Raw genomic sequence first — 57,671 nt, 5'->3', positions numbered from 1 at the left:
GCTCATGCTGATCCCCTTGTACAGGCCGCGTTGCTCCCGGCCCAGGCGGTCCCGCATCCCTTCCGGAAGGCCGTGGAAGTGCCGTACGTATTCCGGAGACGTCAGCTCGAGCGTGAGTTTGGTGTCTTCCATCGGGAAGAACCGCGGCGATCGCGTGATCCAGTCGAGTCGGTAACCGTGGTCCTTCTGCGAATTCAGCAGGTCCAGGTAGATCTCGGCTGCCGATTGCCCGCTGCCGATGATCGCGATGGATTCGGACCCCACGAGTTCCTCACGATCGTTCAAGAAGCGAGAAGAATGCCGCACGTTCCGCTCGAGGCCCTGGAGGGACTGGGGGATTCGAGGCCCGGTCCCGATTCCTGTCACGACGTGCCGTGCGAGGTGCTTTTCGACCCCTTGGGACGAGAGGGAAGTGACGAGAAACAGGTCCTGCTCCTCGAGGTAATCGACGGATTCCACGCGATGTTGCCAGCGCAGATTAGTCAACTGTTCTGCGGCCCAGCGGCAGTAGGCGTCGTATTCGCGGCGAAGCGGATGGAAGTCCTCGCGAATGTAGAAAGGGTAGAGACGTCCGGTTTGCTTGAGCCAGTTCAGAAATGAGAACCGGGAGGTCGGATCGGCCATCGAGACCATGTCCGCCAGGAACGGCACCTGGATCGTGGCGTCCTCGAGCATCATTCCGTGATGCCACGCGAAGCCGTCGTTTTCATCGAAGAAGAGGGCGTCGACCTCGTCCAATGGATCGCTCAAGCATGCGAGTCCGAGATTGAACGGACCGATGCCGATGCCGACGAGGTCGTAAACGTGGTCCGCGGGTGCAGGCTGAGTCATTTAGGAGGTCTCCTCGAGATCGTGAGCGTGCCGAGCGGTCCGTTCATGCACACGAGCGGCCAGATCGGAGATGTCTTCCAGACGCTGTGCGATGCGGTCGAGCTCGGTTCCGGGATTGAGCAGTGTCAGCTTGAGGCAGGGGCGGCCCCCGATCACCGTTTTGGCGACGAGGACTCGGCCGGATTCCTGGAAGTGACGACGGATGGGAGCCACCAATGCATCGGCGTCAAGATCCGAAACGCCCTCAGGCTGCCACCGGAAGACCACGGTAGAAAGGTCCGATCCCGAGACGAGCTGCAATGCCGGGTGATCGTCGATCACCTCGTGAACCTCGTGTGCCAGGTCGATGACGCGATCGACGGCCTGACCGACGGCGCCTGCCCCGGTGCCCCGAAGGGTCGCGAAGAGCTTGAGGGCGTCAAAACGGCGGGTGGTCTGAAGGGATTTGTCCACCTGGTTGGGCTCGTCCGATTCCTCAGGGTTGAGGTATTCGGCGTGCCAGGTCCCCAGTCGGAAGTCTTCCGGGTTCTGGAGGATCAGCGCTGAGGAGGAAACCGGTTGGAAGAAACCCTTGTGAAAGTCCACGGTGACGCTCCGCGCCCGATCGAGGCCGGTGAGCAGGTCGCGCCGAGTAGGGGAGACGAGCAAAGCTCCACCATAGGCGGCGTCGGCATGGAACCAGATGTCGTAGCGTTCCGCAATCTTGGCGATCTGAGGCAACGGATCGATCATTCCGCGGTCGGTGGTTCCGGCGGTCGCGCTGATCGCCATGGGGATCTTTCCGGCGCTCAGTGCATCCCTGAGATGCTGTTCCAGCGATGTCGAGTCCATACGCCCCTCGGCATCCGAGCCGACCGTGACGACGGCGTCGTCGGCCAGTCCCAGGAGCAGGGCCGACTTGTCCACGCTGAAATGGCTTTCTTCGCTGGTCAGGATGATCAGTCGGGACTGACGTTCACTGCGCTGCGTTCCTCGGAACCCCTGCAATGCTGCTTCGCGGGCCAGGAAAAGTGCTTGGAGGTTCGACTGTGTGCCGCCGGAGGTGAAAACCCCGTCGCCTTGAGGAAAGCCGATCTTCTGTGCGGTCCATTCGATGAGTCGGCGTTCGATGAGGGTTCCGATCCGGGATTGGTCGAAGGTGTCCACCGAGGTATTGACCGCAGCCAACGCCGTCTCCGCGGCGACCGCGTTGACGTCCACCGGGCAGTTCAGATGCGCGAGGTAGTCCGGGTGATGGAACCACACGGCCTCTTCCAGGAAGAGTCTGTCGATTTCCTCCACGGCGCGGGTGCCTCCAATGGGCTCTGCATCCAGGTCCATTTCATCGACACGGCGGCGTAATTCCGCGATGGGGGTGTCCGTGGCAGGTGCCTGGGTCGTCTCGAAGCGTCGAGCAACGCGCTCCGACATGTCCGAAACGAGACCCACGTACTCGGCTGCCGAATCTGCGCCCAGGAGGTCCAAACGACCCGCCAGAACTGTATCAAGTGCACTCAATTTTAGGTAAGCCTATCCATAGAGAATTGGTTCACCTGAGAAGCTAACAGAAGCATGGAGGCAGGTTCTACCGATTCAAAGCGCTGGTCACACTCCGGTTGTGGCCGAGGATGTTTGAATCATAGGAAGGTTCGCTAATTATTGCGTGACGCGTAAAGTAATTCCCGGACCTATGCGATATATCACCGGAAGAATTCGCTGGGAATTGTCCGAAGGGGGGCCGGGTGCCGACGGGATTCCGAGCTCCCGGACGAATGTTCGGCGGATCCCGGGAAGGATCAGAGCTGGTTGGCCCAATCGTTGACGGGAAGGACCTCCGCCTGGCTCGGGAAGACCTTCTGGGTCAGAACCCGGTGCACCTCTTCGTCGCGATCCGCGCACGCGTCCTCCAGCACAATGATCCGGTAATCGAGGTCTGCGGCCTGACGGAGGGTCGAGAGTACGACGCCGGAGGTCGCGATTCCGGACAGAACCAGCGTGTCGGCCTCTGTTGCGCGGAGGAGTATGTCGAGATCGCTTCCGCTGAAGGCGCTGATGCGCCGTTTGAGCACAACCGGTTCGTCCTCGCGCGGGAACAGGGCCGGATGAATCTGGGTTTCGGCGTTCTCCTGTGTCATGGCATCGCCCCGGGCCTCGGCAATCCGCGAAAATGCAGGGCTGCTGACGGTTTCGGGATAGCCGGGACGGAATGCGACGCGAACCCAGAGAACCGGGATTCCCGCAGTCCGAGCCGCGTCGACCGCGCGGGCCGCGTTTTCGAGCACACCGGTGCCCTCGAATGCGCCCGCGATGCCGTTCTGGAAGTCCATGGCAAGAAGTACGGGGGTGTTGGTGGTCATGTCGGGCCTCCTGGGGCATAGATAGCTTTGCTAAGCACTATAGTGGGGTTGGCCGAGTGTCCACCCCGCGCTGAGAAGCTGATGCCATTTTGAATTCGCTGACCGACAGGCGAAACCCCCCACCGGACCGCTTCGACCGGCGACTCTACGCACCCATGATGCTGGGTGCCATCCTCAACCCCATCAACTCATCGATCATTGCTGTGGCGCTGGTGCCGATCGGCATCGCACTGGGAGCGCCGGCCTCCGAAACGGCCTGGCTCGTTTCCGCGCTGTACGTTGCGACGGCCATCGGACAACCCCTGATGGGCAGCTTGATCGACCAATTTGGGTCCAAACGCCTGTTCCTCATCGGCGCGTTCCTGACGACGGTTGCTGGAATCCTTGGCGCACTGGCACCGAATATTTGGGTCCTGATGGTCGCCAGAGTGGTGTTGGGCTTCGGTACATGCGCCGGGTATCCCTCAGCGATGCGACTGATCAAATACGAATCTCATCGCACCGGAATCGAAACCCCGGCAGCCGTGCTCTCGGTGCTGACGATTACGACCCAAGTCATTTCGGTCATCGGCCCGACGCTCGGAGGCGCCTTGATCGGCCTCGGCGGCTGGCGCAGCACCATGACGATCAATGTCGTACTGGGTGCAGCGGCATTCGTTCTCGGCGCCTTGTTCCTCCCGTCCCATGATTCACCGGACGACTCGGATGTCACAACGGACACCGACCTGACCGGTATCCTCTTGTTCTCGGTCACGCTCATCTCGGCACTGCTGTTCTTCATGAATCTTGCCTGGCCGCTGGCTTGGCTGCTGTTGGTCTCCGTGGCCTTCGGTGCGGCCTTCGCCTGGTGGGAGATGAAACGTCGGGCGCCGTTCATCGATGTTCGCGTCTTTGCCGGAAACGTACCGTTGATGGCGACCTATGTGAGGGCCTTCTTGGCGCAATCCGTCTCCTACGCGTTTATCTACGGATACACCCAGTGGCTCGAGCAAGGACGTGGATTGTCCGCCTCGACCGCGGGACTTCTCCTGCTGCCGACCTTTGGTACCGGGATTCTCGTGACCTTGCTGACCGGCCGTTTCGCTGAAGTTCGTCTCAAACTGAAGGTCGGGGCACTTGCCCAAATCGTGGCCTGCGCCCTGATCATGACCCTTGCCGACGACGCGCCCGTATGGCTCCTCGTAGTCGTTGCCCTGATCCTCGGGATACCTCAGGGCCTGGTGAGCTTGGCCAATCAGAATGCCGTTTATTTCCAGGCAAGAGAAGACAAAATCGGGGCTTCGGCGGGCCTGCTCCGAACGTTCATGTATTTCGGCGCGATGGCGGCGTCGTCGGCCTCGGGTTTCTTCTTCGGGCAGAAGGCTACGACCTCCGGACTTCACGAATTGGGTCTGTTCATGGTCGTCCTCGCGACGTTGTTTGCCGTGATGACCTGGGTCGATCGGTCTCTCCGCCGGGCACGGACTTGACCAGGGGTGTATAAAAGGGGACGTGACTTGCTCAGGTAACGATGCCCCAAGGCGTCAGGAGGTTGTCGGCGGATTGACCGCCGACACCAGATAGCCCCGTTCCTGCCGGTTGCTGCCTGGATAACGGCGCAACCTGCGATGACCTGTGCCCGATGAGAAGCCGCCGCGAGTCGGCCGTCGAGGCATTGTGCACAAGACATTTCCGCGCAGCCCGTTCTGGGAACACGTCTGCGCGCCACCACGTCAATGGGGTATTGACCATGCAGCAACACACTGAGTCAGAAATCCGCAAGAGCTTCATCAATTGTTCGAAGGGCGCCGCTCAGCGGCTCAACGTTCCGAAGGACCTTGCTATGACGGACTGGGATTCCGAAATATTCCTCGGCTGGATCGACCCGAAGTCGCCGCAGAGCGCATATGTCGTTGCCGAAACCGAGGCCGGCCTCCGAGGTATTGTCCTTCACAGGAACGCACAGAAGAGCGGAGGCGGGGCGCAAATGTGCCAGCTCTGCATGACCCTTCATCCGGGCAGCGGTGTCTCGATGTACTCCATCCAGCGAGCCAAGGGCAAGAAGGACCACTACAACACGGTGGGCACGTACATCTGTTCCGATCTGCGCTGTTCCGATTACACCTGGGGCAAGAAGAAGCCCGATGGGGTGCGTCAGATGGAAGAAACTCTCACCGCCGAAGAGCGTTCCGAACGCACTCGTCGGAACGCCGCCGGTTTGATCGAGCGCGTCGCCGAAAAGATGAGTTAGGCGGTCGGTCAAGGAGCCGTGCACGGGCTATGAAAGCAGTAGGATTCTGAATATGCCCATTGCACACACTTCTGCCCAGCACGGCTCCAAGGTCGTCGGTCTCGGTCATTTCCAGCCTGAGAAGGTCCTCACGAATTTCGACATCGCCAAGATGGTCGACACGAGCGACGAGTGGATTCAGTCCCGCACCGGGATCGTCGAAAGGCATATCGCCTCCGAGGACGAGTCCGTGGCCGATCTCGCCGTGGGTGCCGCCCGGATGGCCCTCGAGGACGCTGGTCTTCATGATGTCGATTTGGTCGTGCTGGCGAGCACGACCGCAACGGACCGAAGCCCCAACACGGCGGGTCGCGTGAGCCAGCGCCTTGGCTTCACCGCCCCGGCCATCATGGACGTCAATACTGCGTGCTCAGGCTTCGAATACGCGATGGGTATAGCCGATCAGGCGATTCGCGCCGGAAGTGCAGAGACCGCGCTGGTCATCGGCTCCGAAAAGCTCAGTGCCGTGACCGACTGGACCGACCGGCGGACATGCATTCTGACGGCCGACGGCGCCGGGGCCGTGGTCCTGCAGAAGTCCGAGGAGCCCCAGGTCAGCCAGACCATTTGGGGATCGGTCCCTTCCATGGCAGACGCAGTGGTCATTCACGGTGACCCCGAGTTCTTCACCCAGGACGGCCGCCAGGTCATGCGATGGGCTTTCACCGACGCAGCCAAGCAGGCACACAAGGTTCTCGACGCCGCGGGGTTGAGCCTGGAGGACATCGACGTCTTCGCTTTCCACCAGGCCAATCTCCGCCTGGTCGAACCCTTAGCCAAGGCGCTCAAGGCGACGGACGAGCAGATCGTCATCAAGGACGTCATCGAGTCCGGAAATACCTCGGCGGCGAGTGTTCCCCTGGGCCTCTCCAAGTACTGGCACCGAGGAGACCTGCCGCGGGGAGGCATGGCTCTTCTCCTCGGCTTCGGCGGCGGCTTCGCCTTCGCCGGTCAGGTCGTCAGACTTCCCGAGTAGGCCGGTCGCTCGGCGTCCTGGTCGGCCGTTCGGTGATGCCTTGTGGCGGATCGGATCCGGGGCAATGAGGCCGAGTACACCACGAATCCCGCACTCGTTGCGGCCTCGTTCGACGCCATCGGGAGTCTCCACGTGGATGGCCGCAAAGCCGCCGGCCGGGCCCCGTTGGTCGACCAGCTGACACGCGGGAGGACGCAACGAAGCGGGTCCTGAAAGCACCCGAGTAACACTGCGGATTCATCACGACATGAAGTCGACATGCGGCGTCACACCCGAAACCGCGAGAAATACCTTCTGCGCATGCGGGTCGTGTCTCCTAGCCTCAATCTAAACGGCTTGTCCCAAGGATCGAGGCCCCATGACCGAAAAACTGTCCGCAAACCTTCCGACCGATTACCCGGCTTTGGCTAAACATTTCGCCTCGCTCTTCGAGAGCATCGCGCAAGGGTCCCTCCAGCGCGATCTTGAGCGGCGCCTTCCGTTCGACGAGATAGAACAGCTCGACGCCGCGGGCTTCAGCATGCTGCGAGTCCCTGCGGAGCACGGAGGTCCCGGTGTCAGCATCGAAACTTTCATCCGGCTCCTCGTCGACCTCGCCGCCGCAGACGCAAACGTCGCACACGTCTACCGATCTCACTACGGCTTCGTCGAAGCCCTGCGTTTTCAGCCGCGAGCAATTCAGGACGCCTGGTATCCCCGCGTTCTCTCGGGGGAGACGGTGGGCAATGCTTCTACCGAGCGGGGAAGCAATCAGCTGGGTTCGCTGAATACCCGCCTCACCAACACCGCAGACGGATGGCGTGTGAACGGAGAAAAGTATTACACCACCGGCACCATCTTCTCGGATTACACGCGCGTCTCGGCTTCCCTCGACGAGGGGGAGGGGCGCCGTTTCGCCGTCGTCCGCGTTGATACCCCAGGGGTGAAAATCGCGGACGACTGGGACGGATTCGGCCAGCGCCTCACCGGTACGGGAACCACCACGCTCGAGAACGTCGCGGTCGAAGAAGCAGGCCTCCTGGACCGCGTTACGGGTTCGCCCGAAGCCGTTCACGAGGCCGCGTTCTTTCAGCTCGTTCTCTTGGCCGTTATGGCGGGGATCGCCCGGGCCGCTCGCGACGACGCCGCCGGCTCGGTTGCGCGACGGGCCCGCACATTCAACACCGGATCGGGACTTCCATTTCGCGAAGACCCCTTGATCCAGGAAGCGACGGGACGGATCGCCGCCAAGGCATTCACCGCCGAATCGGTCGTGACCCAGACAGCCCGAATCCTCGACGAGGGGATTCGTGCCGCGGAAACCGCCGGGGCGACGAGGTTCGAATTCCTGGACGACCCCGACTTTCCCGAGCGCATTCCCGAGGCGTTGTCCTTTTCTGAGGTTGCCGTTGAGCACGCGCAGGTCAGCGTTCCCGAACTCGCTCTCGGCGCGGCGCAGGAACTGTTCCTCACCGGAGGCGCCTCCGCGACGTCACGCTCCAAAGGGCTGGACCGACACTGGCGCAACGCCCAGACCGTCGCAACACACAATCCCATCGCATTCCGTGCCCGTGCGATCGGTGACTACTGGATCAATGGAACCCTTCCCGAGGGTCTCAACGCGATCGGGGATGCAACCAAGAGCCAGACGGTGAAACCGTGAGCCAGCAGACTGTCGAAGCACCTTCCGGGCACCCGCCGACTGCACGCCGCTCTCGTCCCATCCGCGTCCTCGGGAGCGCCTTCGCCGGAACCACTCTCGAATGGTACGACTTCTACCTTTACGGCATCGCCGCGGCGATCATCTTCAACAATCAGTATTTCCATGGTTCGACGCCGCTCATCAGCTTGCTCGCCTCCTTCGCTACCCTCGCGGTGGGTGTGCTGGCTCGTCCCATCGGCGGAATCATCGCCGGTCACGTCGGTGACAGGGTCGGCCGCAAAGCCTTGTTGGTCGTCTCGCTCCTGACGATGGGGCTGTCCTCTTTTCTGATCGGTCTCCTGCCGAATTTCGACACCATCGGTATCTGGGCGCCCATCGGTCTCGTGACCCTTCGAATCCTCCAAGGGTTGTCCGCCGGCGCGGAGTGGGGAGGCTCGGCGCTGCTGAGCGTCGAGCACGCTCCGGGTCACCTCCGCGGCTTCTTCGGTTCCTTCACGCAGATCGGTTCGGCCGGAGGAATGCTGCTGGCCACCGGGCTCTACGCAATCGTCCAGGGCATCTTCACCGACGAGCAATTTGCCTCCTTCGGCTGGCGCGTGCCGTTCCTCGCCTCGGGAGTATTCGTACTCGTGGCATTGTGGATCCGCCTGGGTGTCTCGGATGCCGCGGAATTCACGGATATCAAGGGCGCGGGACAGGTCGAACAGGCTCCCGTGTGGACCATGATCAAAAAATACCCGCGGGCCCTGACCGTGACGACGTTCCTGCGCGTTGCTCAGAACGGAATCTATTACCTCGTCACGGTGTATTTGCTGACGTATCTCAAGGACACCCAGGGCGGTTCGGGGCCGGTGCTCACCGCAGTCATGATCGCCTCCGCGATAGGGCTCTTCTCCGGGCCGTTTTGGGGGTGGGTCTCCGACAAAGTCGGTCGCCGCCCCATTTCCCTCGCCGGGTATATAGCTATCGGCGTCTTCGGTTGGGCCATATTCCTCGCGGCCGATGCCGGTAACACCTCGATCCTGCCCTTGATCATCATTGTGGGCCTCGTCTTCGCTCACGACTCGGTGTACGGTCCTCAGGCCGCATGGTTCGCCGAACAGTTCCCCGTCGAGGTGCGCTACTCCGGCGTCAGCATGGGCTATCAACTGGGAACGCTGATCGGTGGCGGTTTGATGCCGTTCACCGCGACCCTCCTCTACGCCTGGGGCGGAGAAACCCCGTGGCTCATTACTACCTATCTGTCCGTACTCGTGGTTCTTTCCGTGATCGCCGCCCTCCTGGCCGTGGACCCGGTTCGAACCACTGTCAAGGAGAACCGATGACCCGCCCTATTCTGATCAACGCTTTCGACATGCTGGTCCCGGTGCACCAGACGCCGGGCTTGTGGCGTCACCCCGAATCCAGAATCTCGGAATTCGACCAGCTTTCCTACTGGACGGATCTGGCCCGGACCCTCGAGGAAGGCGGATTCGCATCCCTCTTCCTCGCCGATATCCCCGGCATTTACGACGTCTACGGCGGCAATGGGGATGCCACCGCCCGCGGAGGGGTGCAATACCCTCTGCTCGACCCCTTGGTCGTGGTGACCGCCATGGCCCAACGAACGGAGAATCTCGGTTTCGGCGTCACGGCATCCGTCAGCTATGAACAGCCCTACCTTTTGGCGCGGACCCTGAGCACGTTGGATCACTTCACCGACGGGCGCGTCGCCTGGAATATCGTGACGAGTTATCAGGACTCCGCGGCCAAGAATTTGGGGATGGCCGGCCAGATCCCGCACGACGAGCGCTACGATCGAGCAGACGAATACATGGAGGTCATGTACAAGCTGTTCGAGGGTTCTTTCGGGCCCGACGCGGTGAAAGCGGACCCCGAGGCGAACGTCTTCGTGGACCCGGAACAGGTGCGTCCGATCGAACACGAAGGCAAGTTCTTCTCGGTCCCCGGTGTAGCCCTGGCTCACCCCGGGCCGCAGGGCACCCCGTTCTTGTTCCAAGCAGGCGCGTCCAAGAGGGGCCAAAGATTCGCCCTGGACCACGCGGAGGCTATCTTCTTCTCCGGAGGCACGCCCGAACTCGTGCGCGGATGGACCAGTGCGGTGCGGGACGAGCTGGAAGCTCGAGGCCGTGCGCGTGATTCCGTCAAGATTTTCAGCCTGGCGACCGTCGTCGTCGCAGAGACGGACGAACTGGCCGAACAACGGCTCGAAGAATACAAGGACCTCGTTGACACTGAGGCCACGCTCGCGCTCTTCGGAGGCTGGACGGGCGTCGACCTCTCGGGAGCCGATCCGGACTCCGAGATCGAACACGTCACCACGGACGCAAATCAATCGGCGCTCGCGAGCTTCACGACGCTGTCCCCGAACAAGACATGGACCGTGAGAGACCTCGCGGAATTCGTCGCCATCGGAGGGCGCGGCCCCGTGATCGTCGGCTCCCCCGAAACAGTGGCCGATGAACTCGAACGGTGGATCGAAGAGGCCGACGTGGACGGATTCAACCTCTCCGCGGCCGTGCGTCCCGCGGATCTGGAGCGTTTCTCCCGCTTTGTGTCACCGGAATTGCGGCGCCGCGGTCTCCTGGACGAACCCGAGCCGGGTACGACCCTTCGCGAGCGCATCGGCGGCAACGGGCCCGGGCTGCCGGGTGATCATCGCGGGGCCTCATTTCGAGTCGAGGGCTAGCCGCAGAAGCCTCGAACTTCACACGGTTTCCCCTCGTCGTCTCCCATTACCCGGCTGACCCTCGTAATATGTGATTCGCCGTTGAAGAGCGATGGCGCCGGGAATCGGACTGAGGGACTGAGGTACATGATGGGGAAACCAATCGAGGACCGGGCGAGAACGCCCCAGGAACCCGAGGAGACCCAGCCACACTTTCGGGGCAGTGTTCCTGCGCCGCCTTTGCCCGGTCAGTTGTGGAAGGACTCATTCGGTCGGGCCTCGATCCGCGCCCTGCAGATCCTGCTGATCGCCGGGGCCGTGACGCTTCTGGGGTACCTCGTGGTGACCCTGAAGATTGTGACTTTGCCGCTTCTTCTTGCCCTCATCATCGCCTCGGCGATGCATCCGATCATCCGGATCCTGCGCCGGGCGCACTTCAACAGGATCTGGGCCGCGATCACTGCCCTTCTGGGCATTGTTCTGGTGCTCGCCGCGGTGATCTCCTCGGTGGTCATGACTGTGATCTACGAATGGTCGGATCTGGCAGTCCAAACGCAGGAAGGCTTCGGTAAGCTCGTTGCGATCCTGACCGAATGGGGCGTCCCGCTGGACAACACCCACATCCAGGAGTATCTCCACAAGGGCAGCCAATACTTTGAGTCCAACAGCGCCGGCTCGAGCGCGGTCGAAGGGGTCTCCGTGGTCACCCAGCTGGTCGCGGGCGCGCTCCTGATGATCGTGATGCTGTTCTTTTTCTTGCTGGACGGCCCCCGAATATGGGCTTTCCTCGTGAGTTTTGTGCCGGCACGGCTCAAGACCAGGATCAACGATGCCGGCCATGCAAGCGTTCACGTTCTGGGCAGATACATCCGCGGAACCGTGATCATTGCGGCGTTCGCGGCGGTCGTGGATCTCATTGCGATGCTGGTCATGGGCGTACCTCTCGCATTTCCCTTGGCAGCGTTGATCTTTCTCAGCGCGTTCATCCCTATCGTCGGGGCCCTCGTCACCGGTACCTGTGCGGCTCTGGTTGCGCTCGTGGCGGCCGGACCGGCGGCCGCTATCGTGCTGATCATCGTCGTGATCCTCGTGAACCAGATCGAGCACCACATTCTCCAACCCAAGGTCATGGGATCGGCACTGAGTCTGCACGGCATCGTGATCATCAGCGCGCTCGCGATCGGAGCACATCAGGGCGGAGTTGCGGGCGCACTGTTGGCCGTGCCCATGTCAGCGGTGGGTTGGGCCAGCTACAAGGCTTTCCGATCCACGCGGTTCGTTTCCTCCAGGGAGTCCGACCTCGCGAAGGGGCAGGACAGTTTGGAAGACGGATCTAATGAGGAGGGCGCGGCGGCGCCGTAACCTGTGAAGTCCGGCGCGGCATCCCGGGGCGGAGCGCAGTACATTCGTTTCCGCAGGGAACGGTTCGTATAGTGAACACTCGTTCGACTTGTGCGCTGGGACACGCTTACGCTGATTCGAGTTCGCCTCACGATTCCCGTGGGAAGCACAGAACGGCTCCGCTGTGACTCACAGAGTCGTGGCCCTGCGGAGAAAATCGACCGGGTACGAAGGTAGGCTCATGTCCACTCCACGCGATGCGGAAACGCCGGCCCTGCCGACCAAATCTCCCAAACGCGCGGCGCTCGCCGGTTGGATCGGTTCGGCTCTCGAATACTACGATTTCGCGGTGTACGCGACGGCGGCGGCCATCGTGCTCAACCACATCTTTTTCCCAGAAGGCAACGCGGCAGCGGCGGTTCTCCAGTCGATGGGCGTGGCGGGGGTGGCCTACATTGTCCGACCCTTCGGTGCTTTGATCATGGGGCCGCTTTCGGACCGGTTGGGCCGCAAATTCGTGTTGATGATGACGCTTTTCCTCATTGGGGGCGCAACTTTTGCCATCGGTTGCCTGCCGACCTACGGTTCCGTGGGGATTCTGGCCCCGATCCTGCTGATCCTGTGTCGCGTGATCCAAGGGCTCTCCGCGGCCGGTGAACAGGCGTCCGCGATTTCGATGTCCCTCGAACACTCCGAGGACCGCAGTCGAGGACTGATCACCAGCTGGTCGCTTCAAGGAACCCAGGCCGGATCCTTGCTGGCCACGGCCGTTTTCATTCCCTTCACCGCTTTCCTGAGCGAAGATCAGCTTTTCGCCTGGGGTTGGCGCGTGCCTTTCTGGGTTTCGGCCTTTGTGGTGCTCGCTGCCTACTTGATTCGCCGGAAACTCGAGGAGCCCCCGGCTTTCGAGAAGCACGAACAGAACGAATCGGTCTTGGACCAATCGACCCCGCTCGCGATCACCTTCCGCTATCACAAGGCCGCGATCATCCGCGTGGCTGTGTGCGCGCTGGTCAACACGGTCAACGTGGCCTTTACCGTTTGGGCGATCTCCTATGCGACCAACGGGGTCGGAATCGCTCGATCGACCATGCTCTGGGTTCCGGTCGTGTCCAACACGGTAGGGTTGCTCGTCATCCCGTTGTCGGCAATAGTTTCGGACAAAATCGGGCGCAAACCGGTGTTCATTCTCGGTGCTGTCTTGTCCGGGGGAATGATGTTCCCGTTCCTCTGGGCTGTATCCGAAGCGAATATTCCATTGGTGTTCCTCTTCGGCGCCCTCGTGCACGGTGGTTTCTACTCGTTCTCCAACGCGACATGGCCTTCCTTCTACGCGGAGATGTTCCCGACGCCCGTCCGTTCCACGGGCTTGGCCCTCGGGACTCAGGTGGGTTTTGCGATCTCCGGCGGGTTCGTGCCCGTGATTGCCGCTGCACTGAACGGCAGCGACATGAACAACTGGGTCATGCCCGCGCTTTTTGTGCTGCTGGTGTGCCTGTGCGTGGGAGCCGTGGCGCTCACGGCCAAGGAAACTTCCAAGCGTCCGTTAGAAGAGATAGACAACCTGCACATGTCTCGCACGGAGGCGCTCGAGGTCGTACGGCTCGAACGTAAGGACGGCGTCGACCCGGAAAGCTCGAATGCCAGCAGCTCGGCCAAGACCAAGGTCATCGAGTAGACAGCGGCACCGGGCGTATTACCGGGGGTCTTGAGACAGCAGACGGGCCCTGCATGTTGCTGTGAATTCTGCAAGAGGTATTCGACTCAGTGCGGCGCAACCCGGTTATACCCGCCAGATTCCAGCAAACCTTCGACCGTTCCGGCCACGGGCCACGACATTGCCACCGAGCACGGGTCCCGGTCTACATGCCGATAGTCAGCTGCCCGGTGGCGGATTCGCTCAAAATGTGCAGGCGCTCAGCATCGCCGCCACCGACCGGCAGACAGTAAAGGTCAAAGACCTGACCCGGTAGACCGTGAGTTAGCGGGTCAACGGTCCGTCGTTGTTGGCCGGTGATGGTGAAGCGGTTCTCATGCAGGCGATCCGGGTTCTGCGGGAGTTGGTAGGTCTTAGCTGGCGGGATGCACACCTGCTACGAGCCCGTCCGAGGAAAAACCGCTGTGGCAAGCAGGTTATCCGCATTTGTGCGTTTGGGGTGAACCGCTTCTGCCGACTCATCCCGAAAACCATAAAATAGTGTGTGGCCGCCTTTCAGGCGTCCTGTGACCTCCCGGTCAACCGCCATCTGATTCGCATGACGCCTGGGAGTAATCAGGGCCGGGATGGAGGCGGTCGGCTATGAGTGAGCTGGAAAGTCCACCGGAAAAGCAAAAACCCCCGGTCTACTGGCTGATTCTCGGATTAGTACTCGGAGAGCCAGAAGATCTCAGGGGTCTTGCTGATTCGCTGGTGTCACTACTCGAGATGCTCAGGCATTTCGTCTAAACACCAGTCATAGTGACAGCGGGTTCGTCAGGTGGCCGCCTGGCGGGCCCGCTTTATAACACTCTGTTGAGTGGTCGATGTTGTCGTGACGGGCAACGAACGACACCTTCAATATACCGCGCGGGCGACGATGTATCTAGCTCTGTGCACGTTTTGCCTCCTGCACCGCCCAGCGGGCGTTGCAGGAGGCAGAAGCGAGTGACCGGCCAATGTAAGCCTGTTGATCGGCCCAGGTTGTTGCAGTCACGACCACTCCTTCCAAGGCTGTGCCTTTGTGGAGACACGGGCAAAGCCAACCTTCACCGCCACTCACTTCCCTTGTCTTGCTGGTGAGGAGAATCCGGACCCCCTGGGCGCCACTTCCACGTCTTGAACAGTTGTTTGGTGGGGTCATACGGATTGAGGGCTGAATTTGCAAAGTCTGCGAGCCACCCCCAGGCCGTGTAGTCATCTATATGCCCAAGGATGACCAGAACAACAAGATAGTGCAGGGTCACAAGGAACAATCGCCAGGCCATTTCTTCGGTCCAGGTAGCTCATCGGCCTACCTGGCCTACCACCTCGGGGGAGTAGCCCTTTAGAGTCCTGTTGCACTTCTTCTAGGACAACTTCGGGGAAGCTGCCAGATTCAACGGCAACGGTCAGATTCCGGACCATCTCCCCGATCGCGTCTTGACTGACCGAAACTTCAGGGAACACCGCTCTGATGGCTTCGCGGTAGGGTTCAGTAGTTTGCTCGGCGAGCTGGGGACCTACCCACTGAAAGTAGGAGCGGACCGACCCGGCGATGATCTCCGATGCTTGGTCCATAGCCGGAGCCATGGATTCGCGCATCTGCAACGAGTAGTTCTTCTTCAGGCCCAGCACGCAAGGGGCCTCGGAATTGAACTTCGCTACCCAGTTAGCTAGCGCCGGGGAAAGGAAACGATTCTCATCTGTCATTGGGATCAGCCCTATGTAGGTGCTTAATCGGTGGTTAGGCCAGTGGTTCGATGCGTAGATCTCGTACTAGATGCAACGAGCAGACATGGCAGCGCAACATCCGGAGACTGACGCCTCGTGGGGCCTGACCATTGAGGAGAAGCGGCAGCTCCTTGGGGAGTCGCAGATCCGTTTAGCCGGAGTGAACAAGCTCCTCATGAATCGGTGAACCAGCAGCCTCTTTCCGGGGGACAACGTCCTTGAAGTCCACGCGATGATTCTCCCCTTAACCCCGGTTCGAGACGAATGCGCACTGATCAGCGCGGTGAACAAGCCGTGGGCAAGCTACGAAGGTATCGAGCTGTATCCAGATCTCTCGCGACCAAGGCTATCGACTCGGGCTCTACGTATGCCTCGGGGTATCGGTGTGCTCAGAAATCTTCGGGTCGAACCGATGGGAAGTGGGTCCGATGATGGGTTTCTTGAAGCGTCTCTTGGGTCATCACGAGGAGCCACAGCGCGAGATGACTTACGAGGAGAAGCGCAAGCTGATCGCTGAGCAACGGAAGGCCGCGACGCGCGATGTGATACGACAGACACGCATTGCATCGGGGCAGGTCTATGCGAATGGTGCGAAACGACCGTCAAGCCGGGCTTCGGAGATCGAGGGAATCGTGAACTTTTTGTGAGTTATTAATAACATCGAAACCTATGATGCCCATCATTTTTCGGATTTACCCAAGAGGCGGTCACCGATCAACCCGACCACACATAGCAGCAGAATAATCCCAACCTTCCAAGGCAACTGTTCCGCATCACTATGTAGGCCAAATTTTGGAAGTATATACGGAAAAGTAACCAATGATACAAAAATCAATATTGCTGCTATTACGGTTACTGGTCTGTTATTCTTCTTCGGTTTATTCTCCGGGTGTTCTTTCAACAAATTGCCTCACTGTTAAGGTTCTACGCACTCTTCATAAGTAATCTTTGCTGCTGAATCTCCAGCATCTTGTTCGAACCATGTCTGCCAGGAGGCCTTACCATCATCTCGGTTCGCACACGGTATTTTACTGGCGCCGGTAACCCGTTCCACCGGGATTATTCCCCGGCCAAACCAACAGGATTGGGTACGGCGGGTCGGCCCCACACGTCGGCCCGTAAACTCATCGCCCTAATTCGGGGCGATCACGGCCATGTAATGGACATCGACCCACGCATCATCAAACCGAAGCGCATCCCGACCGGTCCCCTCATAAATAGACCCGGCCTTCCCGTAAACCCGACGTGCGCGCGGATTGAAGTCGTACACTTCCAGGCTGATGCGGTGTAGACCCAATGTCGTGAGACCGTGGCGAACCATCAAGCGTGGAGCTTCGGTGCCAAGCCCCCGTCCGCATCCAGAAGCACCGATCAATGTTCTGAAATTGCATGAGTGGTTCTGCTGGTCCCACTCATTGAGAACAATCTCCCCGACCATGGCTCCGGTCGAATGATCGACAACAGCCAGCACCAGCCGGTCATCGGCAACCGCCCAGGCCTGATAGATCTCACGCAAACGTCACAGAACGATAACTATTTGAATTTAAATATAAACCTTTCATAAAGATATACATCCGCAATTGTTTTAAGTAAGCCAAGTCATATACCATCAGAATGCGAATTTAAAAATACGCACACTCTCAATTCATCGAAATATAGGCAATCGGAACAGGTCAATCACCTCATGAAATTTTCACGCCCTAAGCCTCTTATCACTGGAACGATCGTCGCTTCTCTTGCCCTCTCGGCAGGAGGAGTGGCACCTGCCGTGGCTGCCAGCCGCGCGGGCGCCAGCGCGAATATTGCACAATCGGCCGCCACCGCACCTAGCGGCCAGATGTCCGAAGAACAGTTCCAGCACACCTTGCGTGTTCTTGATCAACTTCCCGAAGACCTAAAGACGGCGGACCCGAAGAGTACGCCCAACTATGAGCAGCGGCTGACCGAAGCAATCAACCAAATCGAGGGTGCCCAAGCCGGTGGGGCCACAACATACGTGAACTGGGTCTCTTGCGGAGCAGCCCTAGCCGGTGTTGTAGTTCAATACGGCGTGCCGGTAGCCAAAGTCGTCAAATGGCTCAAGGACGGCTATAAGATCTTCGGTGGAATCAAAGGGCTGATCACAGCGATACGTAGCGGCGCAGCTGCTGCCGAGATCGGCGAAGACGCTGTCAGCGTCCTCGAAGGAATCCTCGGGGTCGATGGGGTTGTCTCGGCCTGCAGCTAGAATTAATAATCGCTCACGTGCACCCCGTTGGCGAAGTTTAGCTCACCCCGGGGCGCACAGTCTTACGGAGGTGTCATGGCGTTCGAGCCAGTTTCACTCAAATACGCCTTGTCGGGCTCAGCCTTCATCGGCATCCTAAACGCCGTTCCGACCTTCATTGCGCTCCTGATCCTGAACCTCAGTTTCATCGGCGATCCGGATCGGTTGGATATCGGCTCCGAGGTAGTGATATCCCTACTCGTCGGTGTTGTGGGCACGTGTCTGACCACCATCATGAACCGTCACGAACAGGTCAAGCAGAAGAAGACCATGCCACATGGGACTTTGGTAGCGATAGCAGAACTGGCTGGCATGACGATTCTGGGAGCCGTGGTCACACCCTTATTCGGGATGGATCCCCGCTTCCTCTGGGTAGGAGCTGCGGCAGGATTACTGGGCTCTTTGCCCAGCTTCTTCATCATGTCCCCCTGGAAAGAGACCGAACCTGAGGAAGATTTCCAGCAGCGCAACAAGGAGTTTGGCGAGATGACTCGCGAGACCGCCCAAGAGTACAAGGAAGAACTGAGAGACAAACAACGAGCGAAGATGCGGAAGAAACACGGCGACCCCTGGGACCAAGACTCAAACCAGGACTGGTGGAAATAAACTCCACGAATACGCTTGCACCGCTGTATCGCCCTCTAAGCCGTGGGTCGGGCCACACCGAAGAATTTCGCTATCTGCGCTCGGCGTCTTCTCCAAGATGCCGGTAAATCGTCGGCCGCGAAACCCCGAACGTCTCAGCGATCTCTTGAACCGTGTGCTCTCCAGCGTCATACATAGCACGAGCCTGCTTCGCCTTGGTCGGAGTCATTTTGAACTTCGGCCCACCCTTCCGGCCCCTGGCCCGGGCTGCTGCCAACCCGTCGCGGGTTCGCTCAACAATCAGATCGTGCTCAAACTCCGCAATGGCCGCCAGCATATGGAAGAACAACCGGCCACCGGCCGTGGTGGTATCAATCCCCTGGGACAGGGCAACCAACCCCATACCTTGATCCTGCAACTGGTCAGCGACATCCTTGAGGTTACCCACTGAACGACCCAGTCGATCCAGCTTGGTGACCACCAACGTGTCACCCTCTCGCAAATACTCCAACGCCCTGCTCAGAGCAGGCCGCTTCGCCAAAGTCCCCGAGGCGTCGTTTGCATTCAGCCCATAATCAAGAACCAACAGCCTGTGGGCTTTGCCGCTTTTGGCGGTGTTCTGTGATCGCTGAGTAGCGCAGTCGGCAGGATCGGTGACCATCGTCTTTCGGGCATCCTGAACATTGTTCCTTCATGGTCAGTATCACAGGAGCACGACGAACCGGTTCCCGGTGCGTTGTCTGCCGGAGGCCTCTACAGGGCCTCCGAGCTTTTTAAGGGACCCATTTTCGCGCCGAGTACAGCGGGCCAAGCTCTCGCATGATTGTTCGAGCCGCTCGTCTGGCCCTCGGGTTTTCCGTAGGGTCTGGTTCAACAACACGTCGATACATGTAGACCGCCAGGTCAACCGCTTGGATACCTCGCTCAGCAGCAGAGTCGAACCATTCAATGGGTTGTTCGATCCGCTCTAGCTTCTGGGACTTATACCCAGGGGTTCCTATGCGTGTATAGCCTTCGATGGCTTCTTTGAAGTCCTGATGCTTGCTGACCATATCGGTTCTAACCAAGCAAGATTCGTACCCCAGTCGCGCTGTGAGGTCATTGACGCGCTCTAGGGCATGACGGAGGGTGATCTCGTATGGAGGGTCTGGATATCTATACCTGGCATTGAGCCGGGCTACATCCACACCTTCAATGATCACACGAGGCCCTACCTGATTGATGTGTCGCATGGCTTGGCGGTAGAGGGCGATGTATTCATGAACCTTACCTCGAAGGCATTGCCAGTCACCACGGCCGTGCATGATGGGGTGGCCATGGAACTCGATTCCAGGATCAACCCCAAACTTGTGGGTCACGTGCTGGCCCAAGTCAGCAAACCTGCTACATAGTTCCATGTACTGGTCGAGGTCGAGCACATACACGCGGTGTAGTAGTGCTCTTGCTGGTAGCTTTCATCGACGAAAGCGTAGAGCCGGTGGGGTTCTTTCCTCGAATGCGTTGGAGCGTTATACACGTTTACGACTCTAGCGAGGAGAGATCCGGTTAGAAGCTACCAACTTCTAGATCCAGTGAATCGGTCGATCCTGCACAGTTCACCACAGTGGCATGGAATGACCTCTGTAGATCGGCCAGGCGCTTCGACAGCCCCCTCGGATCTTGCCCGAGGCGACAATCAACCGTCGGCCGGAAAGCTCCGGAGGTCTCATCGATTTCCTGAACCGTGTCCCCCACTTCGATCACACCAACGAACGATTGCTTCTCCTGGAAGGAGGTACACCCATCACCGATACAGAAGGAAACCTACTCGGAGTATCCTGCGGAACGCCAGAGTAGGACGCCGAGCTCGCCCGCGCAGCCACGAGTTGAAGCAACGGTTGTCATCGAAGATGAGGCTTCGAATCGAATATCGAGATCAAGCCGTTGTTCCAGCGATTGATTTCGGGCGTTGGGGATCCAAGACCGAGTGAGGGTCGAAGAATTCATTCAGGGTCTGGGAGGCACCCTCGATCGCGTGCTTCAACGAGATCCCGTCAACATTGATCCTTGCCTGGCGCAGATAATTCGGCCCGACCTGCCCCCAAGCCGGGAGCGAAGCATCAACGTTGAAAAACGCGTTGAACCCCTGAGACTTCAGGTACTGGAACTTCTCGTTACCGTAATCCTCGATCCCGGCAATATCGGCCCCGAACGGGTAGATGAGCATGTCGGTCTTACCCACGATCGAAGCAACTTCGGCCTGCCACTTCTCATTGTCCGCTCGAATTTGGTCGACCGGTGACTTCGTGAAATTGATATGGCCCCAAGAATGGCTGGCGAACTCCCACCCGTTCTCCTTGATCGCATCCGCGACCTTCTTCGCACCTTTCTTGTCCTGATCAAGGTTCTTGTTCTGGTCCTTGTAGGAAATATCCGAGGTCCGGTACCCCAGGACCCCGTTGTAACCGGTCATCGCGATCACACCCTTGGCCCCCTCGTGCGAGAAATCCGGGTGATCTTCGAGGAATTCCTCCACGATCGGCAAGTGGTCGTAGGCCCCGACATGTTTCTTGCCCTCGGCGTCACGGTATTCGTTGACGATCTTGCCGTCTTGGACGATCAACCGGTCTGGGAAGCCGTCGCCATCCATGTATTCGTAGTAGGAGAGGTCATCGAAGGAGATCACCAAGGGTTTCTTGCCTTCGGGCAGTTCCAGCGGTTTCAGCTCGGCCCCGCCGTCGGAGGCGGTGGTGTAGAGCTGGTGCGGGCTGACGAGGATGTAGTTGCGGTCATAGACCTGTTGGATGATTTTTTTGAATTCGTCGATGGTGACCATGTAGTCGAGGTAGCCCTTGGCGTCCTCGTCGCCATCGAAGGCTCGTTTTGGGTCGGCGACCAGGGAGTGGAAGAACAGGTGCGAGACCATGGCGTTATCGGCCCAGGTGGTCATCGGGACCGGCGGTGAGGCCGAGGCTGAGACAGAACCCGAGGCCCCTGACGAGGGGGATGAAGAACCATTGATGGATTCGGAATCCTTGGACCCGCACGCGCTCAGTAGAGCGGCACCTGCCAACGTTGATGTGGACGCCAAAGCAACTCTTCGCGTAATAGCCAACTGCCTCATTCTCCTTCTGCCTTGCTACTAATTTCTGTACTGACAGAACTAAATGTACTAGTCAGTACAGAAAATGATAGACTCCTGATCTTCCACATTGATTGAAGGGGCGGCGGTTGATAAGGGGCATACGGTCTATATGTCAAGAGCGGAGAAAAGGGGTCACACTCCGCGGCGTGAAATGGGAATCTCAGCTGCTTGTGCCGGCGACACGTGAGGGTCGTTTCCAAGTGTTGAAGGGACACACACTCCAACTGATGAACCCTGCAAAGAAGTTGCCTGCCTGCCTCGTGGTAACCGGCGTGCTACTGACTCCGGTACTCAGCTCCTGCACCTCGAATTCATCCACTGATGAACCCAACCGGCTCTCGATCCAGGATTCGACGCTGGCTGCTGCAGAACAACCCGTCTCCCAACGTCCGGCACCGGAGGTTCATAGGATTGGGTATCGGGTGGATGGACAAGGCGACCCGTCCCAAAACTGGGGCGATCTCTACCTCCCCGGAGGCATTCATCAGGAAAAGTCCGTGCCACTGGTGGTACTCATTCATGGTGGGGCCTGGCACCGGTCCATCGGTGCTGGTGACTTCAGTACTTTTGCCCGATCTTTGGCTGGTCGCGGTGTGGCTGTCTACAACATCGAGTACCGACGCGTGGGGTCTGGTGGAGGGTGGCCAACAACCTTTACTGATGTCACTGCGGCACTGGATCACGTACCACAGCTGCTCAGAGACCACCCTGAGCTGTCGGGGCGAACGGAAGTTGTTGGCCACAGCGCCGGGGCTCAATTGGCCACTTGGGCCGGAACCAGAAATACTCAACGGCCGTCGCAGATAACACGTATTCCGGGGTTTAAGCCTGAGCGAATTGTCGCCATATCAGGCCCATTAGATATGACATTCGCGGCGAATTCAGGCGACGAAGATCTGACCAACGTGATTGGCGGTAACCCGACTCCAATGGCCGCTCGATACAAGGATGTAGACCCCATCCAAAACATTGACCCCACAATCCCTGTGGCGGCAATCCATGGGATGGCAGATGCTAAGGTGCCATGGCAGCTGTCACAGCGCTACGTCCAAACTGCTCAACAAGCCGGCGGTCAAGCCGAGTTCTATCCAATGTACGGTGACACCCACGGGTCCCTGATCACCCCTGGGTCGACTCACTACAGCGAGGTGCTCGACCTCATTACCAACCACTTTCAGTGTTGATCGGCGGAGGTGGGGTCGTGATGGTCAGATAGGCACCGTCTACCGGGATCAAATACTCACCCAATGCGAGTCCTCTTCATCCTGAAGTTAACGAGCCCAACACCACCTATATTTGCTCGTTGTTCCCGTACTACATCGAATCCACAGTGCTCAAAGAACGGTCCGATCATGCAGCACGCTACTGATGTCGATAGAACAATCCATCTGCGTCGCCCATAGGGTCGGCGCCTACACTCGGATTGTGACGAGCATAGGAGAATCGCAAGAACTTCGCGGAATAGCCCCAGCCTTGACAGCAAATGCCTGACGAACCTGCCTATGACTGCCGGGTAGCGGTCACCCCGGGGAGGACATACCGGTTCCTACCCTGGCCTGATCCAATAATTCGTAAATTGCAGGACCCTGATTTAGCCGGGATAGCTCCCTCTCCCAGACCACTAACGGCTGTTGCACACCGGCAACCCCGCACGATAAGGCCCGCCACACCCAGGGCGTCCCGTGACGAGAGCCCTACAAAGCTTTCCGTCGTAGACGCAAATATGCGGCCGCTCATTTCGGGCAGAGAGTCCACCCCTGGCGCGACGGCCACTGGCTCCTAGCGCCAAAGGAGCGAGTGAGTGTATTGGCTCGCCATACGCACCGGCGCATTGGGTGCGCCGTAACCTGAATACCCTTCCAACCGCTGGACGACCTCGAAGAACAGGCTGCCGACTGTCTGAGTGTAGAAGTGGAGGAATTCGCCCTGGCCGTCCCGGTCGTACAGCAGGTTGAGGGCGGCGAGCTCCTGGGTCTTCTCCTCCGAAAGGCCGAATCGCGCTCGCAGATCCTCGTAGTAGTTCTGGGGGATCGGGAGGAAACGCAACCCGGACGATTGAGCCCGGCGGGCCAGTTCGACGACGTCCGAGCAGGCGAATGCAACATGTTCGATCTCGGGCTCGTTTCCCAGATCCGGGGCCACATTCAGCGGCAAGCGCACGGTTCCGGCATCGTTCCTTACAACCTGCGAGCTGACCAGTCCCGTGGGGCCCGGAACATCCTGCGACGGCTGGACGGCGAGGCCCAGCGCGGCCCGGTAGAACAGTACGGATTCCGGGTAGTGGTGCTTGGGCTGGGCCAGGTTCACGTGATCGATGCCCGTGATCAGCGGCGTAGTCGCATCTTCGGTCGAATTCTTTCGGTGGGAAGCAGCGACGTCGAGACGGTCCGGCCAGGAGAATTCGTTGAGCCATCGATCGCCGCCGTCCGACTGCGGCGGGCAGAAGAAGATCTCGGTTCCGTCCGGTGCCAGATAAGCCGGGAAAGGTTGTTCGCCCTCGCGCGTGACGCGAGGAACCTCAGGGACTTTCAAAGCGGATGCGTGAGCCGCGGCGGCCGCGTCGTGCTGGACCTCAAAGCCCAATGACGCCATATTGGGCACGTCCATCGCGCTGGGCTCCTCGTTGATCACGATGCGGGCATGGCCCTGCTCCCACAGCTGCACGGGTTTGCTCGAGTGCCGTCCCCGGTGGGTGAATCCTAGGTGCGATAGGAGCACTTCGACCTGCTCCGTTTCCTGGCCGCGAACTTCTGCCCACGTGATGCCCTGCGGAACAATTGCGCCCGGGAGCGTGGTCAACTCTCCGACACGGGCTGCCGCTCGGGTGATTGCCGCATTTGACCCCGTGGAGGCGTCCAACGCCCGCGCCGTCTGGTCCTGGAGCCAGACCAACGAACGCAGGGCATCGACGGCCGTGCGGTACACACGTGTTTGGCGGAACGAATCGTTGAAGATTTCCAGTGACAATGGGCCGGAGTACCCACCGGCCAGGAGTTTGATCATGAAATCCACGAGGTCGAATCCGCCTTCGCCAGGGAAAACCCGGAAGTGACGGGACCAGGAGAGCACGTCCAGGGACATCAGCGGAGCGTCCGCGAGCTGGACGAAGAAAACCTTCTCCCCGGGGATGTCCGGGATGGAGTCGGTGGGCCATTCACGGGACAGTATGTGGAACGTGTCCAAACAAATGCCGAGATTTTCCCGGTCGGCGGCTTCGACGAGACGCCATGAGTGCTCGAAGTCGTTGACGTATCTGCCCCAGGCGAGGGCTTCGTAGGCGAGGCGGATGTCATAGGTTGCGGCGAGATCCGCGAGGCGGGCCAATTGGGATGCTGTGATGGAGTCGTCGTCGACCGTGGCGGTCCCAGCGTTGGAAGGGATGAGCATCAGGTTCATGCCCAAGCGCCTCATCAACCGGAACTTGCCCTCGATGCGCCGGAGAGTGCCCTGGAATATTTCTTCCGTGGTGCCCTCGGCGTCCCTGAACGGTTGATAGAGATCCAGGGTGAGTCCGAGCTCGGCTGCGTACTCGCGAATGTATTCCGGGGTTTCCGGGGCCACGACGAGGTCTTGTTCGAAGACCTCGATGCCGTCGAACCCGGCGGCCGCGGCGGCGCGCATCTTCTGCCGCAATGAACCTGACAGGCAGACGGTCGCGATCGACGTTTTCACAGCGATTCTCCTTGTTGGGCGGCGACAAGCCGTTCGAAATGGGTTCGCATGGGCGCGTATTCGGGCAGTAACCCGGTGATGAGTTCGAAAGCATCGACGGCCTGTCCGACCGCCATGTACCCTCCAGGCAGAACTCGACACCCGATCTCACGCGCATGGTGAATCAGCGCGGTTTCCTGCGGAAGGTAGATGACATCCGCGACCCACAGGTCGGGGCGGATGAGGCCGAGGTCAAGCGGAGCCCCCGGATGGTGATGCATCCCAATGGGCGTGGCATTGACCAGGCCCGAGGCTGCGCCGATCGCTTGAGGCAGATCCTCGCTCCTGAGCGCTGAAACGGTGGTTTCCGGGAACTGCCCGGACAATTCGGCGGCTCTGGCCTCGGCCCGTGCGTGGTCGACGTCGAACAGGTACAGGTGCCGAACCCCGCGTGAGAGGAGAGCGTAGGCGGTCGCGGAACCCGCACCGCCGGTCCCGAGTTGGACGACCGTGTCCAGTGAAGCGCCGGGGAGCCCTTCGTCCAGGGCGCTCGCGAATCCGGAAAAGTCGGTATTGTGGCCGATCAAGCGCCCGTCTTCCACGACCACCGTATTGACGGCACCCAGTCGCTGGGCGTCGCTTGCGAGGCCGTCCAGGTGCGTGATGATGGACTGTTTGCACGGGAAAGTGACGTTGAAGGCGCTGAAGCCGAGCTCGGCGGCCGTTTTCATTAGCCCGGGTGCACGCTCGACGCCGTCAGTGATGGTGTCCAGGTCGATGGGGCGGTAAATGTACCGCAGTCCGAGGCGGTCCGCAGCCTCCTCGTGCATCGGTGCGCTGAGGGTCGCGGTGATACCGCTTCCGATCAATCCGACGACGTAGGACTCGCCTACCAGACTCATAACGCTCCGATCTTTCGTGACCACGATGTACCGCAATTCACGTTACCCAGCTCGCAGGGCGGAATGCGCATGAAAGTTCGAATCGCGCACAGAACGGATTCGTCCCGCTCGTGTGTCCGCGCCGCAGTGCCCGTGATCTCCCCTAACCGGTGCGATTGGTCTTAAAGCTCAGCGAAGCGCCTGACGTGTTGCCGGATGTGTTCGGCGTGGTCGTAGATGTCCTCGATGTTTTCGATGAGTACACGAGTCTCGATCTTGTTTTCGTCGAAAATGCCCAGGTACTTCTTCGATTTACCGTTGAAATGAAGGCGCGCAACTGGGCGACGGTTGTTGTCGTCGAGCAGGATTGCAAAGTATGTTTTGCTGTCGCGATGGGTGATCCGGTGGGGTTTTACCTCGCTGCAAGCTATCGCCTTGACGATCTGATAGCCCGTCAGCTCTTCCTCGGTTGTGACGATGCCGGTCTTCTTGGTCTGGTCTCCTTCCGTCGTCTCTTCCTCCGTGGCCGAAGGAACGTCTGCGTCCGAGAGATCCTGTGGTTCCGGGTTTTCGTTGTCCCCCAGGGCAGCTGATAGCCGCTCGTTGACCATTTCCTTCAGGAATTGTTTGGTGGCTTTGGAAACCAAACTGGAAAAGAGCTTCAGGTTGTCGGCCGTTCCCCGTCGCTCCGAGACTCGACCCATCAGGAGACGCACGAGTTCGGGGCTTGGTTCTCTGAATTCGGTCGCAAGTTCCCGTTTCAATGCGCCAACGTACTTCAGTTCTTCCGCCGAATTGAGCACCGACGTCAAGTTGAAGGTCTCTTTCGTGATTTTTCTGAGGGCGGGCAACATGCTCTCGTCAATGTTCAGGAGATCAAGCACGAGGAAAGGCTGTCGGTCCATGATGTTTGGCGAATCAAGGTCCGTGAAGAAATTGAACACCCTGCCGTTCGTCAGTACACCGATGCGTGCATTTGTCACCGAGAAGTAGCGGTAGAGCTGAGACGCATGATTGAGGCTTAGTGGATCGCCGAGCCGCTTGCATTCGATCAGGATCTGGACTTCCGAATCCTTCATGATCGCGTAGTCGACTTTCTCGCCTTTCTTGGTGCCGTGATCCGCCGTGTACTCGGGAACAACCTCGAGGGGATTGAAGATGTCATACCCCAATACCTGAGAGATGAATGGCATGATGAAGGCATTTTTCGTTGCCTCTTCGGTCTGGATGGAGCCCTGTTGGGCACGCAGTTTGGTGGCGAGTTCTCGTAGACCTTCTTCGAACGGCATGATGGCTCCTCCAGGTGAAATCGAGCGATAGGTGGATGGCCATTCAGCGGCCGCAACCTCAGTGTAGATCAAAGTGACTTACATTACATATGCGCGATTTTTCCGAGCCGAAAGTGTCGATTCATCCGAACAACCCCTGGTTCTCAGAGGCGACGACGAGGGTTGAGTCTCCTCGCTCCCGTCAAGAGGCCACAATGGCCCAGCCTGCCGGCTCAGTAAATGCGTTGTGGCAGCTGGGTGCGGCTGAGATGTGGACCCGCTGACCACTACGTCGGGTGAAGGAACATGAAGCATTGACGTCGGGTTACTGATCTCTTGTAGGGGTTGACCTGCGGTTATAGCGTCGGTCACCAACCAGGTCGCGCGATCCGAAGTGCAGGATCGATTGCGGCATATCCAGCGGTTCCAACCCGAGGAGAGTTCAGTGACCGTCAACGAATCCACCTCCGCTCCGAATGCCAATACCGTCGCCGAGTTCTCCGTGCGAAAGATCGGTCAATACACAGGTGCCGAGATACGAGGACTTGACCTCTCCGGGGACCTCCCCGAAGGCGTCGTCGGCCGCATCAGAGAGCTGCTCAATGAACACAAGGCGCTCGTCTTCAAGGACGCCGGAGTCCACGGCGACGAGGCCCAAGCCCATTTCGCATCCCACTTCGGCCCGTTGACCAAGGCACACCCGACTGTTCGTTTCGAAGGGCAGGATTCCAAGAGTGTCTTGCCCGTGGACAGCGAGTCCTCGGTGGCCAATAAGTGGCACACCGACGTGACTTTTGTGGTCAACCCACCTCAGGCATCCACTCTTCGAAGCATCAAGCTCCCCGACTATGGAGGCGAAACGCTCATCACCAACACCGTGGCCGCCTACAACGGACTCCCGGAAGAGTTGCGCGCCTTCGCGGACACCCTCTGGGCTGTGCACAGCAACGATTCGGATTACGTCCGGCCGGACAAGGTCACCTCCGACGCCGAACGCAGCTATCAGGACCAATTCGTCTCATCGACATTCCGCGCGGTGCACCCCGTCGTGCGCATCCACCCCCTGACCGGGCAGAAGGGGCTGTTCATTGGAGCCTTCGCCCAGCGGCTCAAGATTCTGGGCGTCACGGCGGAGGAGTCCCTGGATCTGTTGCGCATATTCCAACGGCATATCACCAAACCGGAATACATTGTGCGGGTGGCTTGGGAACCGGATCAGCTCGTCCTATTCGACAACCGCGCGACCCAGCACTATGCGATCGACAATTACGACCGCGCGCCCCGCAAACTCAACCGCATCACGGTTGCCGGGGACATCCCTCAAGGCGCCGACGGCGGCAGGAGCTACGCCGTCGAAGGCGATTCCTCGGACTACTCGCCCGTCGTCGGCCTCTGACCTGAGACGAACCTCCGCGCGAGATCTCTACCCTGATCCCTACCCTGGGGTGGTGCCGGTTGGGGGACCGTCCCAGCGAGAGTAAGGGGCATGAATACACACACCATCTTCTTCGGTCTTCTCGCAGTCCTGATTCTCGGTTGGATCATTTTCCGACAATTCCAATGGAAGCCTCTCCAGCCGAGGCGGGGCATGAAAATCGGGGCGATCCTGTCGCTCATCGCCGTCTTCAACCTGGCTCTTTATCCCATAGCCCTGACCGGAGGGGACCTGGGAGCTTTCCTACTGGAACTGGCCATCGCCGCCGGGGCAGGTGTCCTGCAAGCGAAGGTCGCCCATTTTCGTCCGATCCCCCCGGGGGCCACGAATAGACTGCTCGCGAGGACCTCCGCCAGGGGGCGGGAAGTACCTCAGCTGGAAAGTCGACCTGGTGGCATAGGCCTACTGATGTGGGTGTGCTTGCTGACTGTCCGCGTAGCGATCGGGGCGTACGCCGCGGCCCACGGCCTGGAACTCGTCACCTCGGTCTGGGCAATCTACCTGGTCATCGGCGTAAACCGCATTGCCAACGGGGCTATACTCTCTCGTCGTACGGTTGCCCGGAGCGTTACGGCCTAATTGGAGCCCAGCATGTACCCAGAGAGCCATCGGAGCCCGCCGGCGCGCATTGTTGCGGTAGGCCTGATGGGCTCGGCGTGGGTTTTTATTCTTGTTCTTCAGATAGCACGAGGCGACCAGGTATTCCCGGCCAGCTTGGGGATCGTTGCCCTAGCTCTGTGGATCCTCCAGGTGGCGTTGACCCGACGCGCAAGCCGAACGTTCGTCTGGCTTGCCTGGGTCATGATCGTCCTCGGCGCCTTCGCCGGTCCGGCCACCAGCGTCATTGGCGCCATCCCAGCCATTTCGGGAATGCTGGTGCTGACGCGGGACTCGCAGATTCCGATCAAGCGCGGGACGGCCGGCCTCTGTCTGGGAATTCTGGGTCTCGCCCTCGGCGCCCTGGGGGACAAAGCCGACGTCGTCAGCAGCATAGGGTGCCTTGCCGGCCTTCTCCTCGTTTTCCTCTTCGGCCTGTTGCGTCGACAATCCGACGCGGTTGAGGCGGCGGAGCGGGCGTCCCTGGAGGATCGTTTGGCGGCAGCTCAGGAGAGAGCCCGCAGCGCGGCCGTCGAGGAACGGACAGCGATTGCGCGAGACCTTCATGACGTGCTCGCTCACAGCCTGGGCGGGCTGACCATCCAACTCGATGCGCTCAGTGCAGAGCTCGAGTCGGGAAAATACGAAGCCGCGATCGCCCGTTCAGTCCAAGCACGGACCCTGGCGAGCTCGGGTCTAGAAGAAGCCAGGCGCGCGGTTGCTGCATTGAGGGAACCGATGGCCGATCTTGACCACGGGATCGAATCGAACATCAAAGCGCACCGCGATATGGGAGGTTCCGTGACGGTCGACCTTGAACCGACCCAGGACCTTTCCTCCCAGGCCAACGAAGTATTCTCGAGGGGGCTCCAAGAGTTCCTGACCAATGCCAGGCGTTACGCACCGGGAGAGACGGCTCATGTCCGCCTTGCCCGCGACGATGCCCACTATCGTCTGTCCGTATCCACCCCGAGAACCCTCCGCGTCCAGACGTCAACAGGCGGCGGATTCGGGCTCCAGGGAGTGCGCGAGCGTGCGGAAGCCATCGGTGGGCGCCTGACGATCGATGAAGGGAATCCGTTCGTCGCTACCGTGGAGGTTCCCCATGATTAAGGTGCTCGTGGTCGATGACCAGGCCATCGTCAGAGACGGCCTGGTGACCGTTCTCGGATTGACCGAGGACATCGACGTCGTCGGGCAGGCCGAGAACGGGGTTCGGGCGCTCGAACTCGTCGACGAGGAAAGCCCGGACGTCGTACTCATGGACCTGCGCATGCCAGAAATGGATGGGGCCGGCGCGACCGCACGTCTGAGGGACTCGCACCCGGAGGTTGCGGTGCTGGTGCTGACGACTTTCGCCGACGATTCCTCGATCGCAGGCGCCCTGGCAAGTGGTGCTCGCGGATACCTCACCAAGGACGCAAGCAGGCAGGAGGTTGCCGCCGCGATCCGCACTGCCGCGAGTGGGCAGGTTACCTTCGCCCGTGAGATCGGCGAGAAAATCGCGGGTTCCTTCTCCCCGAGAACGAGCCCGCGCGATCGTTTCCCCAGCCTGACGTCGCGGGAGGCCGAGGTGCTCGAGCGTATGGTCGACGGGAAGAACAACGCTGAGATAGCCCAGGAACTTTTTCTCACCGTCGGGACGGTCAAGTCCTATACCAATGCGGTGTTCAGCAAGCTCGGTGCGCGAAACCGGGCTCACGCGATCGCGCTTGCCACGGGCCGGGCCAACGAGCAGGGGCGATAGAACGGAGCCGTCACGCAAATTCTTTCGCGTTCATGCGGACGGACTCAACCCGGCGGATCCCTAGAATGGCCGCATGGCAACACCGCAAGGAAACCTGAAGTGGAATTCGCTCGTCGAGACCCTGGAACTCGTGGCGCCGCCCGTGGCCGATGCGGTCCGAGCCGGGGCCGTGCCCCACGCCGAAGTCGCGTCGATCAGTGAAGAACTAGCGGATACCGCCGAATTCTGTGATGCTTACGACGTCGCCCCGGAAGCGTCCGCGAACTGCGTGATTGTGCGGGGAAAGCGCGGCGAAACAACGACCGACGCCGCCGTGATCGTGCTTGCGACCGATCGGGCCGACGTCAACAAGACGGTCCGGAAGCACCTGGATGCGAGGAAGGTTTCCTTCGCGGATCAGAGCTCGACCGAAGAAGCCACCGGTATGACCTCAGGTGGCATTACGCCGGTAGGATTGCCTGCGGACTGGAAGATACTGGTCGATCGCAGGGTCGCAGAATCGCCTCTCGTGGTGATCGGTGGGGGCGTTCGAGGGTCGAAACTCCTCGTCCCGGGGTCGGAATTGGCAGAACTTCCGGGTGCGGAGGTTTTGGACCTGGCCGTGTCGTCTCCGAAGTGACCAAGCGCCCCTTACCCGTGGGCGGATAGTCACTCGAAGAGCGTCGCCGCGTCTTACGACGTCGAATAGGTCTCTTCGCCACTCACGTACGTGGCCAACACGTCGATGTCCACGATGGATTCCGCACCCAGAGGGCTCTCGCTGAGAACCGCGAAGTCGGCGTCGAATCCAGGTGCCAGCCGACCGCGGGATTCACCGAATCCCGTGGCCTCCGCCGCGTTGACCGTATAGGTCTTCAGCGCCTGGTACGGATTCAAACGTTCCTCCGGACCGACGACGACGCCACTGTCAGTTGTCCTGTCCACGGCGCGTTGGATACCGAGGAGAGGCCGTCCGTCCGCCACGGGACGGTCCGAGCTGCCCGCGACGCACACGCCCGCGTCCGTGAGCGATTTCCCGCGGTACAACCAACCGGTTTTATTGGGTCCTACGAGGGTGCTCATGTGATCCCCCAAAGCCCCGATGAAGGCAGCTTGGGGCGTCACGGCAATATTCAATCGGGCCAGACGCCGGACCTGATCGGGGCTCGTCAACCCCACGTGCTCGATTCGGTTCCGCACGCGCCGCGAACCGTGTTCCGTCTGGCAACGGTCGATGACGTCCATGGCCACATCCACTGCCCTGTCGCCGATGGCATGAATCGCCAGCGACCATCCCGCCGTATAAGCCTCTTCGGCCACTTCCTGGAGACGCTCCGGTGGGATGAGGAACTCACCCCGAGAATGACGCCCCCCGCACAATGCTTCGTGCATGGCCGATGTTTCGCCCAGGAGCGAGCCGTCGGAGAAGATCTTGACCGGTCCGAGGCTCAGCCGGTCGCTCCCGCTCCCAGTGCGAATTCCCAAGTCCAGCCCTCGACGGGGACGCGATTCAGACGGTCCGAGTTCACCCGCAACCGGAAGCTCGCGCAAAGTGTCCATGACCGGCATGACCTGTGCCCTCGCGTGAAGCCGTCCGCTATCCACAGCGGTCTGGTATGCGGCGAACTCGAGGGGAGAATGCCCGATCCACCCCAGACCGATGCCGGCGTCGGTGAAACTGGTGATGCCTTCGCTCGCGTAGCGACGAGTAGCGAGGTCAAGGCTTTCTACGATCATCTCTTCCGGGTACGGCTTGAGAAGGTCCTGGATACATTCTTGAGCGTTCTCCTCGACCAAACCGGTCGGGTTGCCGGCCTCATCGGTGGGTATGCCTCCACCACCGGGCGCGTTGAAACCTCCGTCGAAGAATCCAGCGCGCCTGAGACCTTCACTGTTGGTAGTCAATGCGTGCCCCGAGGTATGGCGAAGATAAAGGGGGTGGTTACCGGCGGCGCGGTCGAGGTCCCCGAGGTCGCGGCTTCCGGACAGATTCGAAGGCGTCAGACCGGCCCCCAGAATCCACTCGTTGGGCTTGAGCTGATGAGACCGCTCGTGGATTTCCCGGTAGACCTCCTGCCAGGACGTCGCCCGCGAGCAATCGAGTCCCACGAGCGTCTGCCCGAACCACGCTGTGTGGCAGTGGGCGTCGATGAAGCCGGGGACCACGGTCGCCCCGCCGAGATCGATTTCCCGAAGATGGTCCTCGAGGCGGAGATCATCATCGAAGCCAACGATCTTCCCTTGCCACACGCCCATTGATCGGGCGGCGGGGCGGGCCGGGTCCATCGTGATGATTCGGGCGTTGGTCACGAGGAGATCGAGTTTCATGCGACTGAATCACCTTTCTCGACACCGCTTTCGAGTGGGGAGGTCGCCATGGTCCTGAGGGTTTCGGCAAACATTCGCAGACCCGCAACCATGTCCTCGTCCTCCGTGAATTCGAGTTCATTGTGGGAAATGCCCTTGTACGAAGGGACAAAAAGCATGACGGTCGGAAGCACGTCCTTGACGTTCGTCGAGTCGTGGCCGGCCCTAGTCTGAGTGCGGACTACGGGAAGGTCGAGCTGACGGGCGATGGACTCGGCAAGAGTTACGCCTTCGGGCGTGTACGCCTGTTCCTGCCATGCATGCGAACCCTGCAATTCGATCTCGACGTGGGCAAGATCTTCGATCTCGCGAAGGGCTTCTCGGAATTCTTGGTCGGCTTCCTGAAGGATTGACTCCAGCCCGCACCTCAGGTCCACCAAAAGTTCGGCTCCCTGCGCGACAACGACCGGGGAGTTGGGAATGACGTTCAACTGACCGCACGACGTCACGAGGGGGCTCTGGGGGCTCGTGTATTTCTCCCCTATCTGCCGGATGCGGGTAATGATCAGTGCCGCGCCGTAGAGAGCATCCTGCCGGTCTTCCAATAGTGTGGATCCGGTGTGGGACTGGAACCCATGTACCTTCAATACGTACTTGCGGGCACCCCACGTCTTCTCGACCACGCCGATGGTGTAGCCCTGCTCGTCCATGTCCTTGCCCTGTTCGATGTGGATCTCGGCATAACTCCGGAACTGTGACAAGGGGAGTTTCCCGCGATTCGGCAATTCCATCGCCTCAAGGGTCTCGCGTACTGTGACTCCTTCTCCGTCTTCGACCGCGAGCATCTCTTCCGCAGAGCTCTTTCCGGTGAAGACGGAGCTACCCATCATGGATGGTTTGAATCGGCTGCCTTCCTCGTTGAACCAGTTCACGACGGCTACGTTGTGCCGTGGCGGGGCGACGTCGCCCGCATGTACCTGGAGAGACAGCCTGGCGCACGCGTGGGCTCCGCAGAGGACCCCGTACGCACCATCGAAACGGCCGCCGAAGGGCTGGGAATCAAGGTGGGATCCCACGAGCACGTAAGGCTGGCCGGGATTGAGCTCCCACAAACCGAATTGATTACCGATTTCGTCGTACACGACGGTTGCGCCGTACCCCTCCAGCAAGCCGTGGAACCAATGGCGATTTGCGGTGTCGGCCTGCGTCCCGGCTTCACGGTGCACACCACCGGCGGGCGTGGCCCCGTGCGCGCTCATGGAACGGAAGTCCGCCAGAAAGCGGTCGTCGGTCAGGTCGTGAACGGTGAGGGAAGGCTGCGGTGACATGCTGTCCTTTCGTACGGGTCTTCTTAGTGGAGGTAGCCGGTGATTTTCTGGCTCAGCCGAGGAGCCCAAGCGCCGCACACTGCCGAAATGGCGGAAATGACGATGAGCAACACTGCCGCGGGCCACCAAGCGTTACCGGCCATGGCGACCACCGCTGTAGCGATCAGGGGTACGAAGCCGGAAGCCACCCCGGAGAGATTCTGTGCCATTGCCATGCCCGACAAACGGGTGGTCAGCGGGAACAACGCGCTGAGAACCGCTCCCGACGTTGCGTACGGGTAGGACAGTGCGGCCACTCCCAACGTCATGCCGAGGACCACAAGGATGGGTTGCCGGGTTTGCACCAGCAGGAAGGTCGGGAATGCGAGAAGGATCGAGGCGACTCCGCCCCAAATGATCACCTTGCTCGCGCCGAACCGGGAGCCGAGATTTCCGCCGGTGATCAGGACGACGATTTCCACCGCCGCGGCGAAAATCGAGCCGAAGAGCAACAAGCTGGGTGAGAGACCAAGCTGTTGCTTGCCGTAGGAGACCACGAAGGTCGTGATCAGGTAGAAGCCGCCTACACCGAGGAAGGCCGCACCTGCACCGACGAAGATCTGAAGCCAGGAGTTCTTCCAGACGGTTCTCAACGGGGCGTTTTCAGCCCTTCCGGAATCCTTGATCTCGCGGAACGCGGGGGATTCGTCCAGTCGTCGCCGCATCACGACCGCGAGCAGAAGCAAAGGAATGGCCACGAGGAAGGGGATGCGCCATCCGAAAGAATCGAAGTTGTCCTGGCTCAGGAACGTCGAGACGAGAAAGAATCCGCCCGAGGCCAGAATGGTCCCGATGGGCGAACCGATCTGCGGGATCGCGGAGAGTTTGGCTTTGCTCTCCGGAGGGGCGTTTTCGATCGCGATGGTCATGGCCCCGGACCACTCGCCGCCGACGAAGATTCCCTGGAGGAACCTCAAGACGACCAGGAGCACGGGAGCGAAAACCCCGATGGTCATGTACGTGGGCAGGAGGCCGATGATCGCCGTCGCGATCCCGATTCCGGTCACGGTGATCAGCATGACGGTCCGGCGTCCGACCTTGTCCCCGAGCGAACCGAAGATCATGCCGCCTAACGGCCGTGCCAGGAATCCGACGGCCAAGGTGGCGAAAGAACTCAGGGTAGCGGCCACCGGGTCATCGTTGGTGAAGAACTGCACGTTGAAGACCAGGGCGGCTGCCGTGTTGAACAGAAAGAAGTCGTACCATTCGAGGGCCGTGCCGATCAGGGCACCGAAGGTGACTTTTCGTGCCTCTTTCTCGGAGAGCGTCGTCGAGAATTCCCCTTCGTCCTTCAGAGGAAGACTCTCTACGTTCTGAGGGGTACTCATGGTATGTCCTCGGTTGGGTGCGGATAATAGTGACCAGTATTACAGGTGGAAAAGCCCAAATGAAGAACAAAATGCCTCACCTTTTGGGTCATATGATGTGCATATGACCAAAAATGAGAAGATCTTGGCCGAGCTGGAACTCCATGTGGAGGGCAGCGTCGAGACGTATGTCGATCGTGTCCTGGAATTACAGGATTATCGGGACGGTCTGGTTCACGTCGAAGACATACGGGCTACGGCGCGCGAAAGCTTTGCGGCCTTGATTGATCAGATCTTTACGGATGCTCCTGAGAGCGCCGGGCTGCTTGTGGATACGGCGCGCGAACTCGTGATGCGTCGTCGTGGCCAGGGCGTGCATCTAGATCCGCTTCTGACGGCGGTACGCCTGGACTTCACGGTGCTGTGGGAACTTCTCAAGAGGCTTTGCCAGCCTCACGACACTGAAGTTCTGGTGGATCTGGCCGAGCCCTTGTGGCGAGCCGTTGAAGATTACGCCAACGGTGTCTACCGCGCATACCTTGAACAGAGCGAGCGGGAGGTCAGGGAGGAATCGGTTTTGCGTCAGGAATACCTGACGCAGGCACTCAGTCGGGATGGTGGGGCCGAAGCCATGCGGCAGGCCTCGCGCATGGTCGGATTCGACGTCGGAGAGCCGCTGGTTCTGTGCGTCGCGGTGGGTGAGGTCGGCCGCGAACTCCGTGGAGTCCTGTCCACCGCGCTTCGGTCGGCGCTGCCGGTTCACCTGGTGAATTTCGAGGGCTATGCGGTTCTGATTTTCCCTGCTCGTCTCGACGACGTCCGTGACAGGGTGTCACGAGTGCCTTGTGCCGTGCTGGATAATCTGGTGGGACTGGAAGGGGTCCGCTCCAAGCTTCGTCTGGCCCAGCGCATCGCGGAAGTCGTGGCCGTGGACGACGCTGGCGCCGTCACGCCGGAGCGTGCGTGGCCTCGCGTTGCTCGGCGCGGCCTCGAGAGTATAGGCCTCGATCTGGCTGAGCAGATCGAGGCAGGGTTGCGCCGAGCACGACGGGGCGAGGCGGCACGCATTGCGATGACGGTGCGTCAGTACCTTTCATCGGGCTCGGTTGCGGAGGCGGCCGTAGCGATTCCGTGCCATCGCAATACGGTTCAGAATCATCTCAACCGGTTTCGTGAACTGACCGGAATCGACCCCGGAATTCCGGAGCAGGCCGCACAGTTGGTCATCGCTTGGGGCTGAGGACCCCGCTCTCCTGCGAGTCGGCACCAAAGGTCCGCTTCCGCAGGTCGTCGCATGGGCCCACCACATTGCGAACCCGCGATTCGAGGGTGGGCGAGAGGCCCGGTTGCTTACAAGATGGCCGAGACGCCGTCGCGAATCGCCTGGATGTCCACGGTGCCGGGGCAGTCGGTGGAGACGACGAAGCTATGGGGAACGATCTGCGACTGGGGATCGAGCCCGTAGGTGCGGCAGATGGTTGCACAGAGATTGATCGACTGGTTGTAGGTGTCTTGTGTGGGCGCGCGGTTGGGGTCGGCCGAGTGCTCGATGCCGATGCTGCGAAGATTGAAATTCCAATCCCCGGCGTGCCAGGCGGTGTCCGCTTCGTCGACGAATTGATGGATCTCGCCTTCGCCGATGCCATAGTGGGCGCTGACGCCCGAGTTGGGGTCGGCGAACGTTGCGTCCGCTGCCGCAAGGGTCCCCACGATGTAGTGGATGACGATGCGATCCACCGAGGTGCCTTCCCGGCCTTCGGTGAAATTCGGCGAGCTGACCTGAATGGCTGCCATGGATTATTTCCCCTTCCCCATAGGGCAGCTGAGCGGCCGCTTGGATTCCATTGTTTTGTTGGTCGATGTCGGTGCGGCCTGGGCCGCGGGTGCGGTGATGAGTGCTGCTCCGGTTGCCGCAGTTGCAGCCGCGGTCAGCGAGAGCACATTACGTCTCGATAATTCCATATCGGCAAGGTACGTTTTCGGCTTCACTACTTCAAAACGCCCGTTGTGTATGACGCAACAACAAGTGGAATTTTTCACAAAAGGTAGCGCTCGTGCGGCACTATTTGCTTTGCTCCGCGATTCTCTTGATCGTTTTCAGAGTCTCGGGTATTCCTGCCGCGGCCGCTTCTTGGCGTATCTCGATCTGACGTTCGGCCTCCTCTCCGAAACGATGGAGAAAATTCGCCTCTGTTTCTTCGGAGAAAACTGTATATTCGGTGAGAACACTCCCTTCGCCCTCTGGTGAAATGGTGTATCCCCAGCGGGCGCGGGCTGGAATGACCTCCCACGCGAAGTGTTGTCCCGGTTCGGCGATGACGACTTCGGACGTGGTCGTCCACTCTCGTTCTGGGGTGCGGTTGTGCCCTGTAAAGGTTGCACCGACGTCGTGTCTGCCAGGACCGTCCCAGTCGCACCGATAGCACTGCTGGCTCCATTCACCGGTCCGGGTGACATCCGAGATGAGGTCGTAGATTTCGGCGGGTGACTCGTCGATATGGATCGAATCGGAGAGCTTATATGTCATGGGTGCAGTCTAGTGCTTCATGCGGATCCGAAACCGCTTGGTTATCGATTAATATTCGCAAAATAATGATGGCCCATCGAATGAACCTCGTCGAACATATCCTGCAACTTTTACGTACACCGCCCGATTCCGGGGATCGCTTGATAGCGGACACTCATTTCAAAAGTAAATCTTTCGGTGTGTCTATGGACATATCACGGCGAATTACCATACGGTCGTGCCCGGCACCTTGTTCGGCCTATCCGTTATTGGATGGCCACTCAAGGCGTTCGTCGGGAGGGTCACCACGGCTCCTCTGGCGGCCATGGACACACTCGACACCGCATATTGAGGTACAGGATGTTCGAATCGGGCACGAGAAGGATGACGCAGGGCGTTTTAGGACGTTTCAAGCACAAGGAAGCCGCTGGCGTCATCGCGACGACCGCGGTCTTGCTGGGCTTGACGACCCTCGCGGCCCCGGCCGCCGAGGCCGCATCGTCGGCCGGTCCCACCACGGGTATTCAGGGTCGGGATATTTCCGTCAATCAAGGAACTGACTATCCCTGGGGCGACGTTGCTTCCGCGGGCGTTCAGTACGGCCAAGCTCAAGCGACCGACGGGGACTGGTCTTCCCCGGCATTCGATCAGCAATACAAGGACATCGAAAATGCCGGTCTTTATAAGGGGGCCTATCACTTCGCTCGCCCCGGCGACAGCAGTGGGGCGACCCAGGCCAGCTTCTTCATCGAGCACGGAGGCAAGTGGACCAACGACGGTACGACCTTGCCGGGAATGCTCGACGTCGAATCCACACCGAGCGCCAATACGGCCGAAGAACAGTGCTACCACCTCTCGACGTCCGAAATGACGTCGTGGATTCAAGACTTCACGAGTGAGTACAAATCCGAGACTGGCCGTGCCCCCATCATCTATACGACGAATGCATGGTGGAATCAGTGCGTCGGCGATACGACGGCCTTCACTGACAGTCCGCTCATGATTGCCAAGTGGGGAAGCAAGACCTCGGGCGAGGTTCCTGCCGCTTGGTCAGACTACGACTTCTGGCAGCACACCGAGAGCAGTGCGGGCAGCGTGGCCGATCGCAGCCGGTTCAATGGATCGAAGGCCAAGCTTGAGGACCTCGCAACTAACCCCGGTTACACTCCCGTCGGTTCTGCTTCGAAGCAGCAGGTCCCGCTCGGGTAACTAATCCCCTGTGGGACTGTGCCCAACCGTGTTGAGGTCACCAACGGCCGATGCGGCCAAGAACAGGGGACGTGAGTCTTTCTCGGCTCATCCCGGCGTGGAATTTCGGGTGGGGGCGCCCAGGTCCGTGCCGGAGCCGTCTACACCAGCTCGCTTTCCTCCAGTACGTTCGTCACCAAATCCGCAATCTCGGAGCGCTCGGACCTGTTCAGGGTGATGTGGCCGAATAAGCGATGCCCCTTGAGTCGGTCGATTACGGCCGTGATGCCATCGTGACGGCCGACGCGCAGGTTGTCGCTCTGGGCGACGTCGTGGGTCAGAACTACCCGGGAATTCTCGCCGAGCCGAGAAAGGACGGTGAGCAGAACCGTTCGTTCCAAGGACTGCGCCTCATCGACGATCACAAACGTGTCATGAAGTGAACGACCCCGGATGTGGGTCAGGGGCAGGACTTCCAACATGTCCCGTTCCACGACCTCGTCAACAACGTTCTTGCTGACCAGAGCGCCCAGCGTATCGAATACGGCCTCGGCCCAAGGATTCATTTTGTCTCCTTCCGAGCCTGGTAAGTATCCGAGATTCTGCCCGCCGACGGCATACAACGGGCGGAACACCGTGATTTTCTGGTGAGTGCCTTTCTCCAGAACGGCCTCGAGCCCGGCCATGAGAGCGAGCGCCGATTTTCCCGTGCCGGCGCGCCCGCCCAAGCTCACAATGCCCACCGATTCGTCGAGCAGCATGTCGATCGCGATGCGTTGCTCCGCCGAACGCCCACCGATGCCGAATGCCTGCTGGTCACCTTGGATCAAGGCGATGGTTTCCGGCTCCACGACGCGACCCAGCGCCGACCCCTTGGTGGAGGTGAGGATCAGCCCCGTGTTCATCACTTCCCCGGCAACCTTGTCGCTCTCGAGCGATCCGGATTTGTACAGATGGTCGATCTCGTCCTCATCGAGGTGGATCTCGGACAGACCCGTGAAACCCGAGTCCACAGCCTGCTCAGCCAAATACTGTTCCGCTGCCAGCCCGATCGCGGCGGCTTTCACTCGCATCGGAACATCCTTGGTCACCACGACGACGTCCGACCCTTCCGCCTGCAGGTTGCGGGCGACCGCGATGATCCGTGTGTCGTTCTCGGACCGATCGAAAGCCACGGGCAACTGGGACGTGGCCACGTGATTGAGTTCAACGCGCAGGGTCCCACCGGCATCCCCGACTGGGATCTCACGGTCCAATCGTCCGTATTCATCGCGGAGATCGTCCAGAATCCTCAGGGCCTTGCGAGCCGTATAGCCAAGCTCCAGGTGATGCCGTTTCCCCTCGAGCTCCGAGACAACCACAAGTGGAATCACGACCTCGTGCTCGTCGAACCGCAACATTGCACTCGGATCAGAGAGAAGGACCGAGGTATCAAGAACATAAGTGGTGATGGACGAGCTCACAGTGAGTTCCCCTTCGACGTCGTCAACGGGGCGCCTGCGGCGATCGGCCTCTCCTTTCCCGGGTCGAGGCCGAAACCCCGAGTCGGCGCGTGCCGACTACTCTCAACCTAGGGTCCGGCAAGAGTGCAATCGGCCCGCAACACTCCTGAACGCGATGACGTTTGCGTGAATGGACGATGAATCCCGACACCGCGCCCCACGGACGTTCAGGCTTCCGGAAGCGGGAAATATCCAGTAGCCGACTATGATCCACATCTCAGCGAATGTATTCTGAGGCGATCAATTGCATCGGGCAATCTCACCGCGCACCGGAGAAGGGAACGCAGAATGGCGTCGTACCGACCAGAAGAAGTTCAGGAGGATCGACCTGCCTCGACGTGGCATACCGTCAAGTCGATTCTCGCCGCTTCCAGCGGAAACCTCGTGGAGTGGTTCGACTTCTACGTCTACTCCTTCTTCAGTGTCTACTTCGCCCAACAGTTCTTCGCGAATGCCGGTGAAACCGGGGCATTCATGAGCACGGCCGGTGTATTCTTCGTCGGATTCCTGATGCGCCCTCTCGGCGGCTACATTTTCGGTCGAGTCTCCGACCGGTATGGACGCAAGGCATCCATGCTGTCGTCGATCCTCCTCATGTGCGCCGGTTCATTGGGTATGGCCGTTCTTCCGACCGCCGAAACCGTGGGAGCACTGGCGCCCGTTCTGCTGACCGTCGTCCGTTGTGTCCAAGGGATTTCAGTCGGCGGGGAGTATGGTTCGACGGCGACCTTCATGTCCGAGGTCGCCACCTCCGGCAAGCGCGGTTTCTTCTCGTCCTTCCAGTACGTGACCCTTGTGGGCGGGCAGCTGCTGGCAAGTCTGCTCGCGGTGATCATGACCCACACCATGGGTGATGACAAGATCAGCGCGGGCTGGTGGCGACTGCCCTTCGTGATCGGTGCCGTGGCCGCGATCGTCTCGCTCTGGCTTCGGTCGGGTCTGACCGAGACGACGTCGTCTTCCGACCGCAATGCCGCGGGGTCCGGAAGTCTGCTCGAGGTGTTCCGCCACCCGCGAGCCTTCTGGGTCGTTTTCGGTATCACGAGCATCGGCTCGCTGGTCTTCTACGTATTCACGACGTACATGCAGAAGTACCTGATTAACACCAACGGCTTCGAAAAGGGGCAAGCCGCCGACACGATGACGATCTGCCTCTTGCTCTTCATCATCATGCAACCCCTTGCGGGCGCGCTCTCTGACAAGATCGGGCGCAAGAATTCCATGCTGATCTTCGTGATCGCCATGGTCGTTCTTCCGGTTCCGCTGTTGACCCTGATCGGCTCTCAGAGCTCCATTTTCATGTCCGGCGTATTCATCGTGATCGCCATGATCTTCGTCAGCCTGTACACCTCGATCTCGGGCGTCGTGAAAGCGGAGATGTTCCCGGCCCATATCCGTGGGCTCGGCGTCGGATTCACCTACGCGATCGCCAACTCGTTGTTCGGCGGTTCGGCCGAGTACGTCGCTCTGTTCATGAAAGACCACGGGTTTGGCGGGGTCTTCCCTTGGTACGTGGTCGTCATGGCCGTGCTCGGCCTGATTGCAGTGATTGCGATGCACGACAACCGCAAGCATTCGACCCTCGAGAACCCCGAGGGCAGCGCCTACGCGGCGCCCTCGCGGCGCACGGAGGACGCCGTGAAATCGGGTTCCCGGGAGCCCTGACCGGGGGCCGGGGTAGGTAGACCCCCACGTCATCGGGCCCCGGTGCATCCGATATAGCCTGGACAGGGCCCCACCGAAAGGATTGCGCCCGTGAAACTCATTGACAAGCTCGCGTGGATCAACATCGTCGACGGACGGCTCCTCGTCGCTCGTTCTCATGGGCAGCGGGCCTTTTATGTACCCGGTGGCAAGCGGGAACAAGGGGAGGGCGATGCCGACGCCCTGGCGCGCGAGGTCCGCGAGGAATTGGCCGTCCGGATCGTCAAGAACGGGATTCGCCATGTCCTCACCCACGAGGCCGAGGCCCACGGAAAGTCCGGAACGACGGTTCGGCTGACGTGCTACGGAGCCGAACACGAGGGCAATATCGTCCCCTCGTCCGAGATCGAGGAGATCACGTGGGTCACCGCGGAGGACGACGGTCTGCTCTCGGAGGGGGCGCGCGGCGTCGTCGAGGACCTGGCTGCCCAGGGCCTGGTTCGGCGGGAAAGCCACGAGCCACGAGCGATTCTGTTCGACCTGGACGACACTCTGGTACAGACCAGGGTGGTCAAGTGGAAGCATCACCAGGAGGTAGCCAGACGTTTTTACGGAATCGACCTCACCGAAGATGCGCTCTCTGAAGCGTGGGGCATGCCCTTCGACGCCATGATTGCCCGGTTGTACCAGGATTCCGCCCCCGTCGACCAAATGCGCGCGGACAATCAGTCCATTGCCGCGGACTATCTCAAAACCGAGATTGGCGGTGCCGTTCGTACGGTCACGACTCTGCTGGACCGCGGCGTGGAAGTCGGCGTAGTGACTTCCACGAACACCGAGTTCGCGGTCGCTGACCTCGAGCGCCTTGGATTCCCCACGCACCGTCTTCTTGGGATCCAAGGGGCCGATCGTTCTAGCTTCCACAAACCCGACGGACGCGTCTTCAGCGACCTGTTGTCTTTGCTCTCGGGAAAAGGCATTGGCGCCTCGGAAACCGTGTATGTGGGTGATTCCCTGGCTGACCGGACGGCGGCCCTCGCAGCCGGACTCGACTACATCGGTATCGAATCGGATCTCCCCAGGGATGCCGCCCCTGAAGGTCACCGGCCGCAGGTATTGCCGAGCGTGGCCGACGTAGCCACGGCTTTCGGAGAACACTGACTCCGTCCCAACCCTTCGGTCCTAATCTGAAACGATCAGCTTGGTCAGAGCTACCCGAGGAGACGACATGACAACATCAGGCAGCAATCCCGGAGGAATAATCGACCTGAACGGCCGGAGGCTATCCCGTATGGGCTACGGAATGGGTAGCCTGGGGCGAGCTAGCGATTCGTCGGACGATCGGCAGAAATCCGTGAATCTCTTGCAACGAGCCTTGGAACTCGGTGTTCAGATGTTCGATACGGCTCATTTCTACGGTGCGGGCCATTCCAACAGCTTGCTGGCGGAAGCGTTCGCCGATCGGCGTGATGACGTGTTCCTTGCTACCAAAGTTGGGGCGCGTGTGGTCACGGGCGGGAAAGTCCCCATGGCCGCGGCACAAAAGCCCAGGGAATTGAGAGAGTCGGTGGAGGCGAATCTCGAATCTCTGAAGACAGACTACCTGGACCTCGTATACATGCGCCGCATGGATTTCAAGCCGGGCCTGATCGTGGATGAAGTTCAGAGTGTTCCGCTGGAAGATCAGCTGACCGAACTCATCTCATTGCGCGAGGAAGGCAAGATTCGTGGCATCGGCCTGAGCCACGTGACACCGGAGCAGGTCGAGTCGGCGCTGCCCGCCGGAATCCTCGCGGTGCAGAACATCTACAACCTACTTGACCGGCATGACGAACGGCTCTTGGAGCTGACCTGCGCCCACGGTGCGGCGTGGATCCCCTATTTCCCCCTCGGTGGAGGCGGCGAATTCTTCGGGTTGCCTCGAGTGACGGAAGACGGGGGCGTCGTCGACGTAGCACGCGAGCTGGGGGCGACACCTCAGCAAGTGGGGCTCGCGTGGCTCCTGACCCATTCCTCCAACACCATGGTCATTTCCGGAACCAGTTCCGTCGAACATCTCGAGGAAAATCTCGCCGCCGGAGCCCTCGCCCTTACCCCCGAAATGCTGGAACGTCTCGAAGGATAGACCACGAACTAGGGCCAGGACCTCGGAGAACTCCTACGGTGGCGAGGGCTCAAACGCCCGCGCCGGCACCCATAGGATCCTCACAAGGTCCTGGCCCTAGTGGGAACGTCCGGAAGCTTAGCTCCGGGCCTTCTCCAGGTCGTATTCGTGGTTGAGGTCGGCGACGTGTTCGCGGGCCTCGGGCTTGGACTCCGCCGAGGGTGTCGAGCCCCACAGTGGCCGACCGTTGCTCTCTGGGGTGAAGTAGACCGCGACCAGCCCGATCACTCCCGCTCCCATGAGGTAGTAGGCGGGCCACATCAGGTTCCCAGAACTGCCGACCAACCAGTTCATGACGGTCGAAGTCGTTCCGCCGAACAGAGAGATCGAAATGTTGAACGCAATCGACAAGGCGCCCGCACGTACCAGGGTCGGGAACAGCGAAGGCAGTGTCGAGGGCATCGTGGCACTGAAGCAAATGAGGCTCAGCCCCATGATGATCAGGCCGACCAGAACCGTCAGGTCACTGTGCCCGCGGATCAGAAGTACCGACGGGATCGAGAGCACGATCAATGCGAGCGAACCGGCTACGATGACAGCCTTACGGCCCACCCGGTCCGAGAGCTTGCCCAGCATCGGAATGGTGACCAGCAGGATCGCCATGACGATGATCTGAAGGATCTGCGAGGTGAGCTCAGAGACACCGCCGCTGCCCTGGATCTCCTTGACGGAGTCGAAGTACGTGGGAATGTACGAGGTCAGCATGTAGTTGGTGATGTTCCACGCGAGAACCAGGCCGACGCAGAGGAGCATCGATGGCCACAACCTGAAAATGTTCTTGAACTCGTGGCCCTTCTGGCCCTCTTCCTTGTTGGACTTTCCGGTCTTCTCCGCTTCCTTCTCGAGCTGAAGGTAGGCGGGAGTGTCCGCGAGCTTGGAACGAAGGTAAACGCCGATGAAGCCGAGTGGAAGTGCGACGAAGAACGGCAGGCGCCAGCCCCAACTGAGCATCTGGTCGTCAGTCAGCACGCCGGTCATGACGGTCGCGATTGTCGCGCCGAGGAGGTAGCCGGCAAACGTGCCGACCTCAAGGAGCGAGCCGAAGAATCCACGGCGCCGGTCGGGAGCGTACTCGGCGATGAACGTCATCGCGTTTCCGTACTCACCACCCGTGGAAAAGCCCTGCAACAGGCGGCACGCGAGGAGCAAGAAGGGGGCCCACAGGCCCACGGTGGCGTAGCCGGGCAAGACGCCGATGGCGAAGGTTCCCAGGGCCATCATGATCATGGTCATGGCCAAAACCTTGTTGCGGCCGATTTTGTCCGACAGCGGACCGAAAACCATGCCTCCGATCGGGCGGACCAAGAAGGCCACGGCGAACAGTGCCGCCGTGATGACCTTGCCGATCGCGCCGTCAAGATCGGGGAGGAAGACCTTCTCGATAGTGACCTGGAGGTACGCGTAGACGCCGAAGTCGTACCACTCGGTGATGTTGCCGATGGCGGCCGCTCCGATAGCGCGCTTAATGATATTCGGCTTGGTGACCGTGACTTCGTCGACGCTCCAGCGCCGACGAACGTTCTCGGGTCCAAACATGTCTTACAACCTTCCATAAAGGGCAATTGCCCTGGCTCAAGGTGCGTAGCCGGGCTCAAAATTGAATGCTGATAGCCGACACTACAACGCATTGGAACGCTATGTACCAGGTGCACGTCGCCAATCCGAGGCTCGGAAGTCCTTTGCCTCCCCTTCTTATCTGGTGACGCTACAGCAGATAAGAGACCACGCATGTGGCGCCAGCCACTGATCAGCGTGCTTGTTATCTGTGTGCAAACTCATCCAAATTTTCCTCTTGGGCCACCCTGAGATGCAAGAGCATCAAGAATTCACCCAAAATATATTCCCATGCGATGTGATCTGGGTCTAGTCTCGTGCCTGTAACCGACGTACCCGTCACAAGGAGCACACCATGGCAGGGAAATTCGAGATCTACGAGGACAAGGCCGGCAAATTCCGCTTTCGTCTGAAGGCTGGCAATGGCGAAGTCGTCGCATCGGGCCAGGGGTACGAATCCCTCGCCTCGGTCAAGAAGGGGGTTGCGGCCGTGCAGCGTGCTGCCGAAGGCGCGACCGTGACCCACCTCGACAAGGAAGAGTGAGACAACTTGGTCCACGCGTCCCGATGGTGGGGCCCGATAGGCCGTGCCATCGGGATCCTGTCGTGATCAACGATCGCCGCAATATTCGTCAACCCGTTCACCTGCAGGCCTGCGCTCACTAAGATCAAGGTGTGCCTGAGGCTGGCTCGGGCACACCGCGTCGGAAAGCAGGTGGCCCAGGGTGACCGATTGGGATCCGAGTATCTGGTTCCGAGCCGTCGACGTTTCGGCGGTCCTTGCAAATGGCCTCCTGGGTGGCGCGCTCGCGCGAGCGTTCAGGTTCGACGTCGTCGGGTTCGCGATGCTTGCCATCGTCACCGGCATGGGCGGAGGCTTGATCCGTGATGTGCTCCTGAATACCGGATTCCCGATAGCGTTGACGGACGGCGGATACTGGATTGCGGCAATAGTGGCCTCGATCCTTGCGTACACGATTGATCTCGGCGCCAGGTGGGCAGATCGTGCCCTGATCGTTGTCGATTTCATTGGCATGGGTTGTTGGGCCGCCACGGGTACATCCAAATCCCTCATGCTCGGTCTGCACTGGATTCCTTCTGTGATGCTCGGGGTCACTACTGCAGTGGGCGGAGGGGTGATTCGTGACGTCATGGTCAACCGCATCCCCTCCATATTCGGCGGCAGCTCCCTCTATGCGACGATTGCACTCTTCGGCGGCCTAGAAATGGCGTTTTTCTCGGAAGTCCTGCATCGTCCCAACTTGGGAATGCTCGTGTCCATTCTGACGTGCGGCACGGTGGGAATCCTGGCCCGATGGCGTAACTGGCGCCTTCCGGAGCCCATCGAGCTCAAGGTTCCTCGCCCGCGACTCAGCTTCTCGTTTGCCTCTCACCCCCGCCGCTCGCAACGACTGGAAGGCTGGACACCCGGTCAGCCTCTGACGGAGAACCTAGACGCCATCACGGAGGAGCAGGTCCGGGCTCATCGGGAAAAGAAGAGGCGCCATTTCAGGCGTCGTCAATGATCTGGCACAAGGCTTGGCCGCACGACCGAACCCGATGATTCGAGCGAGCGCCCGCGCCAACGATGCCGATTCCGACTCCTCGGAATGGCACTGAGGCGTCCCACCCGTGACGCGCGCACGTCTCGTGCTCCTGCCCATGAGTAGCATGGCCGAAAAGAGTAACTTACGTCATAGGCAGGGGATATGGACGCAGACGTCATCGTCGTCGGGGCGGGGCTGGCGGGCTTGGTTGCCGCCGCGGAAATTGCTGATACCGGGCACAACGTCATTGTGTTGGATCAGGAACCCGAGCAATCCCTAGGAGGTCAGGCGTACTGGTCATTGGGCGGGCTGTTCTTCGTCGATTCACCTGAACAACGACGAATGGGCATCAAGGACTCTCTTCAGCTGGCCCGTCAGGATTGGATGGGGTCGGCGCAATTCGACCGAGACAGCGATTATTGGCCCAAGCAGTGGGCCGAGTCCTATCTCGATTTCGCCGCGGGGGAGAAAAGAGCATGGTTGCGGCAGATGGGTCACCGCGTCATCCCAGTTATCGGCTGGGCGGAACGGGGAGATGGACGAGCCGAAGGTCATGGAAATTCCGTACCCCGTTTCCACATCACCTGGGGGACTGGCCCCGGCCTCCTCGCCCTTTTCGAACGCCGTTGTCGCGACCATGTCCGGTCGGGAAAGCTTCGCTTTGCTTTCAGGCACCGTGTCGACGAACTGGTGGTGACCAACGGGGAAGTTGCCGGTGTTCGAGGCTCCGAACTCGCCCCTGACCTCACGCGTCGAGGCGCGCCGAGCAATCGCGACGTCGTTGCCGATTTCGAGCTCACGGCCCAAGCGGTCATCGTGACGGCCGGGGGTATCGGAGCCAACCACGATCTGGTGCGCAAGAATTGGCCCACGCGGCTCGGAACGCCGCCGAAGCACATGGTGTCCGGGGTTCCGGCCTATGTGGACGGCCGGATGCTCGGCATCGCACAGGCTGCGGGAGCCAATGTCATCAATTCCGACCGTATGTGGCATTACGTGGAGGGCATTCGCAACTGGAGCCCTATCTGGGAAAACCATGGAATTCGTATTCTTCCCGGACCGTCGAGCCTCTGGCTCGATTCCGAGGGTAAGCGCTTGCCCGGCCCTTATTATCCCGGGTGCGACACCTTGGGAACGCTCGGACACCTCCGGCGCAACGGACATGAGTACAGCTGGTTCGTGCTGACACAGAAGATTATCCAGAAAGAGTTCGCTCTCTCCGGATCGGAGCAGAACCCGGACCTGACCGGCAAGGACATCAAGCTTCTTGTCTCGCGCATCGGAGCCAAAACGGCACCTGGGCCGGTTGAGGACTTCAAACGGTATGGCGAGGACTTCGTCGTCGCCGATTCACTCGAGGAACTCGTGGAAGGAATGAACCGAGTGGGGGACCCCGGAAAGTGGGTCGACGTCGATTACCTTCGCGTGCTGATGGAGGACCGAGACCGGGAGCTGGTGAACCCTTACGGCAAGGACGCCCAGCTGACGATGATGCGTTCCCATCGCAAACACCGCGGAGACAGAATTCTCCGGACCGCTGTTCCCCATCGGCTCCTGGATCCCAAGAACGGCCCCCTGATTGCCGTTCGCCTCAATATCCTGACCCGTAAGACGCTGGGTGGTCTCGAAACTGACTTACGGGGGCGGTGTCTGCTCGCTGACGGCTCCCCGATGCCCGGGCTGTATGCCGCTGGCGAGGTCAACGGATTCGGGGGCGGCGGCATGATGGGGTACAACGCGCTGGAAGGAACGTTCTTGGGAGGCTGTCTGTTCTCGGGGAGGGTTGCCGGGAGGGCGGCCGCTTCCGCCGTCTCGTAACCCCTCGGCATCTGCCGATAGTCCCTTAGTCCGGCTTTTGAGGCATTACTTATCGACGAAGACGCCGCGAGAGCGGTCCTTGGAGACGGCCCCGGCCTCGAAGATCCGGCCGCTCATCGAGATGTAGACACCGGGTTCCAAGAGCTGTGCGCTCGCGACGGCGGCGCCCACGTTAAAAGGAGCGTCGGTCAGTCGCATGCAGGACGGTTGCATGGCCCCGGTCAGGACGATCGTCTTGCCTTCGATGGCCGCCGGGCTTCGCCGGAGATAGTCAGCGGTTTCGGGCATCGTGTCGGTCCCGTGAGTGATCACGATCCTGCGCTCCTGGGCGTCCGCCAAGGCTTCGACGAGTTGATCCCGGTGCTCGTCGGTCATGTCCAAGCTGTCGATCGCGACCACCGGGCGAATTTCGGTCTCCACATTGGTGGCCGCTTGATCAAGGATGGCCCCGATCGTGGGCTTGTCGATCTCGAGCTCTCCCGCAACGGAATAGAACTTATCGATCGTTCCGCCGGTGGTCAGCACGAGGACTTTTTCCGAATGGCTGGGTACGGGCACGGTAGCTCCTAGGATCTGTTGTTGATGGTCGCTCGGCCTGGCACGGAACAGTGACGTGATCAGCTTATCCGGGAGCCGAACCGGCGGCGACACCGAGGCTCGCGCATGGTGTGCAACACATTGAGCACGTCAATCCCAAAAAATCTTCGGACCAGCTGATAAGTTCACTCACCGTCTGCCGGAGGCAGCGTGCAATGTCCCCTCAACCTCCTTCTGATAAGGGGAAACGGTGGAATTGTCCGGCTTCCCCGGGGCATAGGAAAAGGTCGTCGGAGTCTCCGCGGAGGCATGCTGCAGGCTTCAGGACCGGTTGCGCACCTGAGCCAAGAGAGTACAGTGGCACCCGTTTGTCGAAAAGAAAGCGTACTTATGAGTGATTCTCAATCAGCTAAATCACCTTCACTAACCGCTGACGATGTCCACGTAGTCGACCAGGCCGAGATGAAAAAGGCGCTCCGAGCGACCCTCCTGGGGAACTTCATGGAGTGGTTCGACATTGGCGTGTTCGCCTACGTGATGACCTACATCGCGTTGGTGTTTTTCCCGTTGCCCGCTCCGTGGGATAGCTTGGCCACTTTCGCAACACTCGCGGTGACCTTCCTGGTTCGCCCGCTGGGTGGCCTGATTCTCGGTCCGATCGGTGACAAGATCGGTCGACGTAAGGTTCTGGCCTTCACGATCCTCATGATGTCCCTGGGCACCTTCTTGATCGGTTGCCTCCCGGGCTACTCGACCATTGGCGTCTTTGCGCCCATTCTTCTGGTCCTGCTCAAGTTCGTGCAGGGTTTTTCCACCGGCGGCGAGTATGCCGGTGCCGCAACTTTCATCGCCGAGTACGCCTCCGACCGGCGTCGTGGCTTCTGGGGCTCCTTCCTGGACTTCGGCTCCTACCTCGGTTTCGCCGCGGCCGCCACGCTCGCGACCGTCATCGAGGTCGTCGGTGGCGAACAGTTCATGACGGACTGGGGCTGGCGCATCTGTTTCTGGGTAGCGCTTCCCTTGGGCCTTGTGGGCCTGTACATGCGTAGCCATATCCAGGAGTCTCACGCCTTCGAGGCGCAGATGGACGCCCAGGACGAGGAGGCCAAGCAGGAGGAGAAGTCCATCAAGGACGAGCTTCTCGAGGTCGTCCGCGGACATTGGCCGCACCTGCTGATCGGTTCGGCAATGGTCATGTGCGCCCAGGTCGTCGGCTATGCCGTGACCACGTACATGCCCGAGTACCTCTCCGACGTCTTGGGATACGACACCCTGCACGGCAATGCCCTGTTGGTGCCGGTTCTGATTATCGTTTCGGTCAGCCTGCCGCTGTTCGGGGCCATCTCGGACCGTGTGGGGCGTCGTCCTGTCATGTTGACCGGATGCGTGATCGGCGTGATCGGGTCGATTCCGGCCTTCGCGTTGATGACCATGGGCCACACCTGGTCCACGTTCCTCGGTCTTTTGATCATGGGCATCATTATGATGTTCCAGGTTTCGATTCAGGCATCGGCGCTACCTTCGCTATTCCCCACCAAGGTTCGCTACACCGCGATGGGCATCATGTTCAACCTTGCGGTCGCCATCTTCGGCGGTACCACGGGCTTCGTGATCACCGCGTTGCAGAACATCTTCAATTCCGATCTCATGGGCGCGTACTACATCATGTTCGCCTGCATCGTGGGCGCCATCGGCGTTTACTTCATGAAGGAAACCTCGGGGCACAACCTGCACGGATCCATGCCGGCGGTTGAGGAAGAGTACGAGGTGTCCGAGGTCATCGAGAACATCGAAGAGAACGACAAGTACGACCTCTCAACCATGCCGATCGACATCGTGGATGATCCTCGAGCCGATAAAGAAGGGGCTCACTGATGATCCGTGAATCTTCTGTCTGATCCGGTGCGCTGAGAAGAACACTCGGAAAACGGGGCCGACCTCGCTGAGGTCGGCCCCGTTTTTCTGCGTGTTCGGCCTTCTATCGGGTCGTGGAAGCCTCGAACCGCGTCATCCTGGCGTGACGACGCCGCCTGAACCCTCTATTGCGACGACCCCGAGGTTCTGCGCTGGCTCTCCTTCTCGAGCGCTTTGACGAGTTCGTCTTTGTTCATATTGGAACGACCGTCGATGCCGAGTTCCTGAGCCTTGTTGTACAGGTGTTCCTTGGATGCGTTGGCGTCCACACCCCCGGCCGTTTCGCCCATGCCGCGCCGCGAGGACTCCGCGCGTTCGTCGGAGTCGCCGTACTGCTTCTTCTCCTGCCACTTGTCGCCGACCTTCTCGTGCGTGTGCTTGAGCTGCGCATAAGCGGTTTGGGCGGCGCGCCGGGCATCGCCGTATTGGTCCATCGCCGAATCGTAAGTCTCAGCAAATGTATCCTGGGCTTTTTGATCCGACTTCTTGATGGTGTCCGGAAGTTCGCTCCGGATCGGTTGTCCATTCTGATTGGTCTTGGGCATGATTAGCTCCTTTGCTGATTCTTGCGTGGTTTGTGAGGCGGCAGCAGCTCCAGGACCCCTGGGATTTCGTGAACATCCTTCGATGCGAAACCGTCTCGCACGAATCCGGCCCAGACTGCGCGAAGGGCGCGACCGGCTTCGTCGAAAGCTTCCGGATCGTAGGTTGCCATCATGGTCGGGCCGGTGACTCCGGCGCCTGCATTCTCCTCGCTCTCCGTCCAGGCCGTGCCGGGGAACAGCAGTGGCAACTCGGAGACATGACAACAGGAGAGGGCTTCGTCCGGCTTTCCGAAGACGAAACGGTAGAGTCCGGCCTGGCCCCCGGCGTTGGCCAGGCGTTGAGTCCATATCGCATTGTCAGCGGCGTAAATCAGCTGCGTGGTCGCGCGGACCACGGGTTCGACGAGGCCTTTCCTGCCCCAGCGAAGCCCCATCAGGAATTTCAGGGGTGGCACCCTGCCGGTGAAGAGAGCCGATTCGCGAGCCGTTGTGCCCATGAGGACGTCGACCTTTCCCGCAAGTTGTTTCCAGCGGCCTTTGAGGTCCCGTTCTTGCGGCAGCGGGCGTTGCCCGTACCGCGACGAAAAGGGCATGAGAGACGCACGGCCGCGGAGTGCGGCTTTCCGGTTAATAACCGATTCGGCCTCCGCCAATTCCGTGGTCGTGGCCTGCCGCATGCGCCCGGTTTTCTCCGGCCCGGGGGTGATGGCGCTCCATGCGCGCCGTCGTCCGTGCACGATTCCTAGGGGCGCGCTCTGCGGGATCGCGCGCTTGATCATGCCCTGGATCTCGGGAACCATCAACAGGTCCCAGCATGCGTGGCCACCGGCGGACTGCCCCGCGATCGTGATGCGCTCCGGGTCTCCACCGAATGCCTCGATGTTTCTGTGCACCCATTTGACGGCCTCGACCTGGTCCAACAGGCCGGGGTTGGCCTCGCGCGTCCGGCCGTCGCCGAGGTATCCGAAGAGGCCCAAACGGTAGGTTACGTTCACGACCACGAGGTCCTGTTCCTGGACCATGACCGTGGGGTCGTAATGGGGCAGATCCCCCGCGCCGCCGATATACGAGCCGCCGTGGATCCAGATCATGACGGGCAATCCTGAGCGGCGATTTTCCGGCCTGGTGATGCTCAGTCGTTGGCAGTGCTCGTCAAAACCGAGCCTCTGCGTTTCCACATCGGTTTCTTCACATCTCTGAGGGCACGCCGGGGACGGCGTATCTGCGGTGAATGGCTCGTTGTAGACGTAGGGGATCGGCGCTCCGAAGCGTTCGGCTCGAGCGTATCGAATGCCCCATGCCTTCACGACGCCGCCCACACGGGTGGTGAGGAACGTTCCTGCCGGTGAACTCACTGAATCCCACGGTCCGGGGAGGTTCTCCCCAGCTTGGGCCGATGGCTGTTCGGCCTTCCGAGTGAGGGGGAGAGCAGTTCCGTTGCTGGTATCCGTCATGCTTTCGAGTCTAGGACGTGTAGCTAGGAAGCAACACAGAGAAGGCCGTGCCATCACCTGATATTCGAGCGGGTCGAGGAGCGGCGGAAAAGTCGTTCAGAAAATACTGACCGATCGGTCGCTTAAATCAGATACGATCCGGTATTGTCGAGCTTCATGAGTTATAGATCACACTCGCCCGAAGGGGTCACAAGCTCCAGTCAGATGGTCGATCAGCCGAACAACAGCCTCAAATCGCGTCACCTCGTGATGATGGCCCTGGGCTCGGCAATCGGCACCGGTTTATTCGTCGGCACCGGTTCCGCTATCAAAGCCGCAGGCCCGGCCGTCATTATTTCCTATCTCGTAGGCTGTCTGCTCCTGGTCCTGGTGATGAGGGCGTTGGGGGAGATGGCTGCGGCGGATCCTGCTTCCGGTTCCTTCTCGACCTATGCAGGCAAAGCGTTAGGTCCCACCGCTGGCCGGGCGCTCGGATGGTTGTGGTGGTTTCAAATGGTCATCGTCGTGGCCGCAGAGTCGACGGCGGCCGCTCAGATCGTCAACGAAGCCTGGCCCGTGCTTCCGCAGTGGGTTCTCGCTTTGGTCTTCATGTGCGTCTTCACTGTCGTGAACTTGCTGCACGTGGAAACCCTAGGGGAAACGGAATTCTGGTTCGCGCTGCTGAAGGTCCTTGCCGTGGTGGCCTTCTTGGTGGTGGGGGTGCTGATGCTCATCAACGTTCTTCCGGTTCCTTCCCCCGGCACAAGCAATCTGACCGATCACGGCGGCTTCATGCCGCATGGAGTTTCCGGAGTGGCCGCGGCCCTGCTCGTCGTGATCTTCGCATTCGGCGGCACGGAGCTGGCGACCATTGCGGCCGCAGAGACGAGCGAACCCGCAAAGAATGTCACCCGCGCGATTCGGACCATCCTGGTTCGCGTGCTGGTTTTCTATGTCGGGGCCGTCGCAGTGATGGTTCTGGTAATGCCCTGGGACGATGACAGCCTGTCCGCCAGTCCTTTCGTTGCGGTTCTCAACGTTGCGGGCTTGCCGGGAGCCGAAAACATCATGACAGTGATCATTGTGCTGGCGTTGCTTTCGGCACTCAACGCGAATATCTACGGCGGATCACGCATGCTCTATTCGTTGGCCCGGCGTGGTTCGGCTCCTCGCCGATTCGCGGCCATTACCGACAAAGGTGTCCCCTATCCGGCGGTGATCCTGTCAGTGATCGGCGGGTTCGTCGCGGTCGTCCTGAATTACCTGTGGCCCGAAGTCATCCTGAACATCATGCTCAATATCATTGGCTCCACGATCTTGGCGGTGTGGACCTTTGCGCTGATTTCGCAGATTATTCTGCGCAAGCGTGCGGACCGCGAGGGCCGCAAACTGCCTTTGAGGATGTGGGCATTTCCCTGGGCTTCGTATCTCGCTTTGGTTCTGGTAGCCGCAATCGTGGTTCTCGGGCTGACCGACCAGGAGGTCCGGATCCAACTGATCGCAACCACAATCCTCATCTGCGTGATCGCGATACTCACCAAGGTGCTCGTCCGGAACAAGGATGCTTCCGAGTTCAACGATCTGCCGCCGAACACTGCGGCGATTCAGAAGGTCGAGAATCGCGCCGGCGAGTAAAGGGGTCGGATTCGGCCACGACCGGCGAAGAGGCGGGTCGCGGCCGAATCATTATCGTGCGTCGGCCAGTCCCCACGCGTCGGCGAGGATCTCCATGGATCGCGACGATTCCGCAGTGGACGGAGACTGCAGGGAAATCATGAGCTCGTCCGCCTGAGCCACGTTGGCGAAGCGGTCGAGGTAGTCTTTGACCTCGTCGCCCGTGCCTTGGGCGGTGAATCGAAGCATCTCGATGATCTGCTGCCCCGCGGGAGAATGAACCAGCATGTCGAGCTCCGACTCCGTGAGCTGCCGCCCGCGACCGACCATGGATTCCACACGCTTCCTTTGGACCTGCCGGGTTTGCTCGGCCGCCTCCTCGCTCGTGTCGGCGGCGGTCACGTTGACTGCGGCGATGACGTACGGCTCGGAGAGGTGCTCGGAGGGTTGGAAATTCTGTCGGTACGTCGTCGTGGCTTGTTCGAGGGCCGCTGGGGCGAAGTGCGAGGCGAAGGAGTAGGGAAGCCCGAGTTGCGCGGCGAGCTGCGCTCCGAAGAGCGAGGAACCGAGAATGTAGAGCGGGACGTTGGTATTCCGTCCCGGGATCGCCTGAACCCCTTCAATCCGGGACTTGCCTTCGAGGTACCCCTGTAGCTCGACGACGTCGCTGGGGAAGCGCTCCGCATCCTGCGGGTCCCTTCGGAGCGCCTGAATCGTCTTCATGTCCGTGCCCGGGGCGCGGCCCAGACCCAGGTCGATGCGGTCCGGGTACAGCTCTGCGAGGGTCCCGAATTGTTCGGCGATGACCAGCGGAGAGTGATTGGGGAGCATGACTCCTCCCGAGCCCAGACGGATGCTCTCCGTCTGCGACGCGATGTGGGAGATCAGCACGGCCGGGGCGGCCGAGGAAATGTGCGGCATGTTGTGGTGCTCCGCGTACCAGATACGGGAGAAGCCCAAGTCTTCAGCCTTGCGTGCCATTTCCACGGAGCGCTTGAAGCTGTCATGAGGTGTCTCGCCGTCGTAGACGGTTGCGAAATCGATGAGGGACAGAGGGAGCACGGTCTTGCCTTTCGAAGTAGTTGATCTACATTGCCTAACGCTGCGGAACGCTATGGAATTCCGCGGGACCAGCTAGGAGGAAGAGATCCGATGCGGCCCCGGGGGCCGATGGTGATTCTGGGCCGTAGATGTGTGGTTCACCGTGGCTGTATGGGGGCTGGGGTCTACTTCCCCGTCATGCTGGGGTTGTGGGGGTGTGTGGCGTGTTTCACGTGGTTTCGAGTTGGTGTTGGTGTTTGTGGGTGTGTAAAGTCTTTTCTTGTCGCCGCGAGGCACGGGGGGACTTGTTCTGACAGGTTCTGCCGGTTCTGGTTCTTGGTGCGTGACCGTCTTGTGTTTTGTTTCCTGGTTTTCTTGCTGGGGTTCACTGTGTTCAGTGGCCTGGGTGGGGTTCGGGGGATGGGCTTCAGGGTTGGGGTTGCGGGCTGGTTTTGGTTCTGGTAGGTTAGAGAAGTTGCCGCAAAATTCTCGCGGTGGTGTCGACCGGCATTGGTCATGGCTCTTGTTTGGGGTTGTGGTGGGTGTGTGGTTTGTTGTTTGAGAACTCAATAGTGTGCTTTGTTTGAATGTTGTACCGAAGTTTTTATTTTTTGAATTCTTGTTGGTTTCAACATGACACGGCGGATGTTTGTGTCATCACCCCGTGATGATGGTCCG

50 protein-coding genes (1 of these 50 running past the window's edge) are annotated in these 57,671 nt (G+C 60.1%); 29 read left to right on the top strand and 21 right to left on the bottom strand.

Features of this window, described 5'->3' with window-relative positions; all coding sequences use genetic code 11:
• The 3 genes from EWR20_RS00240 to EWR20_RS00230 all read right to left on the bottom strand — a co-directional run.
• On the bottom strand, positions 1–831 hold the 5' portion of the coding sequence (locus EWR20_RS00240; RefSeq protein ID WP_129358223.1) for a lysine N(6)-hydroxylase/L-ornithine N(5)-oxygenase family protein. It extends 489 nt beyond the left edge of the window; 831 of the gene's 1,320 nt are visible here — the first part of the coding sequence; it begins with the start codon at positions 829–831; its stop codon lies beyond the left edge, outside the window.
• Positions 832–2,328: a pyridoxal phosphate-dependent decarboxylase family protein gene (locus tag EWR20_RS00235; RefSeq protein WP_238147487.1), complete on the bottom strand. Its 1,497-nt coding sequence runs from the start codon at positions 2,326–2,328 to the stop codon at positions 832–834. It abuts the gene before it with no gap.
• A 278-nt stretch (positions 2,329–2,606) separates the two neighbouring features.
• Entirely contained in the window at positions 2,607–3,167 is a 561-nt protein-coding gene (locus EWR20_RS00230; RefSeq protein WP_129358222.1) for a cysteine hydrolase family protein, read from the bottom strand.
• A gap of 155 nt (positions 3,168–3,322) precedes the next feature.
• Here EWR20_RS00230 and EWR20_RS00225 point away from each other — a divergent pair, with 155 nt between their 5' ends.
• The 10 genes from EWR20_RS00225 to EWR20_RS00185 all read left to right on the top strand — a co-directional run bounded on the left by EWR20_RS00225 (position 3,323) and on the right by EWR20_RS00185 (position 16,119).
• A complete protein-coding gene (locus tag EWR20_RS00225; RefSeq protein WP_129358221.1) occupies positions 3,323–4,636 on the top strand; it encodes an MFS transporter in 1,314 nt (437 codons plus the stop codon).
• 260 nt (positions 4,637–4,896) lie between these two features.
• Positions 4,897–5,397, top strand: a complete 501-nt coding sequence (locus EWR20_RS00220; protein WP_129358220.1) for an FBP domain-containing protein — start codon at positions 4,897–4,899, stop codon at positions 5,395–5,397.
• Positions 5,398–5,449: 52 nt separating this feature from the next.
• Positions 5,450–6,412, top strand: a complete 963-nt coding sequence (locus tag EWR20_RS00215) for a beta-ketoacyl-ACP synthase III (protein ID WP_129358219.1) — start codon at positions 5,450–5,452, stop codon at positions 6,410–6,412.
• 358 nt (positions 6,413–6,770) lie between these two features.
• Positions 6,771–8,054 carry an acyl-CoA dehydrogenase family protein gene (locus tag EWR20_RS00210; RefSeq protein WP_129358218.1) on the top strand — a complete coding sequence of 428 codons (1,284 nt, stop codon included), beginning with the start codon at positions 6,771–6,773 and terminating at the stop codon, positions 8,052–8,054.
• Positions 8,051–9,379 (top strand): MFS transporter, encoded by a 1,329-nt coding sequence (locus EWR20_RS00205; protein ID WP_129358217.1) that lies wholly within the window; start codon positions 8,051–8,053, stop codon positions 9,377–9,379. Before EWR20_RS00210 ends, EWR20_RS00205 begins: the two co-directional genes overlap by 4 nt.
• On the top strand, positions 9,376–10,743 hold the full coding sequence (locus tag EWR20_RS00200; protein ID WP_129358216.1) for an LLM class flavin-dependent oxidoreductase: 1,368 nt from the start codon (positions 9,376–9,378) through the stop codon (positions 10,741–10,743). Before EWR20_RS00205 ends, EWR20_RS00200 begins: the two co-directional genes overlap by 4 nt.
• A gap of 126 nt (positions 10,744–10,869) precedes the next feature.
• A complete protein-coding gene (locus EWR20_RS00195) occupies positions 10,870–12,084 on the top strand; it encodes an AI-2E family transporter (protein ID WP_129358215.1) in 1,215 nt (404 codons plus the stop codon).
• 220 nt (positions 12,085–12,304) lie between these two features.
• On the top strand, positions 12,305–13,741 hold the full coding sequence (locus EWR20_RS00190) for an MFS transporter (RefSeq protein ID WP_129358214.1): 1,437 nt from the start codon (positions 12,305–12,307) through the stop codon (positions 13,739–13,741).
• Between the two features lie 1,795 nt (positions 13,742–15,536).
• Positions 15,537–15,659: a hypothetical protein gene (locus EWR20_RS13010; protein ID WP_255411222.1), complete on the top strand. Its 123-nt coding sequence runs from the start codon at positions 15,537–15,539 to the stop codon at positions 15,657–15,659.
• A gap of 241 nt (positions 15,660–15,900) precedes the next feature.
• Positions 15,901–16,119, top strand: coding sequence for a hypothetical protein (locus EWR20_RS00185; RefSeq protein WP_129358213.1), 219 nt, complete (start codon positions 15,901–15,903; stop codon positions 16,117–16,119).
• A 485-nt stretch (positions 16,120–16,604) separates the two neighbouring features.
• Here the strand turns inward: EWR20_RS00185 and EWR20_RS00180 are convergent, their stop codons facing one another.
• Positions 16,605–16,988, bottom strand: coding sequence for a GNAT family N-acetyltransferase (locus EWR20_RS00180; RefSeq protein WP_129358212.1), 384 nt, complete (start codon positions 16,986–16,988; stop codon positions 16,605–16,607).
• A gap of 252 nt (positions 16,989–17,240) precedes the next feature.
• Between EWR20_RS00180 and EWR20_RS00175 the strand changes: the two genes are divergently transcribed.
• Positions 17,241–17,699, top strand: coding sequence for a hypothetical protein (locus tag EWR20_RS00175; RefSeq protein ID WP_129358211.1), 459 nt, complete (start codon positions 17,241–17,243; stop codon positions 17,697–17,699).
• A 75-nt stretch (positions 17,700–17,774) separates the two neighbouring features.
• Positions 17,775–18,344 (top strand): hypothetical protein, encoded by a 570-nt coding sequence (locus EWR20_RS00170; RefSeq protein WP_129358210.1) that lies wholly within the window; start codon positions 17,775–17,777, stop codon positions 18,342–18,344.
• A 70-nt stretch (positions 18,345–18,414) separates the two neighbouring features.
• On the opposite strand, the gene EWR20_RS00165 is transcribed toward EWR20_RS00170, so the two are convergent.
• Complete coding sequence (locus tag EWR20_RS00165) at positions 18,415–18,984, bottom strand: recombinase family protein (protein ID WP_129358209.1); 570 nt, start codon at positions 18,982–18,984, stop codon at positions 18,415–18,417.
• A 112-nt stretch (positions 18,985–19,096) separates the two neighbouring features.
• Positions 19,097–19,390, bottom strand: a complete 294-nt coding sequence (locus EWR20_RS12615; RefSeq protein ID WP_165000904.1) for a DUF3800 domain-containing protein — start codon at positions 19,388–19,390, stop codon at positions 19,097–19,099.
• Between the two features lie 192 nt (positions 19,391–19,582).
• Here EWR20_RS12615 and EWR20_RS13005 point away from each other — a divergent pair, with 192 nt between their 5' ends.
• Positions 19,583–19,714, top strand: a complete 132-nt coding sequence (locus tag EWR20_RS13005; protein ID WP_255411221.1) for a hypothetical protein — start codon at positions 19,583–19,585, stop codon at positions 19,712–19,714.
• Between the two features lie 524 nt (positions 19,715–20,238).
• On the opposite strand, the gene EWR20_RS00155 is transcribed toward EWR20_RS13005, so the two are convergent.
• A complete protein-coding gene (locus EWR20_RS00155) occupies positions 20,239–21,426 on the bottom strand; it encodes a polysaccharide deacetylase family protein (RefSeq protein WP_238147486.1) in 1,188 nt (395 codons plus the stop codon).
• Positions 21,427–21,674: 248 nt separating this feature from the next.
• Here EWR20_RS00155 and EWR20_RS00150 point away from each other — a divergent pair, with 248 nt between their 5' ends.
• Positions 21,675–22,631 (top strand): alpha/beta hydrolase family protein, encoded by a 957-nt coding sequence (locus EWR20_RS00150; RefSeq protein ID WP_129358208.1) that lies wholly within the window; start codon positions 21,675–21,677, stop codon positions 22,629–22,631.
• Positions 22,632–23,226: 595 nt separating this feature from the next.
• On the opposite strand, the gene EWR20_RS00145 is transcribed toward EWR20_RS00150, so the two are convergent.
• The 3 genes from EWR20_RS00145 to EWR20_RS00135 form a co-directional block, all read right to left on the bottom strand.
• A complete protein-coding gene (locus tag EWR20_RS00145; protein WP_129358207.1) occupies positions 23,227–25,119 on the bottom strand; it encodes a bifunctional sugar phosphate isomerase/epimerase/4-hydroxyphenylpyruvate dioxygenase family protein in 1,893 nt (630 codons plus the stop codon).
• Positions 25,116–26,000, bottom strand: a complete 885-nt coding sequence (locus EWR20_RS00140; protein ID WP_129358206.1) for a shikimate dehydrogenase — start codon at positions 25,998–26,000, stop codon at positions 25,116–25,118. The genes EWR20_RS00145 and EWR20_RS00140 overlap by 4 nt, the downstream gene beginning before the upstream one ends.
• Before the next feature lie 161 nt (positions 26,001–26,161).
• Positions 26,162–27,268, bottom strand: a complete 1,107-nt coding sequence (locus EWR20_RS00135; RefSeq protein WP_129358205.1) for a type I restriction endonuclease — start codon at positions 27,266–27,268, stop codon at positions 26,162–26,164.
• Positions 27,269–27,692: 424 nt separating this feature from the next.
• On the opposite strand from EWR20_RS00135, the gene EWR20_RS00130 reads away from it, so the two are divergent.
• The 5 genes from EWR20_RS00130 to EWR20_RS00110 all read left to right on the top strand — a co-directional run bounded on the left by EWR20_RS00130 (position 27,693) and on the right by EWR20_RS00110 (position 31,645).
• Positions 27,693–28,643: a TauD/TfdA dioxygenase family protein gene (locus EWR20_RS00130; protein ID WP_394342266.1), complete on the top strand. Its 951-nt coding sequence runs from the start codon at positions 27,693–27,695 to the stop codon at positions 28,641–28,643.
• 90 nt (positions 28,644–28,733) lie between these two features.
• The gene (locus EWR20_RS00125) at positions 28,734–29,261 is read left to right on the top strand and encodes a hypothetical protein (RefSeq protein WP_129358204.1); all 528 of its coding nucleotides are present in this window, start codon (positions 28,734–28,736) and stop codon (positions 29,259–29,261) included.
• Positions 29,262–29,273: 12 nt separating this feature from the next.
• On the top strand, positions 29,274–30,392 hold the full coding sequence (locus EWR20_RS00120; protein ID WP_129358203.1) for a sensor histidine kinase: 1,119 nt from the start codon (positions 29,274–29,276) through the stop codon (positions 30,390–30,392).
• On the top strand, positions 30,385–31,026 hold the full coding sequence (locus tag EWR20_RS00115) for a response regulator transcription factor (RefSeq protein ID WP_129358202.1): 642 nt from the start codon (positions 30,385–30,387) through the stop codon (positions 31,024–31,026). The genes EWR20_RS00120 and EWR20_RS00115 overlap by 8 nt, the downstream gene beginning before the upstream one ends.
• Before the next feature lie 73 nt (positions 31,027–31,099).
• On the top strand, positions 31,100–31,645 hold the full coding sequence (locus tag EWR20_RS00110; protein ID WP_129358201.1) for a YbaK/EbsC family protein: 546 nt from the start codon (positions 31,100–31,102) through the stop codon (positions 31,643–31,645).
• 53 nt (positions 31,646–31,698) lie between these two features.
• Here the strand turns inward: EWR20_RS00110 and EWR20_RS00105 are convergent, their stop codons facing one another.
• Genes EWR20_RS00105 through EWR20_RS00095 form a run of 3 tightly spaced genes read right to left on the bottom strand, consistent with a single transcriptional unit; the run spans position 31,699 to position 36,007 of the window.
• Entirely contained in the window at positions 31,699–33,333 is a 1,635-nt protein-coding gene (locus EWR20_RS00105) for an amidohydrolase (RefSeq protein ID WP_129358200.1), read from the bottom strand.
• Positions 33,330–34,640: a M20 family metallo-hydrolase gene (locus EWR20_RS00100; RefSeq protein ID WP_129358199.1), complete on the bottom strand. Its 1,311-nt coding sequence runs from the start codon at positions 34,638–34,640 to the stop codon at positions 33,330–33,332. The genes EWR20_RS00105 and EWR20_RS00100 overlap by 4 nt, the downstream gene beginning before the upstream one ends.
• Before the next feature lie 23 nt (positions 34,641–34,663).
• Complete coding sequence (locus EWR20_RS00095; RefSeq protein WP_129358198.1) at positions 34,664–36,007, bottom strand: MFS transporter; 1,344 nt, start codon at positions 36,005–36,007, stop codon at positions 34,664–34,666.
• A 103-nt stretch (positions 36,008–36,110) separates the two neighbouring features.
• Between EWR20_RS00095 and EWR20_RS00090 the strand changes: the two genes are divergently transcribed.
• Positions 36,111–37,226, top strand: coding sequence for a helix-turn-helix domain-containing protein (locus EWR20_RS00090; RefSeq protein WP_165000903.1), 1,116 nt, complete (start codon positions 36,111–36,113; stop codon positions 37,224–37,226).
• A gap of 110 nt (positions 37,227–37,336) precedes the next feature.
• Here EWR20_RS00090 and EWR20_RS00085 read toward each other — a convergent pair whose 3' ends face one another.
• Both EWR20_RS00085 and EWR20_RS00080 read right to left on the bottom strand, forming a co-directional pair.
• Complete coding sequence (locus EWR20_RS00085) at positions 37,337–37,780, bottom strand: N-acetylmuramoyl-L-alanine amidase (protein ID WP_129358196.1); 444 nt, start codon at positions 37,778–37,780, stop codon at positions 37,337–37,339.
• 268 nt (positions 37,781–38,048) lie between these two features.
• Positions 38,049–38,513, bottom strand: coding sequence for an SRPBCC family protein (locus EWR20_RS00080; RefSeq protein WP_129358195.1), 465 nt, complete (start codon positions 38,511–38,513; stop codon positions 38,049–38,051).
• 363 nt (positions 38,514–38,876) lie between these two features.
• Between EWR20_RS00080 and EWR20_RS00075 the strand changes: the two genes are divergently transcribed.
• A complete protein-coding gene (locus EWR20_RS00075) occupies positions 38,877–39,701 on the top strand; it encodes a GH25 family lysozyme (RefSeq protein ID WP_165000902.1) in 825 nt (274 codons plus the stop codon).
• 140 nt (positions 39,702–39,841) lie between these two features.
• Here the strand turns inward: EWR20_RS00075 and EWR20_RS00070 are convergent, their stop codons facing one another.
• The gene (locus tag EWR20_RS00070) at positions 39,842–41,143 is read right to left on the bottom strand and encodes a PhoH family protein (RefSeq protein WP_165000901.1); all 1,302 of its coding nucleotides are present in this window, start codon (positions 41,141–41,143) and stop codon (positions 39,842–39,844) included.
• Between the two features lie 327 nt (positions 41,144–41,470).
• On the opposite strand from EWR20_RS00070, the gene EWR20_RS00065 reads away from it, so the two are divergent.
• The 3 genes from EWR20_RS00065 to EWR20_RS00055 all read left to right on the top strand — a co-directional run bounded on the left by EWR20_RS00065 (position 41,471) and on the right by EWR20_RS00055 (position 44,951).
• Positions 41,471–42,847, top strand: a complete 1,377-nt coding sequence (locus EWR20_RS00065) for an MFS transporter (RefSeq protein ID WP_129358193.1) — start codon at positions 41,471–41,473, stop codon at positions 42,845–42,847.
• Positions 42,848–42,937: 90 nt separating this feature from the next.
• Positions 42,938–43,987, top strand: coding sequence for an HAD hydrolase-like protein (locus EWR20_RS00060; protein WP_129358192.1), 1,050 nt, complete (start codon positions 42,938–42,940; stop codon positions 43,985–43,987).
• 67 nt (positions 43,988–44,054) lie between these two features.
• Complete coding sequence (locus tag EWR20_RS00055) at positions 44,055–44,951, top strand: aldo/keto reductase (protein ID WP_129358191.1); 897 nt, start codon at positions 44,055–44,057, stop codon at positions 44,949–44,951.
• 117 nt (positions 44,952–45,068) lie between these two features.
• Here the strand turns inward: EWR20_RS00055 and EWR20_RS00050 are convergent, their stop codons facing one another.
• Complete coding sequence (locus EWR20_RS00050) at positions 45,069–46,526, bottom strand: MFS transporter (protein WP_129358190.1); 1,458 nt, start codon at positions 46,524–46,526, stop codon at positions 45,069–45,071.
• A 373-nt stretch (positions 46,527–46,899) separates the two neighbouring features.
• Here EWR20_RS00050 and EWR20_RS00045 point away from each other — a divergent pair, with 373 nt between their 5' ends.
• The 3 genes from EWR20_RS00045 (at position 46,900) to EWR20_RS00035 (ending at position 49,909) form a co-directional block, all read left to right on the top strand.
• Positions 46,900–47,088 (top strand): YegP family protein, encoded by a 189-nt coding sequence (locus EWR20_RS00045; RefSeq protein WP_129358189.1) that lies wholly within the window; start codon positions 46,900–46,902, stop codon positions 47,086–47,088.
• Between the two features lie 181 nt (positions 47,089–47,269).
• Entirely contained in the window at positions 47,270–48,070 is an 801-nt protein-coding gene (locus EWR20_RS00040; protein ID WP_129358188.1) for a trimeric intracellular cation channel family protein, read from the top strand.
• Positions 48,071–48,253: 183 nt separating this feature from the next.
• Complete coding sequence (locus tag EWR20_RS00035; RefSeq protein WP_129358187.1) at positions 48,254–49,909, top strand: FAD-binding dehydrogenase; 1,656 nt, start codon at positions 48,254–48,256, stop codon at positions 49,907–49,909.
• A gap of 45 nt (positions 49,910–49,954) precedes the next feature.
• Here EWR20_RS00035 and EWR20_RS00030 read toward each other — a convergent pair whose 3' ends face one another.
• The gene (locus tag EWR20_RS00030; RefSeq protein ID WP_129358186.1) at positions 49,955–50,467 is read right to left on the bottom strand and encodes an asparaginase domain-containing protein; all 513 of its coding nucleotides are present in this window, start codon (positions 50,465–50,467) and stop codon (positions 49,955–49,957) included.
• 369 nt (positions 50,468–50,836) lie between these two features.
• Here EWR20_RS00030 and EWR20_RS00025 point away from each other — a divergent pair, with 369 nt between their 5' ends.
• Entirely contained in the window at positions 50,837–52,321 is a 1,485-nt protein-coding gene (locus tag EWR20_RS00025; protein WP_129358185.1) for an MFS transporter, read from the top strand.
• A gap of 164 nt (positions 52,322–52,485) precedes the next feature.
• Here the strand turns inward: EWR20_RS00025 and EWR20_RS00020 are convergent, their stop codons facing one another.
• Positions 52,486–52,905, bottom strand: coding sequence for a ChaB family protein (locus EWR20_RS00020; RefSeq protein ID WP_129358184.1), 420 nt, complete (start codon positions 52,903–52,905; stop codon positions 52,486–52,488).
• A 2-nt stretch (positions 52,906–52,907) separates the two neighbouring features.
• Positions 52,908–54,359 (bottom strand): carboxylesterase family protein, encoded by a 1,452-nt coding sequence (locus EWR20_RS00015; RefSeq protein ID WP_165000900.1) that lies wholly within the window; start codon positions 54,357–54,359, stop codon positions 52,908–52,910.
• 156 nt (positions 54,360–54,515) lie between these two features.
• On the opposite strand from EWR20_RS00015, the gene EWR20_RS00010 reads away from it, so the two are divergent.
• The gene (locus tag EWR20_RS00010; RefSeq protein ID WP_129358182.1) at positions 54,516–55,973 is read left to right on the top strand and encodes an amino acid permease; all 1,458 of its coding nucleotides are present in this window, start codon (positions 54,516–54,518) and stop codon (positions 55,971–55,973) included.
• A 51-nt stretch (positions 55,974–56,024) separates the two neighbouring features.
• Here the strand turns inward: EWR20_RS00010 and EWR20_RS00005 are convergent, their stop codons facing one another.
• Entirely contained in the window at positions 56,025–57,014 is a 990-nt protein-coding gene (locus EWR20_RS00005; protein ID WP_129358181.1) for an LLM class flavin-dependent oxidoreductase, read from the bottom strand.
• Between the last annotated feature and the right edge of the window lie 657 nt (positions 57,015–57,671).

Origin of the sequence: Rothia uropygioeca (assembly GCF_004136585.1) — a bacterium.
Classification (GTDB): Bacteria; Actinomycetota; Actinomycetes; order Actinomycetales; family Micrococcaceae; genus Rothia.
Note: the sequence above shows the minus strand (reverse complement) of the source record. Positions and strands in the feature narration are given on the sequence as shown.

What these genes read in the sequence shown, in the direction of transcription:
- EWR20_RS00230 (WP_129358222.1), bottom strand. Translation starts at nt 3,167, where the DNA reads ATGACCACCAACACCCCCGTACTTCTTGCCATGGACTTCCAGAACGGC.
- EWR20_RS00225 (WP_129358221.1), top strand. Translation starts at nt 3,323, where the DNA reads ATGATGCTGGGTGCCATCCTCAACCCCATCAACTCATCGATCATTGCT.
- EWR20_RS00220 (WP_129358220.1), top strand. Translation starts at nt 4,897, where the DNA reads ATGCAGCAACACACTGAGTCAGAAATCCGCAAGAGCTTCATCAATTGT.
- EWR20_RS00215 (WP_129358219.1), top strand. Translation starts at nt 5,450, where the DNA reads ATGCCCATTGCACACACTTCTGCCCAGCACGGCTCCAAGGTCGTCGGT.
- EWR20_RS00210 (WP_129358218.1), top strand. Translation starts at nt 6,771, where the DNA reads ATGACCGAAAAACTGTCCGCAAACCTTCCGACCGATTACCCGGCTTTG.
- EWR20_RS00200 (WP_129358216.1), top strand. Translation starts at nt 9,376, where the DNA reads ATGACCCGCCCTATTCTGATCAACGCTTTCGACATGCTGGTCCCGGTG.
- EWR20_RS00195 (WP_129358215.1), top strand. Translation starts at nt 10,870, where the DNA reads ATGATGGGGAAACCAATCGAGGACCGGGCGAGAACGCCCCAGGAACCC.
- EWR20_RS00190 (WP_129358214.1), top strand. Translation starts at nt 12,305, where the DNA reads ATGTCCACTCCACGCGATGCGGAAACGCCGGCCCTGCCGACCAAATCT.
- EWR20_RS13010 (WP_255411222.1), top strand. Translation starts at nt 15,537, where the DNA reads ATGGCAGCGCAACATCCGGAGACTGACGCCTCGTGGGGCCTGACCATT.
- EWR20_RS00185 (WP_129358213.1), top strand. Translation starts at nt 15,901, where the DNA reads ATGATGGGTTTCTTGAAGCGTCTCTTGGGTCATCACGAGGAGCCACAG.
- EWR20_RS00170 (WP_129358210.1), top strand. Translation starts at nt 17,775, where the DNA reads ATGGCGTTCGAGCCAGTTTCACTCAAATACGCCTTGTCGGGCTCAGCC.
- EWR20_RS00165 (WP_129358209.1), bottom strand. Translation starts at nt 18,984, where the DNA reads ATGGTCACCGATCCTGCCGACTGCGCTACTCAGCGATCACAGAACACC.
- EWR20_RS13005 (WP_255411221.1), top strand. Translation starts at nt 19,583, where the DNA reads ATGAACCTTACCTCGAAGGCATTGCCAGTCACCACGGCCGTGCATGAT.
- EWR20_RS00155 (WP_238147486.1), bottom strand. Translation starts at nt 21,426, where the DNA reads ATGAGGCAGTTGGCTATTACGCGAAGAGTTGCTTTGGCGTCCACATCA.
- EWR20_RS00150 (WP_129358208.1), top strand. Translation starts at nt 21,675, where the DNA reads ATGAACCCTGCAAAGAAGTTGCCTGCCTGCCTCGTGGTAACCGGCGTG.
- EWR20_RS00140 (WP_129358206.1), bottom strand. Translation starts at nt 26,000, where the DNA reads ATGAGTCTGGTAGGCGAGTCCTACGTCGTCGGATTGATCGGAAGCGGT.
- EWR20_RS00135 (WP_129358205.1), bottom strand. Translation starts at nt 27,268, where the DNA reads ATGCCGTTCGAAGAAGGTCTACGAGAACTCGCCACCAAACTGCGTGCC.
- EWR20_RS00125 (WP_129358204.1), top strand. Translation starts at nt 28,734, where the DNA reads ATGAATACACACACCATCTTCTTCGGTCTTCTCGCAGTCCTGATTCTC.
- EWR20_RS00120 (WP_129358203.1), top strand. Translation starts at nt 29,274, where the DNA reads ATGTACCCAGAGAGCCATCGGAGCCCGCCGGCGCGCATTGTTGCGGTA.
- EWR20_RS00115 (WP_129358202.1), top strand. Translation starts at nt 30,385, where the DNA reads ATGATTAAGGTGCTCGTGGTCGATGACCAGGCCATCGTCAGAGACGGC.
- EWR20_RS00110 (WP_129358201.1), top strand. Translation starts at nt 31,100, where the DNA reads ATGGCAACACCGCAAGGAAACCTGAAGTGGAATTCGCTCGTCGAGACC.
- EWR20_RS00105 (WP_129358200.1), bottom strand. Translation starts at nt 33,333, where the DNA reads ATGAAACTCGATCTCCTCGTGACCAACGCCCGAATCATCACGATGGAC.
- EWR20_RS00100 (WP_129358199.1), bottom strand. Translation starts at nt 34,640, where the DNA reads ATGTCACCGCAGCCTTCCCTCACCGTTCACGACCTGACCGACGACCGC.
- EWR20_RS00095 (WP_129358198.1), bottom strand. Translation starts at nt 36,007, where the DNA reads ATGAGTACCCCTCAGAACGTAGAGAGTCTTCCTCTGAAGGACGAAGGG.
- EWR20_RS00090 (WP_165000903.1), top strand. Translation starts at nt 36,111, where the DNA reads ATGACCAAAAATGAGAAGATCTTGGCCGAGCTGGAACTCCATGTGGAG.
- EWR20_RS00085 (WP_129358196.1), bottom strand. Translation starts at nt 37,780, where the DNA reads ATGGCAGCCATTCAGGTCAGCTCGCCGAATTTCACCGAAGGCCGGGAA.
- EWR20_RS00080 (WP_129358195.1), bottom strand. Translation starts at nt 38,513, where the DNA reads ATGACATATAAGCTCTCCGATTCGATCCATATCGACGAGTCACCCGCC.
- EWR20_RS00075 (WP_165000902.1), top strand. Translation starts at nt 38,877, where the DNA reads ATGACGCAGGGCGTTTTAGGACGTTTCAAGCACAAGGAAGCCGCTGGC.
- EWR20_RS00065 (WP_129358193.1), top strand. Translation starts at nt 41,471, where the DNA reads ATGGCGTCGTACCGACCAGAAGAAGTTCAGGAGGATCGACCTGCCTCG.
- EWR20_RS00055 (WP_129358191.1), top strand. Translation starts at nt 44,055, where the DNA reads ATGACAACATCAGGCAGCAATCCCGGAGGAATAATCGACCTGAACGGC.
- EWR20_RS00050 (WP_129358190.1), bottom strand. Translation starts at nt 46,526, where the DNA reads ATGTTTGGACCCGAGAACGTTCGTCGGCGCTGGAGCGTCGACGAAGTC.
- EWR20_RS00045 (WP_129358189.1), top strand. Translation starts at nt 46,900, where the DNA reads ATGGCAGGGAAATTCGAGATCTACGAGGACAAGGCCGGCAAATTCCGC.
- EWR20_RS00035 (WP_129358187.1), top strand. Translation starts at nt 48,254, where the DNA reads ATGGACGCAGACGTCATCGTCGTCGGGGCGGGGCTGGCGGGCTTGGTT.
- EWR20_RS00025 (WP_129358185.1), top strand. Translation starts at nt 50,837, where the DNA reads ATGAGTGATTCTCAATCAGCTAAATCACCTTCACTAACCGCTGACGAT.
- EWR20_RS00020 (WP_129358184.1), bottom strand. Translation starts at nt 52,905, where the DNA reads ATGCCCAAGACCAATCAGAATGGACAACCGATCCGGAGCGAACTTCCG.
- EWR20_RS00015 (WP_165000900.1), bottom strand. Translation starts at nt 54,359, where the DNA reads ATGACGGATACCAGCAACGGAACTGCTCTCCCCCTCACTCGGAAGGCC.
- EWR20_RS00010 (WP_129358182.1), top strand. Translation starts at nt 54,516, where the DNA reads ATGAGTTATAGATCACACTCGCCCGAAGGGGTCACAAGCTCCAGTCAG.